The sequence below is a fragment of the Pseudomonas sp. GD03875 genome (assembly GCF_029840585.1).
GTDB classification, from domain to species: Bacteria; Pseudomonadota; Gammaproteobacteria; order Pseudomonadales; family Pseudomonadaceae; genus Aquipseudomonas; species Aquipseudomonas paralcaligenes.
In genome coordinates, this window is record NZ_JAOCCV010000010.1 from 1 (window position 1) to 54,352 (window position 54,352).

Genomic DNA, 54,352 nt, shown 5'->3' on the forward strand with positions numbered 1-54,352 from the left:
ATGGCTCCCATCCCGGATTGCATCCGGGCTACCGAAATGCGCGGAAGCGCCTGAAAGAACCCAACAGACAACTCGGAGCCGGGGTGGCCTTCTCTTTGGTTACTTTCTCTTAGCCCGGGCGGCGATCCGCAAACAAGAGCAACGAAGCGAAGCGGAGTAACAGCCGCAGGCTGGCCCGAAGGGCGAGCGTAGCGAGTCAAGTGACTCGCCCGGGAGGGCGAAACCCGAGGCTTCAGCTTTAACTACGATCAATCGGCCAATGAAACCAAGACTTTCATAAGCTTCTAAACCGGCGGTTGCCGCTCCGCCTCCACCACCTGCCCCGGTGCAGGGTTCTCCATCCGATCCTCCCCCGACCCACTCCCCACCGAAGCCCTGACCTGCGGCAGGCACCCCGGATAGTGGGCGCAGAGGAAATTCACCAGGTTCTCCCGCACATAGCAGCGCAGGTCCCAGTTGCGCGACGAGTCCGCCGAGCTCACCAGCACCCTTAGCTGCACCGCCTTGTCGGTGGCGTCCACCAGCTGCAGCACGCTGACCCGGCCGTCCCATAGGTGCCGCGCCTCCTCGCACAGGCGCGTCAGCTCCTGGCGCAGCGGTTCCAGCGGAGTGGAATAGTCGACCCAGAGGATCACCGCGCCGGTCAGCGACGAGGTGCTGCGGGTCCAGTTCTGGAACGGGTTCTCGATGAACCACTGCAGCGGCACCACCAGCCGGCGGTCGTCCCACACCCGCACCACCACGTAGCTGCCGGTGATCTCCTCGATGCGCCCCCACTCGTTCTCGACGATCACCACGTCGTCCAGGCGGATCGGCTGGGTGAGGGCGATCTGCAGGCCCGCGATCAGGTTGCCCAGCACCGGCTTGGCGGCGAAGCCCACGGCCAGGCCGGCCAGCCCGGCGGAAGCCAGCAGGCTGGTGCCGAACTGGCGCGCGGCGGGGAAGGTCATGAGCATGGTGGAAACGCCGAAGATCACCACGAACACGCCGAGCGTGCGCACCAGCACCCGGGTCTGGGTCTGGATGCGCCGGGCGTGCAGGTTGTCGGCGATGTCCACCGGGTGGCGGGCGACGATGATCCGCTGGATCGCGTCGGTCGCCCGCAGGCCGAGCCAGGTGAAGGCGGCGATCATCGCCAGCAGCACCAGTCGCCGCGTGCCCTCGATCATCAGCAGGTCGTCCGGCGCCGAGCCGAGCACCACCTGCACGCCGGATAGCGGCAGCAGCAGGCGCGCTGGGGCGCGGGCGCGCTGCAGCAGCACGCGGGCGACCGGCAGCGGGCGGGCCAGGCGTTCCAGCAGGCCGAGCAGCCAGCCGCAGGCCAGCATCAGCACCAGGGCGACCAGCAGCGCGACGGCGAGGGTGCGCAGTTCCGGCCAGGGCAGCAGGGCGAGCCAGTCGTCAGCCATGCAGGGTCGGCGCGCGCTGGCGGTCCATAAGGCGGGCGAAGGCGCGATGGGCCGGCAGGAACAGGGCGCCGACGGTCAGCCACAGGGTCAGGTGCGGCAGCAGCTGCCAGACGTCCAGCTCCACCTCCAGTAGCACCCACAGCCCGGCGATCAGCGAGATCAGCGCGTACAGCGCCAGCGCCTCGACGCGCCGCAACAGCAGCAACGCGCCGACCGGCAGCAGGAGCAGGTGGCCGAAGAACTCGCTCAGCGGCGCGCCGAGGCGGATGTCGCCGGCGGCCAGCACCAGGCCGCCGAGCAGCAGGCCGGCGCCGAGCAGGCGCAGCAGCAGGATCATCATTTGTCAGGCAGCTGTGCGTTGATCTGCTCGGCCATCTTCAGGTGCGATTCGAGCCTGGGCAGCATCTCTTTGGCGAAGGCCGCCACTTCGGCGTCCTCGGCGTTGCTGGCCTTCTCGAACAGCTCGATGGTCTGCTGGTGGGCCGCCACCTGGTTGTTCATGTAGGCCTTGTCGAACGAGCCTTCGCCGCGCAGCTGGAGGATCAGCGCCTTGGCCTGGGCGATCAGCTCGGCGTCGCTGGCCACCTCGAGGTCCTTCTGCTGGGCCAGGGCGCGCAGCTTGTCGTTGGCGGCGGTGTGGTCCTCGACCATGGTCTGGGCGAATTCGCGGACATCGTCGGTGGTGCCCTTTTCCAGGGCGAGCCGGCCGGTCTCGATCTCGGCGATGCCCTTGGCCGAGGCTTCCTCGACGAAGTTGCGCGGGCTGACCTGGCCCTGTTCGGCGCTGCCCTCGGCGTGCAGGTTGGCGCTGACCAGCACGGTGGCGGCGAGCAGCCCCAGGGAGAGGCGTTTCAGACTGTGCATGGCGGGTCCTCCAGTCAGGTTACGAGGTTGTAGAAGCCCCGCGCGGCGGTGAAGTTCAGCTAAATCGCCCGGGCACCGATCGCTCGAACTTCGAGGCGCAGCGGGGAGTCGACCTTTATGTCCGCACACCGTGACGCGGACGCAGTCCCCCTAGCCTGGAGAAAACGATGAACGCCGTAGAGCTGCTCAAACAGGACCACCAGGTGGTCAAGCAACTGCTGGAGAAACTGGTCGCCACCACCGAACGCGCGGTGAAGACCCGCCAGGACCTGGTGCACAGGCTGCACATGGAGCTGGCGGTGCACACCGACCTCGAAGAACAGATCTTCTACCCGGCCTATCAGGCGGCCGGCGCCCGGGACGAGGCGGTGATGACCGCCGAGGCGACCGAGGAGCACCGCGCCGTGGATGCCCGCGTGCTGCCCGAGCTGATGAAGACCGATCCGTCCACCACCACCTTCGCCGGCCGCGCCAAGGTGCTCAAGGAGCTGCTGGAGCACCACATCGAGGAAGAGGAAAAGGACATGTTCCCCAAGGCCAGGAAGCTGCTCGGGGCGAAGAAGCTGGAGGAGCTGGGCGAGCAGATGGAGGCGCGCAAGCGCAGCCTCAAGCAATCCCTGGGCCGCGAGGCGGCCTGATCTCGACGCGCGTAGGGTGCGCCGTGCGCACCGCAACGTTCCCCACGGTGCGCGCGGCGCACCCTACGGCGTGTCACAGGCTGCAGAAGTTTCCTTCAACACCTGGTCGACCACGCCGGCCAGCGCCTGCCGCGGGTCGAGGCCGGCGCCGATGGCCTGTTCGTAGTGCGCCAGCTGGCGCTCGCCGCTGCTGCCGTCGCGCAGGATGCGCCGGGCCTGCTCGAATGCCGCTTCGTCCCGCCACGGGCCGATCCGCTCGCCCAGCCGTTCCAGCCAGTCGCCCGCCGCCCATTCCTCGCCGTCCGTGTCGAGGAAGCGTGCCGCACAGCCCAGGCGCCGGGCGCGCCAGTAGTTCTCTTCCAGCCATATTCGCCCAGCGCCATCGGCCGGCGTGTCGTCCGTCTCGCTGGCCCAGGCCACCAGGCCGCGGAACAGCCCGGCGATGCATAGCACGTCGTCCACCCGGGGGCAGGCGTCAGCGATGCGCAGTTCGAGGGTGGGGAAGCGCGCCGAGGGGCGGATGAACCACCACAGGTCGCCGGCTTTGCGGATCGCGCCGCAAGCCGTCAGCCGCTCGACATAGCCGACCAGCGCGGCAGCGTCGGCCAGCGGCTCGGGGATGCACATGCGCGGCCATTCCCCGCACAGGGTGCGGCGGTAGCTGAGCAGGCCGGTTCGCCGGCCCTCCCAGAACGGCGACGAGGCGCTCAGGGCCAGCAGCAGCGGCAGCCACGGCAGCACCCGGTTCATCACCTGCACCCGGTCGATTTCTGGCGCCACGCCGACGTGCACGTGCAGCCCCGACACCAGGCTGCGCCGGGCCACGTCGCGGTAGTCGTCGAACAGCCGGCGATAGTGCGGCGAGTCGGTGGCCAACTGCCGGCGCCAGTCGGCGAAGGGGTGGGAGGCCGCGCCATAGGGCGCCAGGCCGAAGCCCGCGGCCAGCTCGGCCAGGCGCCGGCGGCCCAGCAGCAGGCAGTCGCGCGCCGCGTCAGCGTCGTGCAGCACCGGTGTCACCAGTTCGATCTGGCTGCGGAACATCTCCTCGGCCAGGCATGGGCCGAACGCCTGGCGCAGGGCCTCGATCAGCTCGCGCGGGGGCTCGGCGCAGACGTCGCGGCTGGTCCGGTCGACGAGGAGGAATTCTTCCTCGATGCCGAAGCCGGGGGCGCAAGGGGGCAGGGTGGCTCGCATTCCCAAGGGACGGGCGGCCGCGAGGGCAAGTTCAATCCGCCTGAATCTTTGCCGCGCCGCGAAATCCGAGAGCTTAACCAGACCACGATCCGGGAACAGGCCATGAGCACAGCGTCAACGCCTTGCAGTCAGCTGAGCGCGGTGGATTGCCATCCGCTGCGCGATCTCTACCAGGCGCTGCTGCACACGCCCGCCGAGCCCGCCACTCTGGCCCGCGCGGCGGACTTCCTGGACACCCAGCTGGCTCACGCGGAGCAACTGCCCTGCGACCTGCCGGACGACCCGCAGCGCCTGCTCGACTGGGTGCGGACCGGCGCCAAGCGCACCACCGAGGCCTACGCCGAGTACCTGCGCGACCGCCGCGACGGCGCGCCGCGGCGCTACTTCGGCGGCCGCGCTCACGCCCTGTACTTCCTCCGCGCCGTGGCGCCGACCAAGCTGGTCGACGGCGCCTGGCTCTACGGCGTGCTACCCCACTGGCACGAGCTGCGCCTGCAGCCGCTGGTGCAGACCTACGTGGAAGAACTCGGCGGCGGCCAGGCGGCGCAGAACCATGTGCTGCTCTACCGCCGGCTGCTGGCCGAGCACGGCTGCGACGACCTCGCCGGCCTGGGCGACGCGCATTATGTGCAGGGCGCCCAGCAGCTCGCCCTGGGCCACCTGGCGGAGCGCTACCTGCCCGAGCTGATCGGCTACAACCTGGGCTACGAGCAGTTGCCGCTGCACCTGCTGATCACTACCTACGAACTCGGCGAGCTGGGCATCGACCCCTATTACTTCCAGCTCCACGTGACCATCGACAACGCCGGCAGCGGCCATGCCCAACGCGCGGTGCAGGCGCTGTGGGACAACCTGCCGGTGGTCGGCGACCGCGCCCGCTTCCTGCGTCGGGTCGGCCTCGGCTACCGCCTCAACGACCTCGGCCTGGGCAGCACGGCGGCCATCGCCGAATTCGACCTGCAGCGCGAGCTGCTGGCGATGCTCGAACGCAAGCGCCAGGTCGCCGGGCGGGTGCACTCGGACCATTGCCGCATCGACGGGCGCACGGTCAACCAGTGGCTCGGCGCGCCGGGGCGCATGGGCGACTTCCTCGCCGCCCTGCAGGCGCGCGGCTGGATTCGTCGCCACCAGGACCCGCGCGACAGCCACTTCTGGCAGCTGATCGACGGCGAGAAGGCGGCCATGTTCGGCGTGTTCAGCCCCTACGAGCGGGCGCTGCTGCACGATTGGATCGCCGGCGACTGGCTGGCGGAGCAGGGCGCCGCCGTGCCCCGGCGCCAGCCCGCCGAGGCGGCGTCGGCGCAAGGTGACTTCGCCAGCGAGGCGCGGGCGTTGCTGGCCGAGCTGGAGGGCCTGTCCGCCGGGCAGCGCACGCACCGCCTGATCGCGCTGATGGCGCCGGCGCTGCACCATACCCCGGCGGGGCTGCTGGCCACCCGCCTGTTCGCCGCGAGCCATCGCTGATGGGCCGGCTCAACCGCCACCTGCTGCGCCTCGGCCAGGCGCTGCACGCCCGCGCCTACCGCTTCACCACGGTCACCCCGCTGACCCACCAGCGGGTCAACGCCCGCCCGGAGAACGCCTGGGCCACCGACCTGGCCGGCGTGTTCGGCTGGAGCCAGCCGTTTTGCCGGGAAACGGTCGGCGAGGAGCTGTTCGCCCTGATGGACAGCGCCAACGTGCTGCTCGAAGTGCCCGGCGGCTGGGCCAGCGCGGTGCGCTGGTCCAGCCTTGGCGACGAACTCTACGTGCACACGCGCTACCCGACCCTGGCGCAGGACGCGGTGTTCTTCGGCCCGGACACCTACCGCTTCGCCCAGGCCATCGACCAGCAACTGCGCCGCCAGCCGGCGGGCAGCCTGCGCCGCGCCGCCGACATCGGTTGCGGCGCCGGCCCGGGCGCGCTGCTGATGGCCCACGCCAACCCGGCCGCGGAGGTGTTCGGCCTGGACATCAACCCGCTGGCGCTGGAGTACACCGAGGTCAACGCCCGGCTGGCCGGCGTCGGCAACCTGCGCGCGCTGCGCAGCGACCTGCTGGATGGCGTCTCCGGCCAGTTCGACCTGATCGTCAGCAACCCGCCGTACATGCTCGACCCCCAGGAGCGCGCCTACCGCCACGGCGGCGGCGAGCTGGGCGCGGAGTTGGCGCTGCGCATCATCGAGGCCGCGCTGCCGCGCCTGGCTCCCGGCGGCAGCCTGCTGCTGTACACCGGGGTCGCCATGGTCGGCGGCCGCGACCCGCTGCTGGAGTACTGCAAGGCCTGCCTGGCCGGCCAGGACTTCGTCTGGAGCTACCGCGAGATGGACCCGGACGTGTTCGGCGAGCAGTTGCTGGAGCCCGGCTACGACGCGGTCGAGCGCATCGCCGCGGTGGTCCTTAGTGTCACCCGCCCGCCGGCGAAATAGCTTGAACCGGGCCGCCGCGGGGCGAGTCAGCTGTTCATGCTGACACGTCAATCGGTGATACCAAGATGATCAAGAAATGTCTGTTTCCCGCCGCGGGCTACGGCACCCGTTTTCTCCCGGCCACCAAGTCGATGCCCAAGGAAATGCTGCCGGTGGTGGACACCCCGCTGATCCAGTACGCGGTCGAGGAGGCGTACGAGGCCGGCCTCCACCAGATCGCCATGGTCACCGGGCGCGGCAAGCGTTCGCTGGAGGATCACTTCGACATCAGCTACGAGCTGGAGCGCGAGATCAGCAACACCGACAAGGAGAGCGCCCTGCGCGGCATCCGCCGGCTGATCGACAAGTGCACCTTCTCCTACACCCGCCAGATCGAGATGAAGGGCCTCGGCCACGCCATCCTCACCGGCCGCCCGCTGATCGGCGACGAGGCCTTCGCCGTGGTGCTGGCCGACGACCTGTGCCTGAACCCCGGCGGCGACGGCGTGCTGACCCAGATGGCCAGGCTGTACAACCAGTTCCGCTGCTCCATCGTCGCCATCCAGGAGGTGCCGCCGGAGGAGACCCACAAGTACGGCATCATCGCCGGCGAGGCGATCCGCGACGACATCTTCCGGGTCGACCGCATGGTGGAGAAACCCAGGCCCGAGGACGCGCCGTCTAACCTGGCGATCATTGGCCGCTACATCCTCACCCCGGACATCTTCAAACTCATCGAGCAGACCGAGCCGGGCAAGGGCGGCGAGATCCAGATCACCGACGCGCTGATGAAGCAGGCCCGGCAGGGCTGCGTGCTGGCCTACAAGTTCAAGGGCAAGCGCTTCGACTGCGGCGCCGCCGAGGGCTACGTCGAGGCCACCAACTTCTGCTTCGAGCACCTGTACAAGCCCGAGCAGGAGCGCCGCCGCCTGAGCAAGCTGGCGACGGCGCAGCCGGCCAAGGTCGAGGCGCCGGCGGAAAGCGCCGCCTCGGTCGCCTGACCATCCCGTGCCGCGGGGGCCTTCGTGCCTCTGCGGCAGACTCTCCGTCGAGCGACCGGCAAAACCACTCGCCATCCGCGTCCATCGAGGTTCTAATTGTGCCCGGCATTCACAGGCACTTTTCTTGATGGGGTTCTGCGGTTCTATGAGTGGACAATTCTCCGGTACTCGTCTGGTCGTGCTGGATACCGAAACCACCGGCATGCCGGTGACCGACGGTCACCGCATCATCGAAATCGGTTGCGTCGAACTGGATGGCCGCCGCCTGACCGGCCGCCACTTCCACGTCTACCTCAACCCGGACCGGGAGATCGACGAAGGCGCGATCGCGGTCCACGGCATCACCAACGAATTCGTCGCCGACAAGCCGCGTTTCAAGGACGTGGCCGACGAGTTCTTCGAGTTCATCAACGGCGCCCAGCTGATCATCCACAACGCGGCGTTCGACATCGGCTTCATCAACAACGAATTCGCCCTGCTGGGCCAGAGCGAGCGCAGCGAGGTCAACGACTACTGCTCGGTGCTCGACACCCTGCTGATGGCCCGCGAGCGCCACCCGGGTCAGCGCAACAACCTCGACGCCCTGTGCAAGCGCTACGGTGTGGACAACTCCGGCCGCGACCTGCACGGCGCACTGCTCGATGCCGAGATCCTGGCCGACGTCTACCTGACCATGACCGGTGGCCAGACCCACCTGTCGCTGGCCGGCGAGGGCGGCGACGGCTCCGGCCGCATACTGCCCAGCCCGATCCGCCGGCTCGACCCGAACCGCGCGCCGATCCGCGTGCTGCGCGCCACCGAGGAAGAACTGGCGGCCCACGCGGTGCGCCTGGCGATCATCGAGAAGGCCGCCGGCGGCCCGCCGCTGTGGGTCAAGATGGAAGAAGCGCAGTCATAAGCGACAAGCTGCAAGCCGCAAGCAAACGGCTAAGTCCCGTTGGATTATGTCCCCGTTGGATGTGGCGGTGCCCCGAGCCCTTCTGGGTCCCCGCCTGCGCGGGGATGACGGTTTCGGAAAAACTCCCCCCTACCTCGTCATTCCCGCGCATGCGGGAATCCAAGGGCAGGCAGCTGCAGCGTTCAGTCAGGGGCTTGACCACGTAGCGCGTAGGGTGGGTTAGCCGCTGGCCGGCGTAACCCACCAGTGGTGCCACGGTGCGAGCCATGGTCTGTGGCCTGACCCACCTACAGGTTTGCAGGCAGGCCGCTTCCGCAGAGCAGCTGTAGCCGCAACACGCAACAGAGACATAGCCAAGCAAAAACACTGAAAAGTCTGGCGCACCTCGGCTCGCATACTGATCAGCTTGCAGCTTGCAGCTTGCAGCTTGCAGCTGCCGTATTGCGACCTTTTCTTATAGCCTTCCGCACAGGGGGTTCCGCCGCCCACGGCGAACTTCTACCCTGAGGTGATCAGGCGCCGCAGAGCGCCTACCCTCAGGAACCTCCAATGTACAAAGACCTGAACTTCCCCATCCTCATCGTCCACCGCGACATCAAGGCCGACACCGTCGCCGGCGAGCGTGTCCGGGCCATTGCCGAAGAACTGGGCAAGGACGGCTTCACCATCCTCTCCACCGCCAGCTCCGCCGAGGGCCGCATCGTCGCCTCGACCCACCACGGCCTGGCCTGCATCCTGGTGGCCGCCGAGGGGGCGGGGGAGAACCAGCGCCTGCTGCAGGACATGGTTGAGCTGATCCGCATCGCCCGGGTGCGCGCGCCGCAGCTGCCGATCTTCGCCCTCGGCGAGCAGGTGACCATCGAGAACGCGCCGGCCGACGCCATGGCCGACCTCAACCACCTGCGCGGCATTCTCTACCTCTACGAGGACACCGTGTCGTTCCTCGCCCGCCAGGTGGCGCGCGCCGCACACAACTACCTGGACGGCCTGCTGCCGCCGTTCTTCAAGGCGCTGGTACAGCACACCGCGCAATCCAACTATTCCTGGCACACGCCTGGCCACGGTGGCGGCGTGGCCTACCGCAAGAGCCCGGTGGGGCAGGCCTTCCACCAGTTCTTCGGCGAGAACACCCTGCGCTCGGACCTGTCGGTGTCGGTGCCCGAGCTGGGCTCGCTGCTCGACCACACCGGCCCCTTGGCCGAGGCCGAGGCACGCGCGGCGCGCAACTTCGGCGCCGACCACACCTTCTTCGTGATCAACGGCACCTCGACGGCGAACAAGATCGTCTGGCACTCCATGGTCGGCCGCGACGACCTGGTACTGGTCGACCGCAACTGCCACAAGTCGATCCTCCACTCGATCATCATGACCGGCGCCATCCCGTTGTACCTGTGCCCCGAGCGCAACGAGCTGGGCATCATCGGGCCGATTCCGCTCTCCGAGTTCAGCCGCGAATCGATCCAGGCCAAGATCGACGCCAGTCCGCTGGCCAAGGGGCGTGCACCCAAGGTCAAACTGGCGGTGGTCACCAACTCCACCTACGACGGTCTCTGCTACAACGCCGAGATGGTCAAGCAGGCCCTGGGCGACTCGGTGGAAGTGCTGCACTTCGACGAGGCCTGGTACGCCTACGCCGCCTTCCACGAGTTCTACGCCGGGCGCTATGGCATGGGCACCCACAGCGACGAGAACTCGCCGCTGGTGTTCACCACCCATTCCACCCACAAGCTGCTGGCCGCCTTCAGCCAGGCCTCGATGATCCACGTGCAGGACGGAGGCGTGCGCCAGCTGGACCGTGACCGCTTCAACGAAGCCTTCATGATGCACATCTCCACCTCGCCGCAGTACGGCATCATCGCCTCGCTGGACGTGGCCTCGGCGATGATGGAAGGGCCGGCCGGGCGTTCGCTGATCCAGGAGACCTTCGACGAGGCGCTGAGCTTCCGCCGTGCCCTGGCCAACCTGCGCCAGAACCTGGCGGCGGACGACTGGTGGTTCAGCATCTGGCAGCCGGAGCAGGCCGATGGCGCCGACGCTGTCGCCACCGGCGACTGGCTGCTGGCGCCCGCGGCCGACTGGCACGGCTTCGGCGACGTGGCCGAGGACTATGTGCTGCTCGACCCGATCAAGGTGACCCTGGTGATGCCGGGCCTGAGCGCCGACGGCAGGCTGGCCGAGGCCGGCATTCCCGCGGCGGTGGTCAGCAAGTTCCTCTGGGAGCGCGGCCTGGTGGTGGAGAAGACCGGCCTGTATTCCTTCCTGGTGCTGTTCTCCATGGGCATCACCAAGGGCAAGTGGAGCACCCTGCTCACCGAACTGCTGGAATTCAAGCGCCTGTACGACGCCAATGTGCCGCTGGCCGACGCGCTGCCGTCGATCGCCCGCGAGGGCGGCGCGCGCTACGCCGGCATGGGCCTGCGCGACCTGTGCGACGAGCTGCATGCCTGCTACCGAGAGAACGCCACGGCCAAGGCGCTCAAGCGCATGTACACCGTGCTGCCGGAGGTGGCGATCAAGCCGGCCGACGCCTACGACCAGCTGGTGCGCGGCGGGGTCGAGGCGGTGCCCATCGAGCAGCTCGAAGGGCGTATCGCCGCGGTGATGCTGGTACCGTACCCGCCGGGCATCCCGCTGATCATGCCGGGCGAGCGCTTCACCGCCGAGACCCGCTCGATCATCGACTACCTGCAGTTCGCCCGCACCTTCGACAGCCAGTTCCCCGGCTTCGACGCCGACGTCCACGGCCTGCAGCGCGAGGATGCGTGCTATACCGTGGATTGCATCAAATAGTCCCTGCGCCGCCATACAGGCACGGGCTGGCTTCGATCCGGGGGAGAGCATGGCGCAGCAGAAGGGCGGGCGGGGCGAAATGGGGTTCTGGACCTGTACCGCCCTGGTGGTCGGCAACATGGTCGGTTCCGGCGTCTTCCTCCTGCCGTCGGCCCTGGCGCCCTACGGCGGGCTGAGCCTGGTCGGCTGGCTGGTGTCGAGCACCGGCGCCGTGCTGCTGGCCCTGACCTTCTCCCGCCTGGCGCGGCTCAACCCGGCGGCAGGCGGCCCCTATGCCTACACCCGCGACGCCTTCGGCGGCTTCGCCGGCTACCTGTGCGCCTGGACCTACTGGAAGGCCGCCTGGATCGGCAACGCGGCCATCGCCGTGACCCTGGTCGGCTACCTGCAGGTGTTCCTGCCGGTGCTGCGCGCGCCGCTGCCGATGGTGGCGACGGCGATCGGCGCGATCTGGTTGTGCACCCTGATCAACCTGCGCGGCATCACCGCCTTCGGCTACGTGCAGAACGTGCTGACCCTGCTCAAGCTGGTGCCGCTGGTGCTGGTCGGCGTGCTCGGCTGGTTCCACTTCCATCCCGAGCATCTGGCCATCCCCGAGCCGGCGGCGCTGCCGGGCGGCGGCTACGTGCAGGCTATCGCCACCACGGCGGCGCTCACCCTGTGGTCGTTCATCGGTCTGGAGTCGGCCACCGTGCCGGCCGAGCACGTGCGCGACCCGCGCCGCACCATCCCGCGCGCTACCCTGTGCGGCACTCTGGTGGCCGCTGGCGTGTACATCCTCTCGATCACCGCGGTGCAGGGCGTGCTGCCGCCGGAGGTGCTGGCCCGCTCCACCGCGCCGTTCGCCGACGCGGCGCGGGTGATGCTGGGCGACTGGGGCTACTACTTCATCGCCGGCGGCGCGGTGATCGCCTGCCTCGGCGCGCTCAACGGCTGGGTGCTGCTGCAGGGGCAGATTCCCATGGCCACCGCCCGCGACGGCCTACTGCCCGAGGCGCTGGCCAGGACCAACCGCTATGGCGTGCCGGCCAACGGCCTGCTGGTGTCCGGGGTGCTGGTGACCCTGCTGGTACTGGTGGACGGGCAGGGCGATCTGGTCGAGGTGTTCAACGTGATCATCCTGCTCGGCACCATGGCCGGCGTGGTGCCCTACGTGTTCTGTGCGGCGGCGCTGATGCACCTGCTGGCGATGCAGCCGGGGGACTTCGGCGAGCGCGAGCGCGGGCGGCTGCTGTGGATCGGCTGCTGCACCTTCATCTACTCGATGTGGGCGCTCTACGGCACCGGCGAGCAGGCGATCTTCTGGGGTTTCCTGGTATTGATGGTCGGCATTCCCCTCTATACCTGGCGCCAATGGCGCAACCGGGTGGAAGGCCAACGGCTCTGAAATCGCCCGGAATTTCGTCGATCGGAGCGAGTGTCGGAAGTGGCAAGCTCCAAAAATATCAACTATTTATCGAACATAGGCAGAAACCATCTGAGGTCTGCTAGCGTGTTCTCCATCACAGTTGCCAGCATCGACATTTATTGCACGCTTGTTATAGTTGGGCGATTGATTCCAAAACAACATATCTATGGCGCCATTGCGTGCCTTGCCCTCGAGGATGATCTGCGTGCCTGATTACAAAGCTTTCCGAGTCGAACTCGTCGACAAGATCGCCCATGTGCAGATCAATCGCCCCGAGAAGGTCAACGCGATGAACGCCGACTTCTGGGAAGAGATCATCGACATCTTCCGCTGGGTCGACGACACCGACGAGGTCCGCGTCGTGGTGCTGTCCGGCGCCGGCAAGCACTTCTCCTCGGGCATCGACCTGATGCTGCTGGCCCAGGCCGGCAGCCAGCTGGGCAAGGACGTGGGCCGCAACGCCGAGGGCCTGCGCCGCAAGATCCTCCAGCTGCAGGGCTCGTTCAACGCCGTCGACAACTGCCGCAAGCCGGTGCTGGCGGCCATCCAGGGCTACTGTCTGGGCGGCGCCATCGACCTGATCTCGGCCTGCGACATGCGCTACTCCACCGCCGACGCCCAGTTCTCCATCAAGGAGATCGACATGGGCATGGCCGCCGACGTCGGCACCCTGCAGCGCCTGCCACGCATCATCGGCGACGGCATGATGCGCGAGCTGGCCTTCACCGGCCGCACCATCGACGGCGCCGAGGCCCTGCGCATCAACCTGGTCAACCGCACCTACGCCAGCCAGGAAGCACTGCTGGAAGGCGTGTTCGAAATCGCCCGCGAGATCGCCGCCAAGTCGCCGATCGCCATCCGCGGCACCAAGCACATGATTCGCTACATGCGTGATCACCGGGTCGACGACGGCCTGGAGTACGTCGCCAACTGGAACGGCGCCATGCTGCAATCCGCAGACCTGCGCGTGGCCATGGCCGCGCACATGAGCAAGCAGAAGCCGGAATTCGCGGACTGACCTTAGCCTAGAAGAGGTTCAGCAGACCCATGGTCACTGGAGCGACATCCCTGAGTCTGGTGCGTGACGAACTGTTCACCACCATGGAAGAGACCGAACAGAGCCTCGAGCAGTTCATCGCCGAACGCAACAACGGCAGCCTGCTGCAGCAGGCCGTGGAAAACCTGCAACAGGTGCGCGGCACCCTCAACCTGATCGAACTGGCCGGCGCCGAGCTGCTGGCCCAGGAAGTGCTGCAGCAGGCGACGGACATCCCCACCGGCGCGGGCGAGGAGCGCGACGGCCAGCTGTCCGCCCTGAGCAACGCGCTCTACGTGCTGCGCCGCTACCTGGAAAACGTCGACGCCCACCGCCAGGAAATGCCCGAGCTGCTGCTGCCGGCGATCAACGACCTGCGCCAGGCCGGTGCCCAGCCGCCGTTGCCGGAAAGCTTCTTCTTCAGCGTGCGTCTCGACCAGCCGCGTCCCGCCGGCACGCCGGGCGGGGCGGTCAGCGCCGCCGACGCGCGGCGCCTGCGCCACATGTTCCAGGTCGGCCTGCTCGGCTTCATCCGCGAGGACAACCCCCAGGCCGGCCTCAAGCTGATGCTGCGCGCCCTGGGACGCCTGGACAGCCTGTTCGCCGACAAGCCGGCCGGTCGCCTGTACTGGATCGGCGCCGCGGCCGTCGAGTCGCAACTGGACGGCCAACTGCTGCCGCGCAAGGCGCGCAAGCAGCTGTTCTCCCGCCTCGATCGCGAGATCAGGCAGGCCCTGGGCGGCAACGGCGGCTACGAGGCGCCGCGCAGCCTGCTCAAGGAACTGCTCTACCTGGTGGCCCTGGCGGACAGCCGCGGGCCACATGCCAGCGCGGTGCGCGAGGTGTTCGGGCTGACCCCGCTGCCGTTCACCGACCACCTGCTGGACGAGGAATACCAGCGCCTGTCCGGCCCCGGCCAGGGCGTGCTGCGCTCGCTGTCCACCGCCATCCGCGAGGAATTGGCCAGCGTCAAGGACCTGCTCGACCTGATCGAGCGCGGCACCGCCCAGCCGGACAGCTACGGCAACCTGCACGCGCTGCTCGGCAAGCTGGCCAAGACCCTCGGCATGGTCGGCCTGAGTTCCGCCGCCAGCGCCCTGCAGGGCCAGCTGCCGCTGGTGGCCGGCTGGGGCGAGGACAACCGGGCCGAGAGCGGTGACTTGCACAAGCTGGCCGAGGCCGTGCTGTACGTGGAGAGCATGGTCGCCAGCCTGGAGCGCGGCGAGCAGCGCAACCAGCGTCCCAGCGCGGCGCAGCCGGGCGACGAGGGCGAGGCGTTCGCCGCCCACCAGCTGGCCGAGGCGCGCATCGTGGTGGTCGACGAGGCCCGTGGCGGCCTGGCCCTGGCCAAGCGGGCGATCACTTCCTACCTGGAATCAGCCGGCGACAAGCTGCACCTGGCCAACGTGCCCTTCAGCCTGCAGGCGGTGCGTGGCGGTCTCTGGTTCCTCGACCAGGAGCGCGCGGCACGGCTGATCGGCCTGTGCGCCGACTACATCCAGACGCAAATGATCGATTCCCTGCAAATGCCTTCCGAGCAGATGCTGGAGACCCTGGCCGACGCCCTCAGCAGCCTGGAGTACTACCTCGAAGGTGGCGCCGTGCTGCGCCCCGAGACCACGCCGAGCGTGCTCGACCTCGCCGAGGAGAGCGTCCGGGCTCTTGGCATGCCGGTAGCCGCCTGATGGCTGCCGGCTGGCAGACCCAGCCGCCGCTGGACAACGGCCAGCCCGGTGGCTGGGCGCTGGTGCGCAGCTCGCAGGGCTTTCTCGCCGACGCCAACGGCGTGCTGTTCCCCCGCGAATGGCTCAAGCGCCAGGACCTGCCGCTGATCGCCGAGCACGGCCTCGGCCACTTCGACGGCGAGCCGGTCTGGCTGCTGGCCCTGGATCGCCCGGCGGAGATGCCCGGCTGCTTCTGGCAGGGGCTGCGCCAGTTCATGCTGCAGGCCGACTATCCCACCTTCCGCATGCTCTCGTTCGCCGAGCAGGTCGGCAACTGGGACCTCAACCACCGCTTCTGCGGCCGCTGCGGCAGCCGCAACCGCCAGGTGCCGGGCGAGCGCTGCATGCGCTGCCCCGAGTGCGGCCTGGACAGCTACGCGCGCATCTCGCCGAGCATGATCGTGCTGGTCACCCGTGGCGACGAGATCCTGCTGGCCCGCTCGCCGCGCTTCGTCTCCGGCATGTACAGCACCCTGGCCGGCTTCGTCGAGCCCGGCGAGTCGGCGGAGGAGTGCGTGGCCCGCGAGGTGCTGGAAGAGGTCGGCATCCAGGTGCGCGACCCGCAGTACCTGGGCAGCCAGAGCTGGCCGTTCCCCCATTCGCTGATGCTCGGCTTCCATGCCGAATACGCCGGCGGCGAGATCGTGCCCCAGGCCGACGAGATCGAGGACGCCGCCTGGTTCCCCCTCGACCGGCTGCCGCCGCTGCCGATGTCGCGCTCCATCGCCCGCTACCTGATCGACCTCTACGTGGCCCGCCGCCTGGGGCAGCCTGAGCCGCAGCTGCACCGCTGAGCCTCAGAACCTGTTCACGATCTCCTGGCTCGCGGCCATACGGCGTTAAAAACGCCCTCGGAATGCTCATTTACCACTCGTAAACTCCGCTTCCTCGGTCGTTTTTGCCACCATCTGGCTCTAATACAGAAGATCGTGAACAGGTTCTCAGCCCACCGCGTCGGTGAAGGTCAGGCGGTTGCCGAAGGGGTCGCGCACGTTCATGTCGCGGCTGCCCCAGGGCATCGCCTCGATACCGGGGCGCGCGTAGCCGTAGTGCTTCTGTTCCAGCTCCCGGTGGAAGGCGTCCAGCGCGTCGGTCTCGATGCGCAGTGCGGCGCCCGGGCAGGCGTCGCCGTGGTGTTCGGACAGGTGCAGCACGCAGCCGTCGCGGGAGACCTGCAGGTACAGCGGCAGGTCGGGGGCGAAGCGGTGCTCCCAGTCGACCCGGAAGCCGAGGAAGTCGACGTAGAACTCCCGTGTCTTGGTCTCGTCGAAAACGCGCAGGATCGGAGTGGTCTTGCCAAGTTTCATGGGGATGCCTCGTGAGTCAGAACCAGTGCTGCCAGGCCAGGCGCGCGGTCAGCGCCAGAACCACCAGAATGAAGACCGGACGGATGAAGCGCGAGCCGCCGCTGATCGCCGTGCGAGCGCCGAGGAAGGCACCGGCCATCAGCGCCAGGCCCATGGCGATGCCGAGCAGCCAGGCCACCTGGCCGGCGATCACGAACACCGCCAGGGCCACGCCGTTGCTGACGAAGTTCATGCTGCGCGCCACGCCGCTGGCGCGCACCAGGTCCATGGGGTAGAGCAGCAGGGTACTCACCGTCCAGAACGCGCCGGTGCCGGGGCCGGCCACGCCGTCGTAGAAGCCCAGGCCGAGCCCCTGGGGCCACTGGCGGCCCTGGGCCACGGGCGCATCTTCCTGGCCGTGGGTCTCCGGCGTCTTGCCGAACAGCAGGTACAGGCCGCAGCCGAACACCACCGCCGGCAGCATCTGGTTGAGCCAGGCGGCCGGCAGCCAGTGGGCGATGATGGCGCCGATGGCCGCGCCCACGGCCGTGGCGATCAGCGCGTTGCGCCAGTGCCTGGGGGAGAACAGCTTGCGCCGGTAGAAGGTATAGCTGGCGGTGGCGGAGCCGAAGGTGGCGCACAGCTTGTTGGTGCCCAGCACCAGATGAGGCGGCAGGCCCGCGGTGAGCAGCGCCGGGATGGTCAGCAGACCGCCGCCGCCGGCGATGGCGTCGATGAAACCCGCGGTGAAGGCGACCAGGGCGAGCACCAGCAGCGTGGCCGGGTCGACGCCCAGTTCGAAGGGAAACGGCATAAAAAACTCGAAGTGGATTCAATTGTGGCGGGCCGTTGCTGGTTAGCCGGGCGGCCACTCCGCATAATGCCGGCAAAAAACCGCAGAAGGAATCGCATCCATGCAGTACGACGGCCTGGCCTGGTTCACCGGCCTGCTGGCCTTGCTGGCGCTGTTCATCGCCGCCCGCATCCTGTTCACACCCCACTGGTTCCTGGCCTGGCTGCGCGGCACCGTCGGCCTCGCCTTTCTCGCCCTGGCGCTGCTGATCGGCGTGGTGGCCTACGACCTGCGCAGCTACGACCCGCAGGTGCAGGACCGGCCGCTGGTGACCCTGAGCTTCGCGGCGGACGGCCCGCAGCGCTACCGGGTCAGCGTGATCGAGGGCGCCGAGGAGCGCCAGGTGACGCTGGAAGGCGACCTCTGGCAGCTCGACGCCCGCCTGCTGGGCTGGAAGGGCCTGGCTGCGCTGATCGGCCTGGAACCGGGCTACCGCCTGGAGCGGCTGTCCGGCCGCTTCCTCGCCATCGAGCAGCAGCAGACCGCCCGCCATGCCCAGGTCCAGCTGGCGCAGAGCCCCTACGGCATCGACCTGTGGCGCTGGCTGCGCCTGGGGCAGCGCGACCTGTTCCTATTCGACGCCCAGGCCGGCCGGGTCACCTACCTGCCCATCGCCGACGGCGCCGCCTACAGCGTCAGCCTCAGCCCGACCGGCCTGCTGGCCAAGCCGATGAACCAGGCGGCCGAGCAGGCGCTGAAGGAGTGGGAGTAGCCCGGAGGCAAATCCGGGAGCGCCGCGTGAATTTCTCCGGATGTTCCGGTGCGCGCGGCGCACCCTGCGGGCAACAACCCGCGCCAATGAAAAAGGGACCCGAAGGTCCCTTTTTTCATGGCTGTGCGGGCGTTCTCAGGAGAGGAAGCCGCCATCCACGTTCAGCGCCACGCCGGTGGTGTAGCTGGAGGCGTCGCTGGCCAGGTACAGCACGGTGCCGGCCATCTCGCTCGGGTCGGCCACGCGCTTGAGCGGGATGCGCTGCAGGGCGACGTTGAGGATGGAGTCGTTCTTCACCAGGGCCGAGGCGAACTTGGTGTCGGTCAGGCCCGGCAGCAGGGCGTTGCAGCGGATGCCGAACTGGGCGCATTCCTTGGCGAACACCTTGGTCATGCTGATCACAGCGGCCTTGGTCACCGAGTAGATGCCCTGGAACTCGCCCGGGGAGACGCCGTTGATGGAAGCGACGTTGATGATGCTGCCGCCGCCGTTCTGCTTCATCAGCTTGCCGCCTTCGATGGACATGAAGTAGTAGCCGCGGATGTTGACGTCCACGGTCTTCTGGAAGGCGCCCAGGTCGGTGTCCAGCACGTTGCAGAACTGCGGGTTGGTGGCGGCGTTGTTGACCAGGATGTCGAGGCGGCCGAACTGCTCGCGGATGAACGCGAAGACGTTCTGGATCTGCTCCATCTCGCCGATGTGGCAGGCGATGGCGGTGGCCTTGCCACCCTCGGCGATGATCGCGTCGGCGACGGCCTGGCAGCCTTCGATCTTGCGGCTCGAGACGATCACGTGGGCGCCCTGCTGGGCCAGCAGCTTGGCGATGGCCTCGCCGATGCCGCGGCTGGCGCCGGAAACGAAAGCGATCTTGCCGTCGAGGTCGAACAGGTGGGTCTTGGACATTGTGGTTACCTTGTCTGAGCCGGGGTTAGAGGGTGGATTTGCCGATGATCTGCAGGGCCATCTGTTCCAGCAGCTTGTTCATGTGGATGAACTGGGCGAAGCGCTTGTCCTTGGTCTGACCATGGAAGAAGCGGTAGTAGATCTGCTGCACGATGCCGGCCAGGCGGAACAGGCCGTACACGTAGTAGAAGTCGAAGTTGTCGATGCGGATGCCGGCGCGCTCGGCGTAGTAGTCGACGAACTCCTGGCGGGTCAGCATGCCCGGCGCGTTGCTCGGCTGGCGGCGCATCAGTTGCACGGGGGGCGGATCGCCCGCATCGATCCAGTAGGCGAGGGTGTTGCCCAGGTCCATCAGCGGGTCGCCGATGGTGGTCAGCTCCCAGTCCAGCACGCCGATGATCTGCATCGGGTTGGCCGGGTCGAGGATGACGTTGTCGAAGCGGTAGTCGTTGTGCACGATGCCCGGCTTGTGGTGGTCGGCCGGCATCTTGTCGCGCAGCCAGGTCTTGACCGCTTCCCAGGCCGGAGCGTCGGGGGTCAGGGCCTTCTCGTAGCGGTCGCTCCAGCCTTCGATCTGGCGCTTGACGTAGCCTTCCGGCTTGCCCAGGTCGGCGAGGCCGCAGGCCTGGTAGTCGACGTTGTGCAGCTCGACCAGCTTGTCGATGAAGCTCTTGCACAACTCGCGGGTCTGCTCGGCGCTGAAGTTCAGCTCGGCCGGCATGTCGCTGCGCAGGATGATGCCCTTGACCCGCTGCATCACGTAGAACTCGCTGCCGATCACCGACTCGTCGGTGCAGTGCACGTAGGCCTTCGGGCAGTACGGGAAGCCGGCGTTGAGCTGGTTCAGGATGCGGTATTCGCGGCCCATGTCGTGGGCCGACTTGGCCTTGTGGCCGAAGGGCGGGCGACGCAGGACGAATTCCTGCCCCGGGTATTCCAGCAGGTAGGTCAGGTTGGAGGCGCCGCCGGGGAACTGGCTGATGCGCGGGGTTCCGGTGAGACCGGGGATGTGCGCCTTCAGGTAGGGGTCGATCTGCGCGGCGTCTAGCTCTTCGCCTTCGCGGATGCCGGTGGACTGGTCTGTCAGCGTCATGCTTATCCCTTCTGCTGATGATGGGGGCCACTAATCATTGGCTAATTTAATGGTGCCCTTAAGCAAAGCACAGCGTTATAGATGTGGCTGTTGGTCATCGATCAAGAGCCCTGATTGCCGCGTTTCGCCTGGGCGCGGGCGAAAAAAAACCGGAGTCCGAAGGCTCCGGTTTTTCGCTGTTGCGCGGCGTGCCCGAGGCTTATACCGGGAACAGCTCGGCCAGTTTCATGGCCAGCATCATGTCGCCTTCGGCGCGCAGCTTGCCGCCCATGAAGGCCTGCATGCCGTCGGTTTCGCCGCTGGCGATGCCGGCCAGGGTGGCGCTGTCCATGATCAGGGTGACGTTGGCGTTGGGGTTGTCGCCAGCCTGTACGTCGCAGGTGCCGTCTTTGACGATCAGCGCGTAGTTCTCACCGTCTTCGATGTTGAACTGGAAGACCAGATCCAGGCCGGACGCAGCGCTGGCGTTGAACTTGGATTTCATGGTGTTGATGATGTCGGCAACGGAGCTCATGGTTTCTATCCTTTTTATCTAGGGTTGCTCGCGACCTTGCGGGGCCGCTGTGGGCCGGACTCAGCGATAGGTGATGAGTTCCGGGGTCCTCAACAGTTCCAAATGCACACGGCTGTTGAAGGAAGCCAGGGTCACGTCGCTGCCGCGGAACTGCAGGCGCGAGAGCGAGGTGTTGACGATCTGCCAGTTGAGTTCGAAGGCCTTGTCGGCCGGCACGCCGGTCAGCAGGTGGAGCAGGGCGGTGATGGTGCCGCCGGACGTGAACACCGCCACCGAATGGCCGCGCTCCGCTTGCGCCAGCAGGCGTTGCAGACCATCCTCCACGGTCTCGACGAAGGTCCGCCAGGTGTTGTGGCCCGGTGCGTCGTGCTCGCCGCTGACCCAGCGCCGGATGATGCGGGCGAACAGGTGCTGGAAGGCGGCGCGGTTGTCCTTCGGGTTGCGCAGGATGTCCAGCGCGTCCGGCTCGTCGGGGAGCATGGCGGGCAGCAGGTTGCGGATCACCGCCTCGGCGTCGAATTCGTTGAAGGCCGGATCGATTTCCAGCTCCGGCGCGTTCAGGCCGGCGGCCACGCAGCGCTGCAGGGCGGCGGTGGCGGTATGCTGCTGGCGGCGCAGGCTGCCGCTGAGGCAACGGTCGAGGCTGACGCCCAGCTGGGCGAGGTGGTCGCCGAGCACTTCGGCCTGGCGCACGCCGAGGGGCGACAGCACGTCGTAATCGTCCGCACCGAAGGAGGCCTGGCCATGTCGTATCAGATAGATGCTGCCCACGTCGGCTACCGATCCTGACGGGTTGAGGTTTCGCGAGGTTAGGGGCAGAGTCGAGCCGCTGTCAACGAAAAAACATACGCTTGTTTGAATTCGCCGGCACCCGCTCGCGGCGGTTGGCCGGCGCGTCCCGGCGCCGGTATGCTTGGGGCTGGCAAGCCGCCCTGCCGGGGGCCTGCGACAGGATAGACGAGGGGGAACCTGTGGAGTTTCTGTTGGATTATGCGGAGTTCCTGCTTCGCACCCTGACGGTGGTGGTCGCGATCATCGTGGTCCTGCTGACTATCGCCGCGCTGCGCGGCAAGGGCCGTGGCAAGGGCTCCGGCCACTTGCAGGTCAACAAGCTCAACGATTTCTACAAGGCGCTGCGCGAACGCCTCGAGCACGAACTGCTGGACAAGGCGCAGCTCAAGGTCCAGCGCAAGGCCGAGGCGAAGCAGGCCAAGCTGGAGAAGAAGGAAGGCAAGCACAAGCCGCGGGTGTTCGTGCTCGACTTCGACGGCGACATCAAGGCCTCGGCCACCGACAACCTGCGCCACGAGATCACCGCGCTGCTGACCATGGCCACCGCCCAGGACGAGGTGGTGCTGCGCCTGGAGAGCGGCGGCGGCATGGTCCACGGCTACGGCCTGGCCGCCTCGCAGCTGGCGCGCATCCGCCAGGCCGGCGTGCCGCTGACCGTGTGCGTGGACAAGGTCGCCGCCAGCGGCGGCTACATGATGGCCTGCATCGGTGACAAGGTGCTGTCCGCGCCCTTCGCCATCCTCGGCTCCATCGGCGTGGTGGCGCAGCTGCCCAACGTCCACCGCCTGCTGAAGAAGCACGACATCGATGTCGAGGTGCTCACCGCCGGCGAGTTCAAGCGCACCCTCACGGTGTTCGGCGAGAACACCGAGAAGGGCCGGGAGAAGTTCCAGGAAGACCTGGAGACCACCCACGAGCTGTTCAAGAACTTCGTCGCGCGCTACCGCCCGCAGCTGAGCATCGACGAGATCGCCACCGGCGAGGTCTGGCTGGGCATCTCCGCGCTGAACAAGCACCTGGTCGACGAACTCCGGACCAGCGACGAATACCTGGCCGAGCGCGCCCGCGAGGCCGAACTGTTTCATCTGCACTTCGCCGAGAAGAAGAGCCTGCCGGAGCGTTTCGGGCTGGCTGCCAGCGTCGCGCTCGACCGCGTGCTGCTGAACGGGTGGAGCCGTCTCAATCAACAACGATTCTGGTAAGGAGCATGGCATGAGCCAGTTCAAGGCATTGCTGGTCAGCGAGGAGAACGGCGCCTTCGTGCCCAGGGTGGTGGAGCGCGCGGTGGCCGACCTGCCGGCCGGCGAAGTGCTGATCCGCGTGCAGTATTCCTCGCTCAACTACAAGGACGCCCTGTCCGCCAGCGGCAACCGCGGCGTGACCAAGGCCTACCCGCACACCCCGGGCATCGACGCCGCCGGCGTGGTGGCCGAGTCCTCGGTGAGCGAGTTCGCGGCGGGCGATGAGGTGATCGTCACCGGCTACGACCTGGGCATGAACACTTCCGGCGGCTTCGGCCAGTACATCCGCGTGCCGGCCGCCTGGGTGATCAAGCGCCCGGCCGGCCTGTCCCTGCGCGAGGCCATGCTGCTCGGCACCGCCGGCCTGACCGCCGCGCTGTGCGTGGACAAGCTGGAGCAGGCCGGCCTTACGCCGGCCGCCGGCCCGGTGCTGGTCACCGGCGCCACCGGCGGCGTCGGCAGCATCGCCGTGGCCCTGCTGGCGCGCCTCGGCTACAACGTCGCGGCGTCCACCGGCAAGGCCGGGCAGGGCGAGTTCCTGCGCCAGCTCGGCGCCCAGCAGATCGTGCCGCGCGAGGAGCTGCAGGACGGCGCCGAGAAGGTCATGCTCAAGGAGCGCTGGGCCGGCGCGGTGGACACCGTGGGCGGGGAGATTCTGTTCAACGTGGTCAAGTCGCTGCGCTACGGCGCCAGCGCCGCCTGTTGCGGCCTGACCGCTGGCATGGGCTTCAAGGGCAACGTGGCGCCCTTCATCCTGCGCGGGGTCAACCTGCTGGGGGTGGACTCGGTGGAGCTGCCGCTGGTGGTCAAGGCCTCCATGTGGGACAAGCTGTCCCTGCAGTGGAAGCTGGGCAACCTCGAGAGCCTGGCCGAGGAAGTGAGCCTGGAGCAACTGCCGAAGGCCATCGAGCAGATCCTCGCCGGCAAGCTGGTCGGCCGGGTGCTGGTCAGGCTGGACTGAGGCTTGCGATGGAAGAAAGGGCCCGGTCGATCCGGGCTTTTTTGTTGTAGGGCGGGTGAAACCCGCGAAACCACAGCGCGGGTTTCACCCGCCCTACGTAATCAGCCCTGGCTGACGTACATGGTGATCTCGGCGCGAAACACCGGCTCGCCCTCGACATAGGCCATCACCGGCACCTTCACGTCACCGGCCTGGCTCCAGTCGATGGCGCTGCCGTCGGCCACGGCGCGCACGTCGCCCTTGGCCTTGGCCAGGTACTCGACCGTCATGCCGCGCGGAATCCAGCGGTGGCCGGCGGGGATGGAGGCGTCGGTCATGGTGCCGGCCACCAGCTCCGCGGCGTTGCACAGGGCGATGGCGTGCACGGTGCCGATGTGGTTGAGCACCTCGCGGCGCTTGGGGAAGGTCACCTCGGCATAGCCCGGACGCAGCTCGACGAAGCGCGGGGCGATGCTGGCGAAGTAGGGGGCGACCTGGCCGATCATCGAGCTGAACTGCTCCGGGCCGACCTGCTGGTACATCTGCATCATCTGACTCATGGGGTGCTCCTGTTGATTGAAGAGAAGCGCGCGCCCAGGCAGTATACGGATACTAGAAAGTAATTCTAGAAAATTATTCTAATTTCACCGGAGGCCCCATGGCCCGCCGTTCCCGCAAGGACGAAATCCTCCAGGCCGCCCTGGCCTGCTTCACCGAATCCGGGGTGGACGCCACCACCATCGAGATGATCCGCGACCGCTCCGGGGCCAGCATCGGCAGCCTCTACCACCACTTCGGTAACAAGGAGCGGATCATCGGTGCCCTCTACCTGGCCGGCACGGCCGAGTACGCCGCCCTGCTGGACGAGGGTTTCGCCGTGGCCGACAGCGCCGAGGCGTGCGTCCGGCTGCTGGTGACCAGCTACATCGACTGGGTGGTGGGCAACCCCGACTGGGCGCGCTTCGTGCTACACAGCCGCGGCCGGGTCGAGGCAGGGGAGATGGGCGAGGCGTTGCGCGAGGCGAACCGGGTGCACTTCCAGCGCATCCTCGACGCCCTGGCCGGCTACCGCGAGCAGGGGCTGTTCAAGCACATGCCGGCGGACTGCTTCGCCTCGGTGATCATCGGCCCGACCCACGACTTCGCCCGCAACTGGCTGGCCGGCCGCACCCAGACCGAGCTGGCCGACTGCCGGGAGCTGCTGGCGAGGGTCGCCTGGGAGTCGGTGCGGGCCTAGTCCTGCTTCAAACCGCGCTGCAGCGCCAGGTCCCAGGGCGGGACCGGGCCGAAGCGGCGCTTGAGGAATTCCAGCAGCAGGCGGCTGCGCGAACTGGCGTCGCTGGCCAGGCGCAGCGCGTAGATGCCGCTGGGCTCGGCCGGCGGCAGGCCGCCCTCGCACAGCAGCGGCACCAGCTCGCCACGCAGCAGGTAGTCGCTGATCAGCCAGGTCGGCAGGTGGGCGATGCCGAGGCCGGCCACGGCACTGAACAGCAGGGTCTCGGCGTTGTTGGCGGTCAACCGCAGGCGGCCGGGGCGCAGCACCTGCAGGCGGCCATCCACCTCGAAGCGCCAGGCGTGCGGCGGCGACAGGGCGTCCCAGTCCAGGCCGTCGTGCTCCGGTAGCTCGCGCGGGTCGCGCAGCAGGCCGCGGCGGCGGATGTAGTCCGGGCTGGCGCAGAGTATCCGCACCATCGGCGCCAGTGGCGTCGCCACCAGGCGGGTGTCGGCCAGCGGGCCGATGCGCAGCACCAGGTCCACCTCGCCGAGGTGTTCGCCCTGCATGTCGATGAAGCTGTCGATCAGACGCAGCTGCACGTCCAGGCCCGGATAGGCGGTGAGGAACTCGGCGATGGCCGGGGCCAGGTGGCGGCGGCCGAAGGGGGCGGGCGCGTCGATGCGGATCAGCCCCTCGGGCGCGCTGCTCAGGGACACCGCCTCGGCGCGGGCCTGGCGCAGCTCGGCGAGGATGCGCCGGGCCCGCTCGGCAAAAGCCAGGCCGGCCGGCGTGGCGCGCACGGCGTGGGTGCTGCGCACCAGCAGCGGGCAGCCCATCGCCCGCTCCAGCGCGTCGATGCGGCGCGCCACCGAGGATGGGCTCAGCTGCTGGCGGCGCGCGGCGGCGGAGAAGCTGCCGGCCTCCAGCACATCCAGGTAAAGGTTGAACTGTTCGGTGAGGGCGTCGGGGTTCATGGTCATGGCTTTGCGAATTGTGCAAAACCATTGTGCGTTGCTGTGCGTTTCCCCGCCAGCCGAGGGTGGCTAGGATGCCGGCCTGCAACCGGAGGCCCCGATGAATCCCCTCGACCTGATCCTCAACCTGCTGCTGGGCCTGGCCATGGGAACCCTCGGTGGGCTGTTCGGCATCGGCGGCGGGCTGGTGGCGATTCCCGCGCTGGGCGTGCTGTTCGGCCTGGACCAGCAACTGGCCCAGGGCACGGCCCTGGTGATGGTGGTGCCGAACGTGGTGCTGGCGCTGTGGCGCTATAACCAGCGCAACCGCATCCAGCCGCGCAATGCGCTGCTGCTCAGCCTTTCCGCCTTCGTCTTCGCCTGGCTGGCCTCGCTGTACGCGGTGGAGCTGCAGGCCGAGCGCATGCGCCTGGCCTTCGTCGGCTTCCTCGTGGCGCTGGCGCTCTACAACCTGGCGCGGCTGTTCATGCGGACCCCGGCGCCCTCGGCGCAGTTGCGCCATCCCTGGCCCTGGCTCGGCGTGCTGGGCAGCGCCGCGGGCGCCTTGGGCGGGATGTTCGGGGTCGGCGGCGCGGTGCTGGCGGTGCCGGTGCTGACCAACCTGTTCGGCGTCGGCCAACTGGTGGCCCAGGGATTGTCATTGGCGCTGGCCCTGCCCAGCACCGGCGTGACGCTATTGACCTACGCCCTGCACGACCATGTGGACTGGGCCATGGGCATCCCCCTGGCGGTGGGCGGCCTACTCAGCATCTCCTGGGGCGTGCGACTGGCCCACGCGCTGCCGGAGCGGGTGCTGCGCGGCCTGTTCTGCGGCTTCCTGCTGCTCTGCGCGGTGTTGCTGGGAGTACGCTCGTAGGGTGCGCCGCGCGCACCGATCGCGATGCTCAGAGCCTGAAGCCCTCGACGATGTGCTCGGCCAGGGTGTCGGTGACCTGCGACTGGCGCTGGGGATGTCGCAGCAGGACGATGCTGGTCATCGGCAGGGTGGGCATGCCCTCGGCTTCGCCGAGGATGCGCATGTCCGGGGTGATCAGGCTCTGCAGCTGGGCGGTGACGGCGAGGCCGGCGCCGACCACGGCGAACAGGGCGGCCAGGCTCGGGCTGGTGTAGGCGATGCGGTAGGGCCGCTCCATCGCGTCGAGCGCGTTGCAGGCCCAGGCGCGGCAGAAGCAGTCGGCGTTGAACATCGCCAGCGGGATCGGGTTCTGCTCGTGGGGGCTGTAGCCCTGGGCCTCGGCCCAGACGAAGCGCTCCTGGCGCAGCATCTGGCCGATCTCCTTGCCCGGCTCGCGGGTGACGATGGTCAGGTCCAGGTCCTGCCGCTGCAGCAGCTGGGTCGAGGGCTCGCAGTGCACCTCCACCTGGACCAGCGGGTAGGCCTGGGCGAAGCGCGAGAGGATGTCCGGCAGGAAGCGCATCACGTAGTCGTCCGGCGTGCCGATGCGCACGGCGCCGACCATGTGCGGTTCGCGCAGGGTGTTGAGCACCTCGCCGTGCAGCTTGAGGATGCGCCGCGCGTAGCCCAGCAGCACCTGGCCCTCGGGCGTGAGGCGCACCTGCCGGCCGTCGCGCTCGAACAGGGTGCGCTGAACTACGTCGTCCTCCAGACGTTTCATCTGCATGCTGACCGCGGACTGGGTGCGGTTGACCACTTCCGCCGCGCGGGTGAAGCCGCCGTTGTCGGCGATGGCGACGAAGCTGCGCAGCAGTTCGGTGTCGATGCTGGGGTAGCTCATTCATCAATCCTCAAGATGTGAGGCATAAGAAACATTCGTTGGATTGATCTTAATCGCGAAGGGAAACTGGCGCCAACCCCACAGGGAGGACGTCATGATGAAAGGTCAGAAAGGTTATGCACTGGTTCGCTCGGTATCCTTCGAGCCCGCTCTGCCGGGCCTCGGTCTCGGCCGGTTGTGGCTCCGCCTGCGGCGCTGGCGTCAACTGGCGATGCAGCGCCGCCAGCTGGCGAGGCTGGATGATGCGGCGCTCAAGGACATCGGCCTCAGCCGGGCCGATGCGCTGCAGGAAAGCGAGCGTCCGTTCTGGGACGATCCGTCGCAACGCTGATACGAGGAGAATGCGGGTGGTTGCTGGAGTCTGCGCATGAGTGCGTCGCGCAAGGGTGCCGATGTCTTCCTGTTCCAACTGATGCTGTTGCTGTGCGCCATCTGGGGCAGCCAGCAGGTGGCGATCAAGCTGGCCGCTCCCGATATCTCGCCGTTGCTGCAGGTGACGCTGCGCTCGGCCATCGCCGCGCTGCTGGTGGGCCTGGTGCTGCTCTGGCAGCGCAGCTGGCGAGGCTGGCTGGGCAGTACCTGGCGCGGCGGGGTGCTGGCCGGCGCCTTGTTCGCCCTCGAGTTCTTCTTCATCGCCCGCGGCCTGCAGTACACCTCGGCGTCGCACATGGCGGTGTTCCTCTATACCGCGCCGATCTTCTCCGCCCTGGGGCTGCACCTGCTGCTGCCCGGCGAGCGGCTGCGGCTATTGCAGTGGCTGGGCATCGGCCTGTGCTTCGGTGGCGTGGCCATCGCCTTCGGCGCCGGCGCGGACTGGGCCTCGATGGATGCCCGCATGCTGCTGGGCGATCTGCTCGGCCTGCTCGCCGGCATGGCCTGGGGCGCCACCACCGTGGTGGTGCGCGGCTCGCGGCTGTCGGAGGCGCCGCCGGCGTTGACCCTGTTCTATCAGTTGGCGGTGTCCTTCGTCCTGCTGCTGGGTTTCGTCGTGGCTACCGGCGCGCTCGGCCCGGTGCGCTGGACGCCGATCGCCATCGGCAGCGTGCTGATGCAGGGCGTGGTGGTGTCGTTCCTCAGCTACCTGGCCTGGTTCTGGCTGCTGCGCCATTACCTGGCGTCGAACATGGCGGTGTTTTCCTTCATGACGCCCATGTTCGGCGTCAGCTTCGGCGTGCTGGTGCTGGACGAGCCGCTGAGCCTGAACTTCATGATCGGCGCGCTGCTGGTGCTGCTGGGCATCTGCCTGGTCAGCGGGGAGAGCTGGCTGCGTCGCCGCTTTAGGGTGAGCTAGGCTTGCCGGCATGACCCGATCCCTTTCCCTCGCCGAGGCCCGCCGCCTGGCCCTGGCCGCCCAGGGCTTCGTCGCCGTGCCGCGTGGCCCCGTGCGTCACCGGCAGCTGCTGGCCCGCATCGAGCGTCTGGGCGTGCTGCAGATCGATTCGGTCAACGCACTGGTGCGCTCCCACTACCTGCCGGCCTTTTCCCGGCTCGGCCACTACGAGGCCACGCTGCTGGACGACCTGGCCTGGGGCCGGCCGCGCCAGCGCCGGCTGTTCGAGTACTGGGGACACGAAGCCTCGCTGCTGCCGCTGGAGCTGTATCCGCTGATGCGCTGGCGCATGCGTCGGGCGGCGGACGGGCAGGGCATCTATCGCCAGCTGGCCGAGTTCGGCCGCCAGCGGCGGGACGTCATCGAGCGCGTGCTGGAGGCGGTGCGCCGCCAGGGCGCGCTGGGCGCCGGCAGCCTCGCCACCCGCACCGAGCGGGCCGGGCCCTGGTGGGACTGGAGCGCCGAGAAGCAGGCGCTGGAGTGGCTGTTCGCCGCCGGCCAAGTGGCGGTGGCCGGGCGGCGTGGCTTCGAGCGCCTGTACGACCTGCCCGAGCGGGTGATTCCCGCGCCGTTGCTGGAGCATCCGGAGATCGACGAGGCCGAGGCCCAGCGGCAACTGCTGCTGCGCTCGGCGGACGCCCTGGGCGTCGCCACGGAACGCGACCTGCGCGACTACTACCGGCTGGACGCCGCCGACGCGAAGCGGCGCCTGGCCGAACTGGTGGAGGCCGGCGAGCTGCAGCCGCTGGCGGTCGAGGGCTGGAAACCGCTGGCCTATTGCCGCGGCGAGCCGAGCATTCCGCGCCGGGTTAGGCGCAGCGCGCTGCTGTCGCCGTTCGACTCGCTGATCTGGGAGCGCGAGCGCACCGAGCGGCTGTTCGGCTTCCGCTACCGCCTGGAAATCTACACACCGCCCGCCAGGCGCGTGTACGGCTACTACGTGCTGCCGTTCCTGCACCACGAGCGCCTGCTGGCGCGGGTCGACCTGCGCAGCGAACGCGCGCACGGGCGCCTGGCGGTGCATGCCGTGCATCTGGAGGAAGCTGTGTTGAACGAGGAGGCGCTGCTGGCCCTGGCCGCGGAACTGCGGGCACTGGCGAACTGGCTGGGGCTGGAGAGGGTGGCGCTGAACTGCCGCTCGCCGGTGGCGGGGCTGCTGCGGCCGTTGCTGCAGGAGTAGCACCCGCCCGCGCACGGGGCGCGGGCGGGCGTGGAACGCTTACTTGCCGGCGGCGATGCGCTGGCGGATGTGCGCCGCGCGGTCGGCCGAGCCCGGGTGGGAGTCGAACATGCTGCTGTCGCCGCCGCCCAGCTTGGCCAGCTTGTCGAAGGCGCTGGCCAGGCCTTCCAGGCGCAGGCCGCGCTTCTTCATCAGGTCGAAGGAGAAGTCGTCGGCGTCGCTTTCCTGGGACTGGGAGAACTGGGCGTTGACCAGGGCTTCACCCAGTGCGCCCAGCTGCGAGCTGGACAGCGCGGCGACGGCGCCGTTGCCGGAGGAGGCGGCCGCGTCGCGGGCGATCGAGGTGGCGTAGGCGGTCTGCATGGCTTTCTTGCTGTGGCCCAGGGCGACGTGACCCATCTCGTGGCCCAGTACGCCTTCCACTTCGTTGTCGTTCATCAGGTCCATCAGGCCGCTGTAGACGCGCACGCAGCCGTTGGCCATGGCCCAGGCGTTGACGTCGTTGGTGAGGTAGACCTTGTAGTTGACCGGGGTGCCGCCTGCGTCGCTGCCCAGGTTATTGGCGATCTTCTTCAGGCGCTGGCTGTACTTGCTGCTGGCCGGAGCGATCTTGGCTTCCGAGTCCATCTGGGCGCAGGCCTCGTCCGACATCTTCTTCACGTCGGCATCGCTGAGGGTCACGGCCTGGAAGGCCTGCAGGCCGGTGTTCAGCATGCTGTCCGCGCTCATGTTCTGGCAGCCCGAAACCAGAGTGGCAAGTGCGAGGGCGGAAAGGGTGTACTGCAGCTTCATGGCATCATCCTTAAATGTGGCGTATGGGGTGGCCGAGAGGCGTCGGCTTCCGGCCGGCTGCGCATTGTCGGCGATCTGACCCCGGCGAGGCGTGAAGCGATTCGCACTCCTCGGTCAATTCGTGACGCCAATCTCACCTTGAAGCGGTGGCCAGGGCGTCAGCTCCTGGCCTGTTTCAGCGTCTCGGCGATCATGAAGGCCAGTTCCAGGGACTGGTCGGCGTTCATCCGCGGGTCGCAGTGGGTGTGGTAGCGGTCGGAGAGTCCGTCCTCGGTGATCGGCCGCGAGCCGCCGATGCACTCGGTGACGTTCTGCCCGGTCATCTCGATGTGGATGCCGCCGGCCACGGTGCCTTCGGCGCGGTGCACCTGGAAGAACTGCTTCACCTCGGAGAGGATCTGCGCGAAGTCGCGGGTCTTGTAGCCGCTGGACGCCTTGATGGTGTTGCCGTGCATGGGGTCGGAACTCCACAGCACCTGGCGGCCTTCGTCCCGGACCTTGCGCAGCAGGCGCGGGAAGTGCTGCTCGACCTTGTCCGCGCCCATGCGCACGATCAGGTTGAGGCGGCCGGGGTCGTTGTCCGGGTTGAGGATGTCGATCAGGCGGATCAGCTCGTCCGGGTCCATGCTCGGGCCGACCTTGACCCCGATGGGGTTCTCCACGCCGCGCAGGAATTCGACGTGGGCGCCGTCCAGCTGGCGGGTGCGGTCGCCGATCCAGAGCATGTGCGCGGAGCAGTCGTACCAGCGGCCGGTGAGGCTGTCCTGGCGCACGAAGGCCTGCTCGTAGCCGAGCAGCAGCGCTTCATGGGCGGTGAAGAAGCTGGCTTCGCGCAGCTGCGGCGCGCTGTCCATGCCGACCGCGCGCATGAAGGCCAGGGTCTCGTCGATGCGGTCGGCCAGGGCGCTGTATTTCTCACCCAGCGCCGAGTGGGCGATGAAGTCCAGGTTCCACTGGTGCACCTGGTGCACGTCGGCGAAACCGCCCTGGGCGAAGGCGCGCAGCAGGTTGAGGCTGGCGGTGGCCTGGTGGTAGGCCTGCAGCAGGCGCTCCGGGTCGGGCACGCGGCTGGCGGCGTCGAAGCCGATGCCATTGACGATATCGCCGCGGTAGGCCGGCAGGGTGACGCCATCGATGGTCTCGTCGTTGGCCGAGCGCGGCTTGGCGAACTGGCCGGCCATGCGCCCGACCTTCACCACCGGGCAGCCGGCGGCGAAGGTCATGACGATGGCCATCTGCAGCAGCACCTTGAAGGTGTCGCGGATCTTGGCGGCGGAGAATTCGGCGAAGCTCTCGGCGCAGTCGCCGCCCTGCAGCAGGAAGGCGCGGCCCTGGGTCACCTCGGCGAACTGGCGGCGCAGCTCGCGTGCCTCGCCGGCGAACACCAGCGGCGGGTAGCCGGCCAGGGTCTGTTCCACGCGGGCGAGGTGGGCGGCGTCGGGGTATTCGGGCTGCTGCTGGATGGGCTTGGCCCTCCAGCTTTCGGGACTCCAGGGGTGCATCGGACTTCTCTATCGGCTGATCGGGCAGGCCAGCATGGTAACCGATAAGCCCCCGTGGCGGATTGGAGGCAGGTGCGAATGCGTTGTGTGGGAAAAATCTTGTGTGGGAGCGGCCTTGGCCGCGAATGTGCCGGTAAGCATTCGCGGACAAGTCCGCTCCCACAGAGACCCACAGTGGGCCATCCTCGGACTGGGCTATGCCGTGGCCGGCTGGAAGGCGCCGTTCGGCGCCTGGCGCGGCAACACGTCGCGGCCGGGCAGGAAGCGGCCGTAGCCTTGCGCCTTGCCGAGGTCGTCCGGGTATTCCAGGCCGCGCCGGTAGGCGATGCGGCCGTTGATCAGGGTGGCGTCCACCGCCGCGTCGTTGCGCTTGACCACCCGCTCCAGGCCGAGCACTTCCATGGGCGCCTCGTGCATCTCGTCCAGCGCGTCGGTCAGCCCGGCGGGGTCGATGATCACCAAGTCGGCGCGGTCGCCAACGCGGATGCGGCCGGCGTCCACCCCGATGAAGTCAGCCAGCTCGCCGGAGAGGCGATGGATCGCCTGCCCCAGCTCCATGAAGGGCGCGCCGGCCAGTTCGGCGTCACGCACGTACTTGAGGAAACGCAGGGGGAAGTTGTACTGGGCGATGGAGCGCAGGTGCGCGCCGGAGTCGGCGAAGCCCGGCTGGGTCCACGGGCTGGCGAGCAGCTTGTGCATCACCGGCAGGCGCTGGTTGCCGTAGCAGGTGGTCCACTTCAGGGCCTCGCGGTACTGGCAGGCCAGTTCGAAGTAGGCATCCACCGCATCCAGGCCGCGGGCCTGGCCGAGTTGCTTGAAGTTCTTGCCGACCAGGCTGGCGTCCGGGCACTCGGTCACCCAGCAGTCGGAGAAGTCGCGGTGCCACAGGCCCTTGGTGAGGATGGCCTTGACCTGCTTCTTGAACAGGGCGCGGAACTCCGGCTCCAGCACCTTGGCGTACAGCTCGTCCGGGTCCTTGATGTTGCGCAGGATCTCGCCGGCGCCGAACTCCTCGAAGGCGTTCACGTTGAGCCCTTCCAGGCGCAGGGTGAAGGGCGCCGGCAGGGTCTGCCAGCGAAAATTGCCGCGCAGCACGCGGTTGGCCAGCCAGCCGGAGAAGCGGGTGAAGCGGTGCAGCAGCGGTTGCGACTTGAGATCCAGGGCGGTGAGCATCGAGCACTTCAGCGGCGTGCGGAACCAGCCGTGGGCTTGCCAGAGGAAGGCGAACACGTTGACCTTGGTCACCGCGTTGGGCGCGCCCTGCATCACCGCGCCACGCCGGCGGAGGATGGCGAACAGGCGCGAGAATTCCTTCCAGCTGGCGAAGGTGGAGGGCAGCGGGCTGGACCAGGCGCGGTCGCCGTCCATCTTGTCCAGCCGCGTGGTCATCACCGACAGGCCGATGCAGCCGGCGTCCAGCGCCTCTTCCAGCAGCTGCTCCATGCGCTGCAGCTCCTGCTCGGTCGGCTCCACCTTGCGGGTGGCACGCTCCAGGCCCATCACCGCCACGCGCAGCTCGGAGTGGCCGAGGAAGGAGCTGACGTTGGGGCCCAGTGCCAACTGGTCGTAGAAGGCGCGGTAGCCGGCTGCATCGCGCCAGGTTTTCTTCTCCTGCAGGATCGGCAGCACGTATTCGCGCGGTACTGCCTCGACGCGGGTGAACAGGTCCGAACAGTCCTCGGCGTCGGCCAGCACCATGCTGATCGAGCAGGAGCCGATGGTCACGCTGGTGACGCCGTGGCGCACCGACTCCTTGAGCGCTGGCGCGGCGATCACCTCGGCGTCGTAGTGCGAGTGGATTTCCAGGAAGCCGGGGGTGACCCACTTGCCGGCGGCGTCGATGACCTCGGCGCCGCTCTCGTCGAGCGGGCTGACGCTCAGGGTGTCGATGCGTCCTTCCTTGATGCCGATATGGCGCACCGCGCCGGGCGCGCCGCTGCCGTCGAAGTACAGGCCGTTGTTGATGACGATGTCGTAGCTCATACGAAGCTCCAGGGGGCGAGCAGCAGGGTACCGGTGACCAGCAGCAGGGCGTAGATGGCGATGCGGAAGTGGCGTTCGTCGAAGCGCCGGTGCAGGTGTTCGCCCAGCCACAGGCCGACCAGCAGCAGCGGGGCGTAGGCCAGCACCTGGGGCAGGGCCGGTTGCAGGCGGCCGTCGATCAGGAAGGCAACGGTCAGCAGGCTGTTGAGGGTGAACCAGACGCTGACCAGGGTGGCGCGCAGGCGCGCCTTGTCCAGCGCGGTGCCGGCCAGGCCGTAGACCAGCAATGGCCCGCCGGAGGCGAACAGGCCGTGGCTGAAGCCGGCGCCTAGGGTGAGCAGGCGGGTCAGCCACGGCGGGCGTACCGGTAGCGCGGTGGCATGGCGCAGGCGCCACAGCTCGCGCCCGGCGAACCACAGGATCAGCAGGCCGAAGCCGCGCTTGAGCAGCGCCGCGTCCAGCCAGGGCAGCAGCCAGTAGCCGAGCAGGGTGCCGACGAGCATGCCGGGCAGGATGGTGCCGAACAGCAGCGGGCGGTCGATCTGCGCGCGGTGGCGCCACACCAGGTAGCCGGTCATGCCGATGTTCAGCGGCACCAGCACCGGCAGCAGTTGTTCTATGGGCAGCAGCAGAGCCCCCAGCGACAGGGCGATGACGATGCTGCCGAAGCCGGTGACGGCCTCCAGGGTGTAGGCCAGCAGGATGAAGGCGCCGAGGGCGTAGGAGGCGCTCATGGTCGGGCCTCGCCCTGATCAGTAGGAGCGAGCTCTGCTCGCGAACCGGGCACCGCACAAGCCTTTTCGCGAGCAGAGCTCGCTCCTACAGAAAGTGTGGGTGGCGGTAGCTCGCCGGCGAAGCGGCGGCTCATCTGCCGGTAGTACAGGCCCGGGGCGATGCGCCAGAGCAGGCTGGCGAGCCAGCTGCCGCGGTCCGGGAACAGCCGTTCGCGGCCACTTTCCAGGGCGTCGAGGATTTCCCCGGCCATCCACGCGGCGCTGCGCACGCTGCCCAGGGTCGAGCGGGCGTGGCCGGCCGGCTGGCCGTCGGCGCCCAGGGCGTTGCGGTCGATAGGGGTGTCGAGGAAGCTCGGGTAGACCATCAGCAGGCCCACGCCGTCCTGCACCAGTTCCGCGCGCAGCACCTCGAAGCTCTGCGCCAGGGCTGCCTTCGCCGCGCAATAGCCGGCGCGGCCGAGCACCGGCATCCAGCTGGCCATGGAGCCGATGCAGGCCACCCGGCCACGGCTCTCGCGCAGCAGGTCGGTGGCGGCCAGGGTCAGTTCCAGCGGCGCGTGGTAGTCCACCGCCATCACCTTGCGCAACACTTCGGGGCGGGTCAGCAGGGTCGGCGAGCGGTGGGTGATGCCGGCGTTGTTGATCAGCAGGTCGAGGCGGCCGAACACCGTGCGGCAGGCGTCGACCAACTGGCGATGTAGGGCCGGGTCGGTGATGTCGCCCGAAAGCGCCTCGACCCGGTCGCTGTCCAGTTCGGCCAACCGTGCGGCCAGGCCAGCGGCGTCGATGTCGGTGAGCAGCAGGCTGTGGCCGCGGGCGTGGCAGGCCTTGGCCAGCGCCCAGCCCAGGCCGCTGGCGGCGCCGGTGATCAGGACGGTCGCGGGAGTGTTCTTGTGGGAGCGGCCTTGGCCGCGATGCGAAGTCATGGCTGGTAATCGCGGCCAAGGCCGCTCCCACGCTGTTCGGCCAGGTCACCCAGGGGGCGCCGTGCCCACAGCAGGGCCAGCACCAGCCCGGCCAGCAGTTGCCAGCAGCCCCAGAAGGCGGCGATCAGCAGCATGCCGCCGGCCTGGGGGAAGAAGGTGAAGATCAGCGCCATGCCCAGGGCCGAGTTGTGGACGCCGGTCTCCAGCGTCACCGCGCGTACGTCGGCGTCGCTCAGCCGCCACAGCCGGGCGCACAGGTAGCCGAGGCCCAGGGCCATCGAGTTGAGCAGCACCACCAGCCAGAAGAACAGGTGGAAGTGCTCGATGAACTGGGCGAAGTTCTTGGCGAAGGCGCCGCCGACGAAGGCCACCAGCACCAGCAGGGAGAAGTGCCGCAAGGGCTTCTCCAGCTTGCGCGCAAGACTCGGGCGGCGCCTGCCCAGGGCCATGCCGGCGAGCATCGGCACGATCAGCACCAGCACCACCATGGCCAGCAGCTCCAGCGGGTCGACGCTGATCTCGGTGAGCAGCGCGCGGGTGCTCGGGTTGAGCCCGGCGTACAGGGCGAAGTTGAGCGGGGTGAAGATGCCGGCGGTGAGGCTGGACACCGCGGTGACGCTGGCCGACACCGCCACGTTGCCGCGCGCCAGCCAGGTCATGATGTTGGAGAAGGTGCCGCTGGGGCAGGTGGCGACCAGGATCATGCCCAGGGCCAGCTGCGGGTCGATCGGCAGCAGAATCGTCAGGCCGCAGGTGGCCGCCGGCAGCAGCAGGAACTGCACCAGCATGCCGATGGCCGGCGCCTTGGGGGCGCGGACGATGCGGCTGAAGTCCTCCGCGCGCAGCTCCAGGGACACGCCGAACATCATCAGGGCGATGATGGCGTTGAGGGCGATCATCGCCGTGGGCGAGAACTCAAGATTGACGCTGGGCATCGGGCCGCTCCTCGGGCTGGGTGGTGGGCGCGAGGTCGCGGCGCAGCTCGGCGATATGTGCCTTGAGCGCGGCGCGGTAGCTTGTCTTGTGCACGTAGTAGGCCATGCGCGGCAGCTTCAGGTAGGCGTAGCCGCCGTCCAGGCGCTGGCCGGCGCGTTGCCGCACGGTGTCGCGCAAGGCCCTGGCCGAGGGACGGCCATCCAGCTGCTGGCGGATCGCCAGGGCCACCAGCTCGGCCTGTTCGGCGCGGCCCTGCCAACCCAGGCCCGAGGCCTCGATCATGCCGAGCATGAACAGGTCGTCGTGCTGCGGGTGGAATACGTTGAGGTAGAGCTGCGGGGCATCGGCGCCGTCCGGCCAGTTCAGCTCGGCGCGGTCGATGAAGGGGTAGTCGAGCTGGTAGCCCGTGGCCTGCAGGATCAGGTCGTACTCGCCCTGGCGGCCATCGGCGAAGATCACGGTCCTGCCTTCCACCGCACGGATGTCGCCGCGCGGCCGGATATCGCCGTGGCCGATATGGTGCAGCACCAGGGAGTTCATCACCGGGTGCGACTCGTACAGGCGGTAGTCCGGGTCGGGCAGGCCGTACTGCGAGGGCTTGCCGACCAGGACGCGGGCCACCAGGCCGTCGACCAGCTGCTTGAGCCGGCGCGGCAGCTTCACCGCGCCGCCGAAGGTGTCGGTGGGCCTGCCGAGGATGAACTTGGGCAGGAAGTGATAGCCGCGTCGCACCGACAGGTCCACCGATTTGGCCCGGTGCACGGCGTCCACGGCGATGTCGCAGGCCGAGTTGCCGCAGCCGACCACCAGCACGCGCTTGCCGACGAACACCTCCGCGCTCTTGTAGGCGGAGGAATGCAGCAGCTCGCCGGCGAAGCAGCCGGGCAGCGCCGGCTGGTTGGGCGTGTGCAGGGTGCCGTTGGCGATCAGCACGCCGTCGAACTGCCACTCGCGCTGGCTGCCGCCGTGCTCGCTGACCAGCCGCCAGCCCCGGCTCAGGCGCTCGACGCGCACCACCCGGGTATCGAACCGGTAATGCTGGCGCAGGCCGAAGCGTTCGGCGTAGTCGCGGAAGTAGCGGCCGATCTGGCTATGGTGCGGGTAGGGCGGCACGTCGTCCGCCATGGGAAACTCGTCGAACTGGGTCATGCCCTTGGACGAGATCAGGTGGGCCGACTCGTACATGGTGCTGTGCGGGTTGGCGATATCCCACAGGCCGCCGACATCGTGGTGCAGTTCGAAGCCGACGAAAGGGATACCATGGCGCTGCAACTGACGTGCAGCGGCCAGCCCCATGGGGCCGGCGCCGATGATGGCATGCATGCAAGGCTACTCGATTGTCTTTCTGGTTATGTTCCGCAAGCATATGCAGCCACCTGCATGCCGTAACGGCTCAAACAGGACCTCTTCCGGTTAATTCAGGACTCCATGAGCAACCCGCCTTCGGTCACCGTCCACTACGCCCAGGCCATCCTCCAGGCCGCCGAGCGCCTGGCCCTGCCGCTGCCCGCCGAGCTGCGCCTGCTCGGCCAGGAGGTACGCATCCCGCTGGCGCGCCAGGAGGCCCTGTGGGAGGCCTTCTGCGCCGCCGCCCATGACCCGCTGATGGGCCTGCGCCTGGGCAGCGCCCTGCAGGTCGGGCATCTGGACATGGTCGGCGCGCTGCTGATGAGCTGCGAGACCCTGGGCGAGGCGCTGGAAGCGCTGCTGGAGTACTACCCCATCGTCGGCGAGGGCGGCGAGTTCGGTCTGGTCGAGGAGGGCGACCAGTTGCGCCTGGTCTACCTGCCGCACTATCAGGTGCGCCGCGAGGAACGGGTGGAAGCGGTGCTGGCCAGCCTCGTGCACATGGCGCGCTGGATCACCGGCGAGCGCATCCAGCCGCTGGAGTTGCACTTCGCCCATCCGCCGCGCGCGGCCGAGGCGCGCTACATCGAGCTGCTCGGCTGTCCGCTGCGCTTCGGCGCCGATGACAATGCCCTGGTGTTCGATCGCGCCGACCTGGGCATGCCGCTGATCCAGGCCAACGCGCTGATGCGCGAGCACCTGCGCGGCCTGGCCGACAGCCTGCTGGAGCGCCTCGGCAACCAGAGCCTGGCGGTGCGGGTGCAGCAACTGCTGCGCCAGCAGCCGCGCTGGGGCAAGGAGCGCATCGCCGAACAGCTGGAGCTGAGCGGCCGCCACCTGAACCGCAAGCTGGCCGACGAGGGCACCAGCTTCAAGCTGCTGCGCGACCAGGTGCTGCACCAGATGGCCGAACAGCGCCTGCGCGAATCGCCGCGGGTGGCCGAGGTCGCCGAGGGGCTCGGCTTCTCCGACGAGAGCGCCTTCGCCAAGGCCTTCCGGCGCTGGAGCGGGATCACGCCCGGGCAGTTCCGCCAGGGGCTCGGCCAATGAGCGACCTGCGCGAGGAAATCCTGCTGGAGGAAGTGCGCGACGACTGGGGCGTGATCCGCGTGCTGGAGGTGGGCGACTACCGCTTCCTCGAGTTCGGCGAGGCCATCGAGCAGAGCTGCACCTACACCCGCGATCCGGCCTGGCTGGAGTACGACTACACCCGCGCCATGCTGATCGGCGGCCTGTGCCACGAGGCGCCGGAGTCCGCGCTGTTCCTCGGTCTGGGCGGTGGCACCCTGACCCAGGCGTGCCTGAAGTTCCTGCCGCTGGACGACGTCGAGGTGATCGAACTGCGCCCCGACGTGCCGCGCCTGGCCATGCGCCACCTGGGCCTGGCCGACGACCCGCGCCTGACCGTGCGCATCGGCGATGCGCTGGAGCTGCTGGACAGCGCCGAGTCGGCCGACCTGATCTTCGTCGACCTCTACACCGACACCGGTCCGGCCGCCGGCCACCTGGCCTGGCGCTTCCTGGAGAACTGCCAGAAGCGCCTCAATCCCGGCGGCTGGCTGGTGATCAACCAGTGGGGCACCGACGACGGCCGCCCCTTGGGCGCGGCCCTGTTGCGCGGCCTGTACCACCGCCACTACTGGGAGATTCCGGTGAAGGAGGGCAACGTCGTCCTGCTGGTGCCGGCGGACCTCGACCAGCCGCTCGGCCTCGATGCCCTCACGGCCCGCGCCGAGGCGCTCAAGCCGCGTCTGGGCTACTCCCTGCAGCCGCTGCTGGACGTGCTGCGCCCGGCCACCTGAGCGCGCCGTTCGGCCGGATGGCGCAAAATCCCGACCCGTAGTCAGCTTTTTCCTGTATGATTCGCGCCCGGCCAAAACTGGCCCCGTCAATTTCACGAAGCCCGGCTTCGCTGCTGGTCCGCCCGCGCGGACTACCCTTGACGTTTCATCCATCGTTTTCGCAAATACCCGTCGATCGGCTGCCAGGGTGACCCACAAGGTCTTACACGGCATGCGCAGCCTTTGTTCCTGGGTTTTTGCGGATGCACACAGAGGCAGACCCATGACCCAGGAAACCGGCACCTTTGCCGATCTCGGCCTTCATCCCGCCATTCTCGCCGCGCTGACCGCGGTCGGTTACGAAGAGCCGTCCCCCATCCAGGCCCAGGCCATCCCGATGATCCTGGCCGGCCACGACATGATTGGCCAGGCCCAGACCGGCACCGGCAAGACCGCCGCCTTCGCCCTGCCGATCCTCTCCAAGATCGACCCGGCCAAGCGCGAGCCCCAGGCGCTGATCCTCGCGCCGACCCGCGAACTGGCCCTGCAGGTGGCCACCGCGTTCGAGACCTACTCCAAGCAGATGCCCGGCGTCTCCGTGGTCGCCGTCTACGGCGGCGCGCCGATGGGCCCGCAGCTCAAGTCCCTGCGCATGGGGGCGCAGATCATCGTCGCCACCCCGGGCCGCCTGGTCGACCACCTGAGCCGTAACGACCAACTGCTGTCGACCATCCGCCACCTGGTGCTGGACGAAGCCGACGAGATGCTCAAGCTCGGCTTCATGGACGACCTGGAAGTGATCTTCCAGGCCATGCCGGCCACCCGCCAGAGCGTGCTGTTCTCCGCGACCCTGCCGCACTCCATCCGCGAGATCGCCGAGAAGCACCTGCGCGAGCCGAAGCACGTCAAGATCGCGGCCAAGACCCAGACCGTGTCGCGCATCGAGCAGGCGCACCTGATGATCCACGCCGATCAGAAGATCAATGCCGTGACCCGCCTGCTGGAAGTCGAGGACTTCGACGCCCTGATCGCTTTCGTGCGCACCAAGCAGGCCACCCTGGACCTGGCTGGCGCCCTGGAAGCCAAGGGCTACAAGGCCGCCGCGCTGAACGGCGACATCGCCCAGAACCAGCGTGAGCGCGTGATCGAATCGCTCAAGGACGGCCGCCTGGACATCGTGGTCGCCACCGACGTGGCCGCCCGCGGCATCGACGTGCCGCGCATCACCCACGTGCTCAACGTCGACATGCCGTACGACCCGGAGTCCTACGTGCACCGTATCGGCCGCACCGGCCGTGCCGGTCGCGATGGCCGTGCCCTGCTGCTGGTGACCCCGCGCGAGCGCCGCATGCTGCAGGTGATCGAGCGCGTCACCGGGCAGAAGGTCGGCGAGGTCAAGCTGCCCAACCCGCAGCAGGTGCTGGACGCCCGCATCAAGAAGCTCACCACCAGCCTCACTCCGCTCACCGCCGACGCGGAAGCCAGCCACGGCGCCCTGCTGGACCGCCTGATCGCCGACATCGGCTGCAGCCCGCGCGCCCTGGCCGCGGCCCTGCTGAAGAAGGCCACCGGTGGCCAGGCCCTGGATCTGGCCAGCGTCGAGCGCGAGCAGCCGCTGGTGCCGAGCGTCGGTGCCCCGCGCGAGCGCCGCGAGCGTGACGGCGACCGTCCCGAACGCTCGTACGACCGCGGTGACCGTGGCGAAGTCCGCGAGCGCCGCCCGATGGCTGCGCCGAGCGAAGGCAAGGCCCGCTGCCGCACCGCCTTGGGCGCGCGTGACGGTATCGCCGCGAAGAACCTGCTGGGCGCCATCCTCAACGAGGGCGGCCTGCAGCGCGACGCGATCGGCCGCATCCAGATCCGCGAGACCTTCAGCCTGATCGAGCTGCCGGAAGACGGCCTGGATCGTCTGCTCGGCAAACTCAAGGACACCCGCGTCGCCGGCAAGTCTCTGAAGCTGCGTCGCTACCGCGAAGACTGATTCAGAAGTCGATGTGCAGAACGCCCCCTCCGGCCAGGCCGGAGGGGGCGTTTTTCGTTGCGGGGCGAAAATCAGATACCCATGTTGGCTAGGCTCTGCAGGATGTTGCGCAGAGTGCCGGTCAGGGTGGGGTGCTGGCTCTCGAAGCGTTCGACCGCCAGGTTGACGCCGTCGACCAGGGTGGCGTCGGGGTCGCTGGCCAGCTCCCTGGCCAGCTTGAGGTCGATCTCCTGCATCAGTTCGAGCAGCGCGGCGCGATCATCGACGTCCAGCGGCGCGTCGGTCGCGAGCTCCTCGCGCAGTTGCTGAAAATGGTGCTGAAGGCGTTCGGACATGGTCGTCTCCTTTATGGCTATCGCAGAGTGGACCGGACCTTTCGTTCCGGGTTCGCTGCATCTGGCTGAAGGTTAATCCAGGCCGGGGATGCTTGCCTGATCCAGGGCAAGTTTTGGGTGTCAGGGTTTTCTGGTAGGAGTCAAGACCAAACCGCATTTTTCGACACCTCTCTAGACAGCCTTTGTGCTCATACATAGTCTTCGGGTGTGTCGATTTTCGTTCCACCGATGTCGCGTTTGATTTTCTTTGCTCGCATGGATACCAAGAAATTAGTGTATAAGGCTGCCCTGTGACATTTTGCAAGAGCATTATGAGGCAGTGACTTCGCTCAATAACAGTTATGTTCGGTCGAGGAAATCATGAAGGGATTCTTTAAGAAAGTTGTTGTGGCAGTCTTTCTATTATATTTGGTGTACATTCTTATGCCATATGCATGGCATCTTATGTGCAGTCAAGAAGAACTTGACGCCTTAAGCTGGAATGGGTATGGAGGGTGGGTCAGTTTTTACGGCCCTATTCCTTACATTATCACCGGGGTCACATTGATTTCTCTAGTTGGTCTTCACCAGCTTAAGAGGTGGGGGAGAACGTTGTTTCTAATAATAGTCATAATTTCCGGGCTTATTACGCCGATGTTTGGGCTTATCGTTCAAGGTGGATTCGACTCATTAATTTCCTATTTTCTCGTGATTGGAATCGGCGCCATCATTTCAATGTCATATTTTTCAAGCATTACCGAGCAGCTTGATTAAATGTACATGGCAATATGCTCAAAGGGCTCATGTTGTTCGTTGGGTCGGGCTAAATCTCAACTTCTAACTACATGTCAACCAGAGTGAAGCACCGATGAATTTCAGAAACTATATTCTAGCAATCATTGTTGGCGCTTTCGTCCCGTGGCTAGCGGTTTCTCTGATTGGGAGCCTGGTGGCACGGCCGACTCCAGGGCACAACTGGATTGAGCTGTACTCGTTTGTAATTTCAGCCTTGCCAACTGTTGTAATTTCATCGGTAGCATCTTTGCTGTTAGTGTTTTTCGGGGCGAGGGAGACGACAAGCTATGTTCTTGCCTACGCAGCAGCGATTGCTTCTTTTCTCGCATTGATGAATCCTTGGCTACATGTGTCAGGGCTTATTGCCGGCTTGTCCGTATACTGGGATCAGTACTTGTATATGCTGATTGTGCCGGTATTGGGGCTGGCTTTGACTAATAGTTCGTTGAAGTCGGGGGAGGCCTGACACAGCCCCCTTGGCTAGTTTTCATTAACCTTGCTTTATTTATCTTTGCAAGGGGGTGTTGCCAATGCCTAAATATTTCAGGGGTCCATATCGCTTTAGAATTTGGCTCAAAAGCCATCTGCCTTGGTTGATAATTGATTGGGGTGTTGCTGCCAAAGGAGTCGACTGCGAACAGGCAGAAGGTAACCATGAGTGGTGCAACATCAACAGTAAAGAGAGTGGCTGCTACCACTGCAGGGTCGTGCGTGAAGGCCAGCTTTGGAAATAAGACAGAGAATGGCTCAAGCCGTTTGCTTCGCTCGTTGGATGAGCTAAACCCCGCCCTTGACCAACCGTTAGGTTTCACCATGTGCTACATGACCGTAATCAGCACCACATCAGAGGCGGATTTAACCCTGCTAAATACGCCTTTAATGCAGTTCTCAAGAAGCATCTCCGGAGTCCCAGAGGCAGAGCTTCTGCAGTATCCCCAAAAATGGTTTCTTGGTTCAAAGGATGGTTGTAGCTGCGGTTTTAGGCACCTTGACCGAGGCTCGGCAGACCTCGGATTTTCTCAGCCGGTAGACTGGTGGCCAGAAGATCAAGAAGATATAGATGCAACGCTACAGGCTTTAGAAGTATTCAGATCAATATTGGCTGGCGGCCATGATCTCGATTGCATTGATGCTTGGTGCAATGACAAAAAAGAGCCACCTATTCTGGTAGGCGAAATTTCAGTCAACTTGCAAGAAATGGAAGCCTCCAGCTTCCGTTTTTTCGAGGGCTATCGCTTCGAGTTCGTCGCAGGAGCCTAACGATACATTCAACTACCACGTCGTTTGCTACGGCGTGGCTAGGGTTTTTCGCCCTTGTCCCGGCGCGCCGCAAGATCGTGCAGGCATGCCGGCAGCTCGCCGGGGTGGTCGATTACCGAATGGGCACCGAGCCGGTACAGCTCCAGGGTGGCCTGGGCGCGCAGCTTCTCGCGCTCGGCGGCGGGCAGGGCCTGCCAGTCGGCCAGGGCCAGCCCGCACGGCGAGCCGCAGCTGGCCAGGCCGATGCACCAGAGTCCGGCATTCAGTCCTGCCTGCAGCAGGCGCGGCTCACTGGCGATCAGCACGCAGCCTTCCAGGCACTCCACCTGCAACAGGGCCAGCGCCTGCCAGAGGCTGTCAGGCGCCGGCCAGGGGCGGGCGTCTCCGGTACAGCAGAGGGTGACGTCGCGGGGCAGGGCGCTCGCCAGTAGCTGCGCGACTTCGGTGGGCAGTTCGTCCAGGGCGGCATGGGGCAGGCGCTGGAGAGCCAGTTCCTCCAGCAGCTCAATCACGCCGGGCAGCGCCTCGGCCCGCTCGTTCGCGCTGGCGAGCAGGCTGTCCAGCAGCTGCGGTTGCCGCAGGTCTTCGGGGCAGTCGCGCAGCCCCATATGCTGCAGGGCGACCGGCAGGGTGCGGGCGCCGTGGTCGACCAAGCAACCGGTCAAGCCGAACAGCAGGGCGGTGAACTGGGGGGCTGGCATGGCGACTCGTTTCCCGAAGCGTTCGGGGCAGGGTAGCGAGCGCCTGTGACGATCCGGTTACGACGGATCAACGCCCATCACCCGTCGCACGTCGTCGGGCACGGGCACCGAGGCGTTGCCGCCGTGGTCGATCCACACCAGCTTGCAGTGGCCCTCGCCGTAGCAGCTCTGCGGGTCTTCCAGGGTGCTCAGGCGGTGCTCGACCACCAGGCTGCTGCGCCCGACCGGGCCGGCGTATAGTTCGACTACCACGGTGGCGGGGTGGACCACCGGCTTCAGGTAGGTGTGCAGGGTCTGCAGCACCACCGGCCCTTGGGCGTCGTGGTCGATGTCCAGGCCCACGCTGGCGAACCAGGCCACCCGTGCTTCCTGGACGTATTCTAGGTAGACGGTGTTGTTGACGTGGCCGTAGTTGTCCATGTCGCCCCAGCGCACTGGGATATGGGCGGTATGGAGCAGGCGTTTTTCCGACATGCTGGAGTCCACTATGCTGCTGCCATACGGGACAGCGACGTTTATACTGCGCGGCCTGCAAGGATATCCGGCTGGCCACGGGCCGCCACACTACTGATGCGATGGGGAGACTGCAAATGCGAATGATCGGTGCGAGCTGGCTCGATCGTCTGGGCCGCCTGTGTGCCTGTGCCGCGATGGCCATGCTGCCGTTGGCGGCGAACGCGGCCGAGGAAGACCCCTGGGAGAGTTTCAACCGCCCGATCTTCCGCTTCAACGATACGCTCGACACCTACGCCCTGAAGCCCGTCGCCAAGGGCTACCAGGCGGTGACCCCGCAGTTCCTCGAAGACGGCGTGCACAACGTGTTCCGCAACATCGGCGACGTCGGCAACCTGGCCAACGACCTGCTGCAGGGCAAGGTGCACGATGCGGGCGTCGACGGCAGCCGCTTGATCTTCAACACTACCTTCGGCCTGCTGGGCTTCTTCGACGTGGCCAGCGAGATGGGCCTGCAGCGCAACGACGAGGACTTCGGCCAGACCCTGGGCGCCTGGGGGCTGGGCAGCGGTCCCTACCTGGTGATTCCGTTCCTCGGGCCCAGCACCGTGCGTGACGCCGGCGCCAAGATTCCCGACGGCTACCTCGGCCCGTACCCCTACATCGACCATGTACCGACCCGCAACGTCACCCGCGCCGTCAACGTGATCGATACCCGCGCCAGCCTGCTATCGGCGGAAAAGATGATGACCGGCGACAAGTACATCTTCATCCGCAACGCCTACCTGCAGAACCGCGAGTTCCGCGTGAAGGATGGCGAAGTGGTGGATGACTTCTGAGCCGTTCGCGGCAATGAAAAAGGCGGCCATTGGCCGCCTTCTTTCTTTCCGCCTGCAGGTCAGGTCATCGACAGGATGGCCAGGCCGATCGAACTCCGGCCGTCTTCCAGCTGAATGATGCGCACCACTTCGGCCTCGGCTTCCAGCCCCTTCAGTTCGCTGTGCTCGGAGGGGATGTGGACCTTCACCCTGTCGCCCATGGCCACCTGGCAGTCCGCCTCCACCTGCATGCCCGTGCTGGAGAGGTCGAGGCACTGGGCCTGGATTTCCTTGCCGGCGTGGTGGAGTGTGACGGGGGCTTCCAGTCGCATGCGGATGAAGTCGCGTTTCTCGCTGTAGGCGCGATCGTTCTGGCTCATGGACCTATCCTCTTGTTTTGGGACGCTCTCTGGAGGGTTTTATAACTCCCGCCGATTTGCGGTGTAAAGGCGCCCGGCGACAATCGGCTGGCCGCTTGAATCGCCCGGCGGATGGGAGTACCGTCTGCGCCTTGAATCGTCCGAGCACAGGTGTACAGTCTGTTCCGAGGCGCCAAATTCAACTTCTCCGGCGTCGTTTGCCTGGATGGCCCATGCATAAAACCAGCGCCAAGCTGCTGATTATCGATGATGACGAGGTGGTGCGTGCGAGCCTCGCGGCCTACCTCGACGACAGCGGTTTCCAGGTCCTGCAGGCCGGGAACGGGTTGCAAGGGCTGGAGGTGTTCGAGCGCGAGCGGCCCGAGGTGATCATCTGCGATCTGCGCATGCCGCAGATCGACGGTCTCGAGCTGATCCGCCGGATCAATGCGCTCAACAGCGAAGTCCCGGTCATCGTCGTGTCCGGCGCCGGGGTGATGAGCGATGCGGTCGAGGCCCTGCGCCTGGGCGCCGCCGACTACCTGATCAAGCCGCTGGAAGACCTGGCCGTGCTGGAGCATTCGGTGCGCCGCGCCCTGGATCGCTCCCACCTGCGCCTGGAGAACCAGCGCTACCGCGAGAAGCTGGAAACCGCCAACCGCGAGCTGCAGGCCAGCCTGCACCTGCTGCAGGAAGACCAGAACGCTGGGCGCCAGGTGCAGATGAACATGCTGCCGAACACGCCCTGGCAGGCCGACAGCCTGGAGTTCGCCCACCAGATCATTCCCTCTCTCTATCTGTCCGGCGATTTCGTCGACTATTTCCGGGTGGACGAGCGACGGGTGGCCTTCTATCTGGCCGATGTCTCTGGTCACGGCGCCTCGTCGGCATTCGTCACCGTGCTGCTCAAGTTCATGACCACACGCCTGCTCTACGAGTGGCGGCGCAATGGCGTGCTGCCCGAGTTCAAGCCGTCCGACGTGCTCGCCCACATCAACCGCGGGCTGCTCAACTGCAAGCTGGGCAAGCACGTGACCATGCTGGGCGGCGTGATCGACGAGGAGACCGGCCAGCTGACCTACAGCGTCGGCGGCCACCTGCCGTTGCCGGTGCTGTTCAGCGAGGGCAAGGCGAGCTACCTGGAAGGCCGCGGTCTGCCGGTCGGCCTGTTCGAGGACGCCAGCTACGGCGACCTGGCCGTGCAGCTGCCGCAGTCCTTCAGCCTGAGCCTGATGTCCGACGGTATTCTGGACCTTTTGCCCGGCGACACGCTCAAAGACAAGGAGGCCGCGCTCCCCAGGCTGGTGAGCGAGGCCGGAGGCACCCTCGACGGGCTGCGCCAGGTCTTCGGTCTGGCCAATCTGCGCGATATGCCGGATGATATTGCCTTGCTGGTGTTGAGCAGGAACCTTGCATGAACCCTGGGAATAGCCCCGGTAGGATCCAGTTCGCCGAGCAGGACGGAACCTTCGTCCTGAAGTTCGTCGGCGAAGTCCGCCTGACCTTGTGTTCGGCACTGGATTCAACGATCGAGAAGATTTTCACGGCGCTGAATTTTTCGGCGATCGTCATCGACCTGACGGAAACCCGCAGTATCGATAGCACCACCCTTGGCCTGCTGGCCAAGCTGTCCATCCTCTCCCGGCAGAAGATCGGCCTGTTGCCCACCGTGGTCACCACCCATGAGGACATCACGCGCCTGCTGCAGTCCATGGGCTTCGATCAGGTGTTCAACATCGTCGACCGGCCGATTCCCTGCCCGGAATGTCTGAGCGACCTGCCGTCCCAGGACCAGTCGGAAGAGGTGGTCAAGGCCAAGGTGCTGGAAGCGCACCGCATCCTCATGGGGCTCAACGAGTCCAACCGCGAGGCCTTTCACGACCTGGTGAGCGCGCTGGAGCGCAGCTAGCCGTCATCGATATGAAAAGGGGCGATGTCCACACGGACATCGCCCCTTTTGTTTTCTCCTGAATCAGCGGCGTGCGGCCAGCAGGGCCTCCAGCTTCTCCTGGTCGCGGGCGAACAGGCGGATGCCTTCCGCCAGCTTCTCGGTGGCCATGGCGTCCTCGTTCATGGTCCAGCGGAAAGCGCGCTCGTCCAGCGCCTGGCGGGGCTCGCCCGTGCTCGCCGTGAGCACGCGCGGCAACTCACCCTGGTCGTCGGCCAGTTGCTGCAGCAGCTCGGGGCTGATGGTCAGGCGGTCGCAACCGGCGAGCTGCTCGATCTGGCCGAGGTTGCGGAAGCTGGCGCCCATGACCACCGTGGAGTAGCCGTTGGCCTTGTAGTACTGGTAGATGCGCGCAACGGACTTCACGCCGGGGTCTTCCGCGCCGACGAAGTCGCGGCCTTCGGCCTTCTTGTACCAGTCGTAGATGCGCCCGACGAAGGGCGAGATGAGGAACACGCCGGCATCGGCACAGGACACGGCCTGGGCAAAGGAGAACAGCAGCGTCAGGTTGGTCTGGATGCCGGCCTTTTCCAGGCGCTCGGCGGCGCGGATGCCTTCCCAGGTGGAGGCGATCTTGATCAGCACCTGCTCGCGGCCGACGCCGGCCTGCTCGTAGAGTCCGATGATGCGCTCGGCGCGGGCCAGGGTGGCCTCGGTATCGAACGAGAGGCGGGCATCCACCTCGGTGGAAATGCGCCCGGGAATCACGTTGAGGATCTCCTGGCCGACGGCCACTCCGAAGCGGTCGCAGGCGAGTCCCAGGTCGCCGTCGCAGGCGCTCACGGCGCGGTCCAGCAGCTCGGTGTAACGGGGCAGGGCGGCGGCCTTGAGCAGCAGCGAGGGATTGGTGGTGGCGTCCACCGGCTTGAGCCGGCTGATGGCGTCGAGGTCGCCGGTGTCGGCGACCACGGTGGTGAACTGCTTGAGTTGGTCCAGCTTGGAGGTCATGACGAAGCCCTGTCTTTGCGATGACCTCGACCTTACCCGAGCCCCGAGGGGCGCTTCAACGTCTGGCTCGGGCTTTTCAGCGGCCGGCGAGCAGTTCGATGGCCTGGTCGAGCAGCGCCAGGGGCTCGCGGGTCTTGTGCACATCCACCGAGAGCAGCTGGCGGAAGCGGCGCGCGCCCGGGAAGCCCTGGGCGAGCCCCAGAATGTGACGGGTGATGTGGTGCATGGCGCCGCCTTCGGCGAGGTGTGCTTCGATGTAGGGGAGCAGGCGCGTCAGGGCCTCGGCCCGGCCGATCACGGGCTTGTCGAAGCCGAACAGCGCCTGGTCGACCTGGGCCAGCAGGTAGGGGTTGTGATACGCCTCGCGCCCCAGCATCACGCCGTCGAAGGTCTGCAGGTGATGCTGGCATTCATCGAGCGTCTTGATGCCGCCGTTGAGGATGATCTCCAGTTCCGGGAAGTCCTGCTTCAGCTGCGCCGCTACCTCGTAGCGCAGCGGCGGGACCTCGCGGTTCTCCTTCGGCGACAGACCCTCGAGGATGGCGATCCTCGCGTGCACGGTGAAGCTGGTACAGCCGGCATCGCGCACGGTGCCGACGAAGTCGCACAGCTCGGCGTAGCTGTCGCGGCCGTTGATGCCGATGCGGTGCTTGACCGTCACCGGGATGGCCACGGCGTCGCGCATGGCCTTCACGCAATCGGCCACCAGCTGTGGATGGCCCATCAGGCAGGCGCCGATCATGTTGTTCTGCACCCGGTCGCTGGGACAGCCGACGTTCAGGTTGACCTCGTCGTAGCCATGCGCCTCCGCCATCCGGGCGCAGGCGGCCAGGTCCGCCGGATCGCTGCCGCCCAGTTGCAGGGCGAGCGGGTGCTCGCAGTCGTGGTAGCGCAGGAAGCGCTGCGCATCGCCATGCAGCAGGGCGCCGGTGGTGACCATCTCGGTATACAGCAGCGCCTGGCGGGACAGCTGGCGCAGGAAGAAACGGCAGTGACGGTCGGTCCAGTCCATCATCGGCGCCACGGAGAAACGGCGGGAGAGGGCTGGGCGAGGGGAAGAATTCTGCATGGAGGAGCCGGAAAATACTGGAGCGGGACGCGGCCGGGCATTCTACCTCAGCGAGGGTGGCTGCTATACCTTCAACGAGGCCACGGGTAATCTCCCCGACCGAAATCAGTCCGCAATACAGGAGCTTGCATCATGCACGGCAAATATTGGCTGGCGGCGCTGGCCCTCGGGGTCAGCCTGTCGGCGAACGCGAGCAGTTTCGTCGTGACCACCGACGCGATGGTCAACACGGTGGATGGCATCAGCGATGTCACCTCGTCGGCCTTCGACGACAAGGTGGTGCGCGAGGCCAGGGACGATGCGGCCAGTTTCATCGCCAGCCAGGGCGATATCCGTGGCGCACGTCTGGAGGCGGCCTTGCGGCATGTCCGCGACCGCCTGCCGGAGCTGCGGGCGAGTGACCTCGAACTGGCGCAGGCCATACTCGTCCTGTAAGCAGAAACGGCGCCTGATGGCGCCGTTTCCCTTTCGGATCGTCTACACGCCCAGTTTGTCGCGCAGGCTGTAGTACCAGGCGCCCAGTGCGGTGAAGGGCACGCGGAACAGGCGACCGCCCGGGAAGGGGTAGTGCGGCAGATTGGCGAAGGCGTCGAAGCGCTCGGCCTGGCCGCGCAGGGCTTCCGCCAGCGCCTTGCCGGCCACGTGGGTGTAGGTGACACCATGGCCGCTGCAGCCCTGGGAGTAGTAGATGTTGTCGCCGATGCGACCGACCTGGGGCAGGCGCGACAGGGTCAGCAGGAAGTTGCCAGTCCAGGCGAAGTCGATCTTCACATCCTTCAGCTGCGGGAAGGTCTTGAGCATCTTCGGCCGGATGATCGCCTCGACGTCCGCCGGGTCGCGGGCACCGTAGATCACGCCGCCGCCGTAGATCAGGCGCTTGTCGCCAGAGAGGCGGTAGTAGTCCAGCAGGTAGTTGCAGTCCTCGACGCAGTAGTCCTGTGGCAGCAGGCTGCGCGCCAGCTCGTCGGACAACGGCTCGGTGGTGATCACCTGGGTGCCGCAGGGCATAGACTTGGACGCCAGTTCTGGCAGCAGGTTGCCCAGGTAGGCGTTTCCGGCGACCACCACGAACTTGGCCTTCACTCGGCCGCCGGGGGTGTGCACCACTGGGTTGGCGCCACGCTCGATGCGGATCGCCGGGCTCTGCTCGTGGATGACGCCGCCCAGGGATTCGACGGCGGCGGCTTCACCCAACGCGAGGTTGAGTGGATGGATGTGGCCGCCGCTCATGTCGAGCATGCCGCCGACATAACTGTCGGTATCCACCACTTCGCGGATGCGCTTGGCGTCGAGCAGCTCAAGCTGGGTGTGGCCGTAGCGCTCCCACAGCTTCTTCTGCGACTCCAGGTGCTTCATGTGCTTGGGTGTGTTGGCGGCGAACACGCCACCGTCCTTCAGGTCGCACTGGATGCCGTACTGGGCGATGCGCTCGCGGATGATACGACCGCCTTCGAAGGCCATCTGTCCGAGCAGCTGCGCTTGCTTGGCCCCGACGGTGCGCTCGATCACATCGATGTCGCGGCTGTAGCTGTTGACGATCTGGCCGCCGTTGCGGCCGGAGGCGCCGAAGCCGACCTTGGCCGCCTCGACGATGGTCACCTTGAAACCGTTCTCGAGCAGGAACAGGGCGGTGGAGAGACCGGTGTAGCCGGCGCCGATGATGCAGACATCGGTCTCGGTCTCGCCCTGCAGGGCCGGGCGCTCCGGCACCGGGTTGGCCGAGGCTGCGTAGTAGGACTGGGGGTAGGGGGTGTGCGTCATATTTTAACCTGCGTTTCTTATTTTTTACGGAATGAGCCGATGCTACCCGACTGGAAATGAGCCGGCTAGCCTCTGTGCAAAATTCTCAACGCAGCGCTGTGCAGCAAAAAATCCACTTTTTCAGTGGCTTAGCGAAAAAAGGTGTTGACACCCCGGCGAATCTCCCTAAAATGCGCCTCCATTGCAGGCACATAGCTCAGTTGGTTAGAGCACCACCTTGACATGGTGGGGGTCGTTGGTTCGAGTCCAATTGTGCCTACCAAATCCGAAAGGGGTCGTTCATACGACCCCTTTTTTATTGGCTGCTTGCCAGGGGCCAGGCTTTCTGGAAGCATCCGCGATTCCGTTTACCTCCAGTGACTGCGGTCTGTTCCGGTTGCCGCAAGGCTCCTGCCATCGTCTGGCAGGCATGCCGCCGGATCGCTTCCTGGCTCATCCCAACCCACGTGACCTTTGGTAGGGGTCACCACTAGGAGAGGAGGCGCCATGCCCATCATTACTCTTCCCGACGGCAGTCAGCGTTCGTTCGATCATCCCGTTTCCGTGCTCGAGGTGGCCCAGTCCATCGGCGCGGGCCTGGCCAAGGCCACCCTGGCCGGCAAGGTCGACGGCCGGCAGGTGGACGCCTGCGACCTGATCGAGAATGACGCGACCCTGCAGATCATCACGCCGAAGGACGAAGAGGGGCTGGAAATCATCCGTCACTCCTGCTCCCACCTGGTCGGTCACGCGGTCAAGCAGCTCTATCCGAACGCCAGGATGGTGATCGGCCCGGTGATCGAGGAAGGCTTCTACTACGACATCGCCATCGATCGCCCCTTCACTCCGGAAGACCTGGCGGCCATCGAGAAGCGCATGGCCGAGCTGATCGACAAGGATTACGACGTCATCAAGAAGATGACGCCGCGCGCCGAGGTCATCGAGGTATTCAAGTCCCGTGGCGAGGAATACAAGCTGCGCCTGATCGACGACATGCCGAATGAGCAGGCGATGGGGCTGTACTACCACGAAGAATACGTGGACATGTGCCGCGGTCCGCACGTGCCCAATACTCGCTTCCTCAAGTCCTTCAAGCTGACCAAGATTTCCGGCGCCTACTGGCGTGGCGACTCGAAGAACGAGCAGCTGCAGCGTATCTATGGCACCGCCTGGGCGGACAAGAAGCAGCTGGCGGCCTACATCCAGCGCATCGAGGAGGCCGAGAAGCGCGACCATCGCCGCATCGGTAAGCAGCTGGACCTGTTCCACCTGCAGGAAGAAGCGCCGGGCATGGTGTTCTGGCACCCGGGCGGCTGGACCGTCTATCAGGTGCTGGAGCAGTACATGCGCCAGGTCCAGCGCGAGAACGGCTACGTCGAGGTGCGCACGCCGCAGGTGGTCGACCGCATCCTGTGGGAGCGCTCCGGGCACTGGTCGAACTATGCCGAGAACATGTTCACCACCAACTCGGAAAACCGCGATTACGCGGTGAAGCCGATGAACTGCCCGTGCCACGTGCAGATATTCAACCAGGGTCTGAAGTCCTACCGTGACCTGCCGCTGCGCATGGCCGAGTTCGGCGCCTGCCACCGCAACGAGCCGTCCGGCGCGCTGCACGGCATCATGCGCGTACGTGGCTTCACCCAGGACGACGCGCACATCTTCTGCACCGAAGATCAGGTGAAGAAGGAGGCGGCCGATTTCATCAAGCTGACTCTGCAGGTGTATTCGGACTTCGGCTTCTCCGATATCTCCATGAAGCTGTCCACTCGCCCGGCCAAGCGCGTGGGTTCCGACGAGCTGTGGGATCGCGCCGAGGGCGCCCTGGCCGATGCGCTGAACGAGT

55 protein-coding genes, 1 tRNA gene and 1 pseudogene (1 of these 57 cut by a window edge) are annotated in these 54,352 nt (G+C 66.9%); 30 read left to right on the forward strand and 27 right to left on the reverse strand.

What is annotated here, in order from left to right:
- Nucleotides 1-284: 284 nt before the first annotated feature.
- Genes N5D30_RS10935 through N5D30_RS10945 form a run of 3 tightly spaced genes read right to left on the reverse strand, consistent with a single transcriptional unit; the run spans nt 285 to nt 2,273 of the window.
- On the reverse strand, nt 285-1,409 hold the full coding sequence (locus tag N5D30_RS10935) for a mechanosensitive ion channel domain-containing protein (RefSeq protein ID WP_279909028.1): 1,125 nt from the start codon (nt 1,407-1,409) through the stop codon (nt 285-287).
- Nucleotides 1,402-1,749, reverse strand: coding sequence for a hypothetical protein (locus tag N5D30_RS10940; RefSeq protein WP_279902553.1), 348 nt, complete (start codon nt 1,747-1,749; stop codon nt 1,402-1,404). The genes N5D30_RS10935 and N5D30_RS10940 overlap by 8 nt, the downstream gene beginning before the upstream one ends.
- Entirely contained in the window at nt 1,746-2,273 is a 528-nt protein-coding gene (locus N5D30_RS10945) for a DUF4142 domain-containing protein (RefSeq protein WP_279909029.1), read from the reverse strand. The genes N5D30_RS10940 and N5D30_RS10945 overlap by 4 nt, the downstream gene beginning before the upstream one ends.
- A 167-nt stretch (nt 2,274-2,440) precedes the next feature.
- On the opposite strand from N5D30_RS10945, the gene N5D30_RS10950 reads away from it, so the two are divergent.
- Nucleotides 2,441-2,911 (forward strand): hemerythrin domain-containing protein, encoded by a 471-nt coding sequence (locus N5D30_RS10950; RefSeq protein ID WP_220814247.1) that lies wholly within the window; start codon nt 2,441-2,443, stop codon nt 2,909-2,911.
- A 63-nt stretch (nt 2,912-2,974) separates the two neighbouring features.
- Here the strand turns inward: N5D30_RS10950 and N5D30_RS10955 are convergent, their stop codons facing one another.
- A complete protein-coding gene (locus N5D30_RS10955) occupies nt 2,975-4,105 on the reverse strand; it encodes a carboxylate-amine ligase (protein ID WP_279909030.1) in 1,131 nt (376 codons plus the stop codon).
- Between the two features lie 102 nt (nt 4,106-4,207).
- Here N5D30_RS10955 and N5D30_RS10960 point away from each other — a divergent pair, with 102 nt between their 5' ends.
- From N5D30_RS10960 to nudC, 9 genes are all read left to right on the forward strand, one after another.
- Entirely contained in the window at nt 4,208-5,569 is a 1,362-nt protein-coding gene (locus N5D30_RS10960; RefSeq protein WP_279909031.1) for an iron-containing redox enzyme family protein, read from the forward strand.
- Nucleotides 5,569-6,513, forward strand: coding sequence for a class I SAM-dependent methyltransferase (locus N5D30_RS10965; protein WP_279909032.1), 945 nt, complete (start codon nt 5,569-5,571; stop codon nt 6,511-6,513). The genes N5D30_RS10960 and N5D30_RS10965 overlap by 1 nt, the downstream gene beginning before the upstream one ends.
- A gap of 65 nt (nt 6,514-6,578) precedes the next feature.
- Nucleotides 6,579-7,493 (forward strand): UTP--glucose-1-phosphate uridylyltransferase GalU, encoded by a 915-nt coding sequence (gene galU / locus N5D30_RS10970; RefSeq protein ID WP_220814243.1) that lies wholly within the window; start codon nt 6,579-6,581, stop codon nt 7,491-7,493.
- Between the two features lie 145 nt (nt 7,494-7,638).
- Nucleotides 7,639-8,391: a DNA polymerase III subunit epsilon gene (gene dnaQ / locus N5D30_RS10975; RefSeq protein ID WP_279909033.1), complete on the forward strand. Its 753-nt coding sequence runs from the start codon at nt 7,639-7,641 to the stop codon at nt 8,389-8,391.
- Nucleotides 8,392-8,940: 549 nt separating this feature from the next.
- Nucleotides 8,941-11,181, forward strand: coding sequence for an Orn/Lys/Arg decarboxylase N-terminal domain-containing protein (locus N5D30_RS10980; protein WP_279909034.1), 2,241 nt, complete (start codon nt 8,941-8,943; stop codon nt 11,179-11,181).
- Nucleotides 11,182-11,230: 49 nt separating this feature from the next.
- Nucleotides 11,231-12,568, forward strand: coding sequence for an amino acid permease (locus N5D30_RS10985; protein WP_279909035.1), 1,338 nt, complete (start codon nt 11,231-11,233; stop codon nt 12,566-12,568).
- Nucleotides 12,569-12,794: 226 nt separating this feature from the next.
- Nucleotides 12,795-13,607: a crotonase/enoyl-CoA hydratase family protein gene (locus N5D30_RS10990; protein WP_279909036.1), complete on the forward strand. Its 813-nt coding sequence runs from the start codon at nt 12,795-12,797 to the stop codon at nt 13,605-13,607.
- A gap of 29 nt (nt 13,608-13,636) precedes the next feature.
- Nucleotides 13,637-15,310 (forward strand): ferrous iron transporter B, encoded by a 1,674-nt coding sequence (locus N5D30_RS10995; RefSeq protein WP_279909037.1) that lies wholly within the window; start codon nt 13,637-13,639, stop codon nt 15,308-15,310.
- The gene (gene nudC / locus N5D30_RS11000; protein WP_279909039.1) at nt 15,310-16,143 is read left to right on the forward strand and encodes an NAD(+) diphosphatase; all 834 of its coding nucleotides are present in this window, start codon (nt 15,310-15,312) and stop codon (nt 16,141-16,143) included. Before N5D30_RS10995 ends, nudC begins: the two co-directional genes overlap by 1 nt.
- 147 nt (nt 16,144-16,290) lie before the next feature.
- On the opposite strand, the gene N5D30_RS11005 is transcribed toward nudC, so the two are convergent.
- Complete coding sequence (locus N5D30_RS11005; protein ID WP_220814236.1) at nt 16,291-16,656, reverse strand: glyoxalase superfamily protein; 366 nt, start codon at nt 16,654-16,656, stop codon at nt 16,291-16,293.
- Between the two features lie 16 nt (nt 16,657-16,672).
- Nucleotides 16,673-17,449 carry a TSUP family transporter gene (locus N5D30_RS11010; protein WP_220814235.1) on the reverse strand — a complete coding sequence of 259 codons (777 nt, stop codon included), beginning with the start codon at nt 17,447-17,449 and terminating at the stop codon, nt 16,673-16,675.
- Between the two features lie 100 nt (nt 17,450-17,549).
- Here N5D30_RS11010 and N5D30_RS11015 point away from each other — a divergent pair, with 100 nt between their 5' ends.
- Nucleotides 17,550-18,200 (forward strand): hypothetical protein, encoded by a 651-nt coding sequence (locus N5D30_RS11015; RefSeq protein ID WP_220814234.1) that lies wholly within the window; start codon nt 17,550-17,552, stop codon nt 18,198-18,200.
- A gap of 135 nt (nt 18,201-18,335) precedes the next feature.
- Here N5D30_RS11015 and N5D30_RS11020 read toward each other — a convergent pair whose 3' ends face one another.
- The 4 genes from N5D30_RS11020 to N5D30_RS11035 all read right to left on the reverse strand — a co-directional run bounded on the left by N5D30_RS11020 (nt 18,336) and on the right by N5D30_RS11035 (nt 21,481).
- Nucleotides 18,336-19,103 (reverse strand): SDR family oxidoreductase, encoded by a 768-nt coding sequence (locus N5D30_RS11020; protein WP_220814233.1) that lies wholly within the window; start codon nt 19,101-19,103, stop codon nt 18,336-18,338.
- A gap of 25 nt (nt 19,104-19,128) precedes the next feature.
- A complete protein-coding gene (locus tag N5D30_RS11025) occupies nt 19,129-20,196 on the reverse strand; it encodes a phosphotransferase family protein (protein WP_279909040.1) in 1,068 nt (355 codons plus the stop codon).
- Nucleotides 20,197-20,395: 199 nt separating this feature from the next.
- Nucleotides 20,396-20,710, reverse strand: a complete 315-nt coding sequence (locus N5D30_RS11030; protein WP_220814231.1) for an SCP2 sterol-binding domain-containing protein — start codon at nt 20,708-20,710, stop codon at nt 20,396-20,398.
- A 60-nt stretch (nt 20,711-20,770) separates the two neighbouring features.
- Nucleotides 20,771-21,481 carry a histidine phosphatase family protein gene (locus N5D30_RS11035; protein ID WP_220814230.1) on the reverse strand — a complete coding sequence of 237 codons (711 nt, stop codon included), beginning with the start codon at nt 21,479-21,481 and terminating at the stop codon, nt 20,771-20,773.
- Between the two features lie 200 nt (nt 21,482-21,681).
- Here N5D30_RS11035 and sohB point away from each other — a divergent pair, with 200 nt between their 5' ends.
- Nucleotides 21,682-22,704, forward strand: coding sequence for a protease SohB (sohB, locus tag N5D30_RS11040; RefSeq protein ID WP_279902540.1), 1,023 nt, complete (start codon nt 21,682-21,684; stop codon nt 22,702-22,704).
- A gap of 10 nt (nt 22,705-22,714) precedes the next feature.
- The gene (locus tag N5D30_RS11045; protein ID WP_220814228.1) at nt 22,715-23,704 is read left to right on the forward strand and encodes a YhdH/YhfP family quinone oxidoreductase; all 990 of its coding nucleotides are present in this window, start codon (nt 22,715-22,717) and stop codon (nt 23,702-23,704) included.
- Nucleotides 23,705-23,805: 101 nt separating this feature from the next.
- On the opposite strand, the gene N5D30_RS11050 is transcribed toward N5D30_RS11045, so the two are convergent.
- On the reverse strand, nt 23,806-24,243 hold the full coding sequence (locus tag N5D30_RS11050; RefSeq protein ID WP_279909041.1) for a hotdog fold domain-containing protein: 438 nt from the start codon (nt 24,241-24,243) through the stop codon (nt 23,806-23,808).
- Between the two features lie 98 nt (nt 24,244-24,341).
- Here N5D30_RS11050 and N5D30_RS11055 point away from each other — a divergent pair, with 98 nt between their 5' ends.
- Nucleotides 24,342-24,920 carry a TetR/AcrR family transcriptional regulator gene (locus N5D30_RS11055; RefSeq protein WP_279909042.1) on the forward strand — a complete coding sequence of 193 codons (579 nt, stop codon included), beginning with the start codon at nt 24,342-24,344 and terminating at the stop codon, nt 24,918-24,920.
- On the opposite strand, the gene N5D30_RS11060 is transcribed toward N5D30_RS11055, so the two are convergent.
- On the reverse strand, nt 24,917-25,873 hold the full coding sequence (locus tag N5D30_RS11060) for a LysR family transcriptional regulator (protein WP_279909043.1): 957 nt from the start codon (nt 25,871-25,873) through the stop codon (nt 24,917-24,919). The two genes, N5D30_RS11055 and N5D30_RS11060, sit on opposite strands and share 4 nt — an antisense overlap.
- Nucleotides 25,874-25,973: 100 nt before the next feature.
- On the opposite strand from N5D30_RS11060, the gene N5D30_RS11065 reads away from it, so the two are divergent.
- Nucleotides 25,974-26,729 (forward strand): sulfite exporter TauE/SafE family protein, encoded by a 756-nt coding sequence (locus N5D30_RS11065; protein ID WP_279909044.1) that lies wholly within the window; start codon nt 25,974-25,976, stop codon nt 26,727-26,729.
- A gap of 28 nt (nt 26,730-26,757) precedes the next feature.
- Here N5D30_RS11065 and N5D30_RS11070 read toward each other — a convergent pair whose 3' ends face one another.
- The gene (locus N5D30_RS11070; RefSeq protein WP_220814224.1) at nt 26,758-27,609 is read right to left on the reverse strand and encodes a LysR substrate-binding domain-containing protein; all 852 of its coding nucleotides are present in this window, start codon (nt 27,607-27,609) and stop codon (nt 26,758-26,760) included.
- Nucleotides 27,610-27,706: 97 nt separating this feature from the next.
- Here N5D30_RS11070 and N5D30_RS11075 point away from each other — a divergent pair, with 97 nt between their 5' ends.
- The 3 genes from N5D30_RS11075 to N5D30_RS11085 are packed head-to-tail and all read left to right on the forward strand — an operon-like array spanning nt 27,707 to nt 30,119.
- On the forward strand, nt 27,707-27,940 hold the full coding sequence (locus tag N5D30_RS11075) for a DUF1127 domain-containing protein (RefSeq protein ID WP_279909129.1): 234 nt from the start codon (nt 27,707-27,709) through the stop codon (nt 27,938-27,940).
- A gap of 36 nt (nt 27,941-27,976) precedes the next feature.
- Nucleotides 27,977-28,900, forward strand: a complete 924-nt coding sequence (locus N5D30_RS11080) for a DMT family transporter (protein ID WP_279909045.1) — start codon at nt 27,977-27,979, stop codon at nt 28,898-28,900.
- A 10-nt stretch (nt 28,901-28,910) separates the two neighbouring features.
- Nucleotides 28,911-30,119 carry a crosslink repair DNA glycosylase YcaQ family protein gene (locus tag N5D30_RS11085; protein ID WP_279909046.1) on the forward strand — a complete coding sequence of 403 codons (1,209 nt, stop codon included), beginning with the start codon at nt 28,911-28,913 and terminating at the stop codon, nt 30,117-30,119.
- A gap of 39 nt (nt 30,120-30,158) precedes the next feature.
- Here the strand turns inward: N5D30_RS11085 and N5D30_RS11090 are convergent, their stop codons facing one another.
- The 7 genes from N5D30_RS11090 to N5D30_RS11120 form a co-directional block, all read right to left on the reverse strand.
- On the reverse strand, nt 30,159-30,911 hold the full coding sequence (locus N5D30_RS11090; RefSeq protein WP_220814221.1) for a M48 family metallopeptidase: 753 nt from the start codon (nt 30,909-30,911) through the stop codon (nt 30,159-30,161).
- Between the two features lie 158 nt (nt 30,912-31,069).
- A complete protein-coding gene (locus N5D30_RS11095; RefSeq protein ID WP_220814220.1) occupies nt 31,070-32,413 on the reverse strand; it encodes a 3-deoxy-7-phosphoheptulonate synthase class II in 1,344 nt (447 codons plus the stop codon).
- 195 nt (nt 32,414-32,608) lie between these two features.
- Nucleotides 32,609-34,396: an amidohydrolase family protein gene (locus N5D30_RS11100; RefSeq protein WP_279909047.1), complete on the reverse strand. Its 1,788-nt coding sequence runs from the start codon at nt 34,394-34,396 to the stop codon at nt 32,609-32,611.
- Nucleotides 34,393-35,130 (reverse strand): sulfite exporter TauE/SafE family protein, encoded by a 738-nt coding sequence (locus N5D30_RS11105; RefSeq protein WP_279909048.1) that lies wholly within the window; start codon nt 35,128-35,130, stop codon nt 34,393-34,395. The genes N5D30_RS11100 and N5D30_RS11105 overlap by 4 nt, the downstream gene beginning before the upstream one ends.
- Nucleotides 35,127-36,056, reverse strand: coding sequence for an SDR family NAD(P)-dependent oxidoreductase (locus N5D30_RS11110; protein WP_279909049.1), 930 nt, complete (start codon nt 36,054-36,056; stop codon nt 35,127-35,129). Before N5D30_RS11110 ends, N5D30_RS11105 begins: the two co-directional genes overlap by 4 nt.
- The gene (locus tag N5D30_RS11115; protein ID WP_279909050.1) at nt 36,053-36,991 is read right to left on the reverse strand and encodes a bile acid:sodium symporter family protein; all 939 of its coding nucleotides are present in this window, start codon (nt 36,989-36,991) and stop codon (nt 36,053-36,055) included. Before N5D30_RS11115 ends, N5D30_RS11110 begins: the two co-directional genes overlap by 4 nt.
- On the reverse strand, nt 36,972-38,315 hold the full coding sequence (locus N5D30_RS11120; protein ID WP_279909051.1) for an NAD(P)-binding domain-containing protein: 1,344 nt from the start codon (nt 38,313-38,315) through the stop codon (nt 36,972-36,974). Before N5D30_RS11120 ends, N5D30_RS11115 begins: the two co-directional genes overlap by 20 nt.
- A 105-nt stretch (nt 38,316-38,420) precedes the next feature.
- On the opposite strand from N5D30_RS11120, the gene N5D30_RS11125 reads away from it, so the two are divergent.
- The 3 genes and pseudogenes from N5D30_RS11125 to N5D30_RS11135 all read left to right on the forward strand — a co-directional run bounded on the left by N5D30_RS11125 (nt 38,421) and on the right by N5D30_RS11135 (nt 42,101).
- Nucleotides 38,421-39,389 (forward strand): AraC family transcriptional regulator, encoded by a 969-nt coding sequence (locus N5D30_RS11125; protein ID WP_279909052.1) that lies wholly within the window; start codon nt 38,421-38,423, stop codon nt 39,387-39,389.
- Complete coding sequence (locus N5D30_RS11130) at nt 39,386-40,141, forward strand: spermidine synthase (RefSeq protein ID WP_220814213.1); 756 nt, start codon at nt 39,386-39,388, stop codon at nt 40,139-40,141. Before N5D30_RS11125 ends, N5D30_RS11130 begins: the two co-directional genes overlap by 4 nt.
- A 228-nt stretch (nt 40,142-40,369) precedes the next feature.
- Nucleotides 40,370-42,101 (forward strand): annotated as a pseudogene (locus tag N5D30_RS11135) (DEAD/DEAH box helicase).
- 71 nt (nt 42,102-42,172) lie between these two features.
- On the opposite strand, the gene N5D30_RS11140 reads toward N5D30_RS11135, so the two are convergent.
- Complete coding sequence (locus N5D30_RS11140; protein WP_279909053.1) at nt 42,173-42,436, reverse strand: DUF4404 family protein; 264 nt, start codon at nt 42,434-42,436, stop codon at nt 42,173-42,175.
- Between the two features lie 360 nt (nt 42,437-42,796).
- Between N5D30_RS11140 and N5D30_RS11145 the strand changes: the two genes are divergently transcribed.
- The 3 genes from N5D30_RS11145 (at nt 42,797) to N5D30_RS11155 (ending at nt 44,470) form a co-directional block, all read left to right on the forward strand.
- Complete coding sequence (locus N5D30_RS11145; RefSeq protein ID WP_279909056.1) at nt 42,797-43,189, forward strand: hypothetical protein; 393 nt, start codon at nt 42,797-42,799, stop codon at nt 43,187-43,189.
- 94 nt (nt 43,190-43,283) lie between these two features.
- A complete protein-coding gene (locus N5D30_RS11150) occupies nt 43,284-43,676 on the forward strand; it encodes a hypothetical protein (RefSeq protein ID WP_279909057.1) in 393 nt (130 codons plus the stop codon).
- A gap of 188 nt (nt 43,677-43,864) precedes the next feature.
- Nucleotides 43,865-44,470 (forward strand): hypothetical protein, encoded by a 606-nt coding sequence (locus tag N5D30_RS11155; protein WP_279909059.1) that lies wholly within the window; start codon nt 43,865-43,867, stop codon nt 44,468-44,470.
- 38 nt (nt 44,471-44,508) lie between these two features.
- On the opposite strand, the gene N5D30_RS11160 is transcribed toward N5D30_RS11155, so the two are convergent.
- Complete coding sequence (locus N5D30_RS11160) at nt 44,509-45,171, reverse strand: HAD family phosphatase (protein ID WP_279909060.1); 663 nt, start codon at nt 45,169-45,171, stop codon at nt 44,509-44,511.
- A gap of 57 nt (nt 45,172-45,228) precedes the next feature.
- Entirely contained in the window at nt 45,229-45,645 is a 417-nt protein-coding gene (locus N5D30_RS11165) for a thioesterase family protein (RefSeq protein WP_279909062.1), read from the reverse strand.
- A 116-nt stretch (nt 45,646-45,761) separates the two neighbouring features.
- Between N5D30_RS11165 and N5D30_RS11170 the strand changes: the two genes are divergently transcribed.
- Nucleotides 45,762-46,463, forward strand: a complete 702-nt coding sequence (locus tag N5D30_RS11170; RefSeq protein WP_279909063.1) for a VacJ family lipoprotein — start codon at nt 45,762-45,764, stop codon at nt 46,461-46,463.
- Between the two features lie 59 nt (nt 46,464-46,522).
- On the opposite strand, the gene N5D30_RS11175 is transcribed toward N5D30_RS11170, so the two are convergent.
- Nucleotides 46,523-46,822 (reverse strand): PilZ domain-containing protein, encoded by a 300-nt coding sequence (locus N5D30_RS11175; protein ID WP_220814204.1) that lies wholly within the window; start codon nt 46,820-46,822, stop codon nt 46,523-46,525.
- A gap of 212 nt (nt 46,823-47,034) precedes the next feature.
- Between N5D30_RS11175 and rssB the strand changes: the two genes are divergently transcribed.
- Both rssB and rssC read left to right on the forward strand, forming a co-directional pair.
- Entirely contained in the window at nt 47,035-48,219 is a 1,185-nt protein-coding gene (rssB, locus tag N5D30_RS11180) for a two-component system response regulator RssB (RefSeq protein ID WP_220814203.1), read from the forward strand.
- Entirely contained in the window at nt 48,216-48,710 is a 495-nt protein-coding gene (gene rssC, locus N5D30_RS11185; protein ID WP_220814202.1) for an anti-sigma factor antagonist RssC, read from the forward strand. Before rssB ends, rssC begins: the two co-directional genes overlap by 4 nt.
- 63 nt (nt 48,711-48,773) lie before the next feature.
- Here the strand turns inward: rssC and tal are convergent, their stop codons facing one another.
- Nucleotides 48,774-49,697, reverse strand: a complete 924-nt coding sequence (tal, locus tag N5D30_RS11190) for a transaldolase (RefSeq protein WP_279909064.1) — start codon at nt 49,695-49,697, stop codon at nt 48,774-48,776.
- Between the two features lie 76 nt (nt 49,698-49,773).
- Nucleotides 49,774-50,766 (reverse strand): tRNA dihydrouridine(20/20a) synthase DusA, encoded by a 993-nt coding sequence (dusA, locus tag N5D30_RS11195; protein WP_279909065.1) that lies wholly within the window; start codon nt 50,764-50,766, stop codon nt 49,774-49,776.
- A 132-nt stretch (nt 50,767-50,898) separates the two neighbouring features.
- Here dusA and N5D30_RS11200 point away from each other — a divergent pair, with 132 nt between their 5' ends.
- Complete coding sequence (locus tag N5D30_RS11200) at nt 50,899-51,201, forward strand: DUF2388 domain-containing protein (protein WP_220814199.1); 303 nt, start codon at nt 50,899-50,901, stop codon at nt 51,199-51,201.
- Nucleotides 51,202-51,243: 42 nt separating this feature from the next.
- Here the strand turns inward: N5D30_RS11200 and N5D30_RS11205 are convergent, their stop codons facing one another.
- Complete coding sequence (locus tag N5D30_RS11205) at nt 51,244-52,527, reverse strand: FAD-binding oxidoreductase (RefSeq protein WP_279909066.1); 1,284 nt, start codon at nt 52,525-52,527, stop codon at nt 51,244-51,246.
- 185 nt (nt 52,528-52,712) lie between these two features.
- On the opposite strand from N5D30_RS11205, the gene N5D30_RS11210 reads away from it, so the two are divergent.
- A tRNA-Val gene (locus N5D30_RS11210) sits at nt 52,713-52,789 on the forward strand.
- A 224-nt stretch (nt 52,790-53,013) separates the two neighbouring features.
- Nucleotides 53,014-54,352, forward strand: partial view of a threonine--tRNA ligase gene (gene thrS / locus N5D30_RS11215; protein WP_279909067.1) — the 5' portion only. 584 nt of this gene lie beyond the right edge of the window; the window shows 1,339 of its 1,923 coding nt (coding positions 1-1,339); its start codon is at nt 53,014-53,016; its stop codon lies beyond the right edge, outside the window.

Coding starts and splice junctions, on each gene's coding strand:
- N5D30_RS10935 (WP_279909028.1), bottom strand. CDS start 1,409: ATGGCTGACGACTGGCTCGCCCTGCTGCCCTGGCCGGAACTGCGCACC.
- N5D30_RS10940 (WP_279902553.1), bottom strand. CDS start 1,749: ATGATGATCCTGCTGCTGCGCCTGCTCGGCGCCGGCCTGCTGCTCGGC.
- N5D30_RS10945 (WP_279909029.1), bottom strand. CDS start 2,273: ATGCACAGTCTGAAACGCCTCTCCCTGGGGCTGCTCGCCGCCACCGTG.
- N5D30_RS10950 (WP_220814247.1), top strand. CDS start 2,441: ATGAACGCCGTAGAGCTGCTCAAACAGGACCACCAGGTGGTCAAGCAA.
- N5D30_RS10955 (WP_279909030.1), bottom strand. CDS start 4,105: ATGCGAGCCACCCTGCCCCCTTGCGCCCCCGGCTTCGGCATCGAGGAA.
- N5D30_RS10960 (WP_279909031.1), top strand. CDS start 4,208: ATGAGCACAGCGTCAACGCCTTGCAGTCAGCTGAGCGCGGTGGATTGC.
- N5D30_RS10965 (WP_279909032.1), top strand. CDS start 5,569: ATGGGCCGGCTCAACCGCCACCTGCTGCGCCTCGGCCAGGCGCTGCAC.
- galU (WP_220814243.1), top strand. CDS start 6,579: ATGATCAAGAAATGTCTGTTTCCCGCCGCGGGCTACGGCACCCGTTTT.
- dnaQ (WP_279909033.1), top strand. CDS start 7,639: ATGAGTGGACAATTCTCCGGTACTCGTCTGGTCGTGCTGGATACCGAA.
- N5D30_RS10980 (WP_279909034.1), top strand. CDS start 8,941: ATGTACAAAGACCTGAACTTCCCCATCCTCATCGTCCACCGCGACATC.
- N5D30_RS10985 (WP_279909035.1), top strand. CDS start 11,231: ATGGCGCAGCAGAAGGGCGGGCGGGGCGAAATGGGGTTCTGGACCTGT.
- N5D30_RS10995 (WP_279909037.1), top strand. CDS start 13,637: ATGGTCACTGGAGCGACATCCCTGAGTCTGGTGCGTGACGAACTGTTC.
- nudC (WP_279909039.1), top strand. CDS start 15,310: ATGGCTGCCGGCTGGCAGACCCAGCCGCCGCTGGACAACGGCCAGCCC.
- N5D30_RS11005 (WP_220814236.1), bottom strand. CDS start 16,656: ATGAAACTTGGCAAGACCACTCCGATCCTGCGCGTTTTCGACGAGACC.
- N5D30_RS11010 (WP_220814235.1), bottom strand. CDS start 17,449: ATGCCGTTTCCCTTCGAACTGGGCGTCGACCCGGCCACGCTGCTGGTG.
- N5D30_RS11015 (WP_220814234.1), top strand. CDS start 17,550: ATGCAGTACGACGGCCTGGCCTGGTTCACCGGCCTGCTGGCCTTGCTG.
- N5D30_RS11020 (WP_220814233.1), bottom strand. CDS start 19,103: ATGTCCAAGACCCACCTGTTCGACCTCGACGGCAAGATCGCTTTCGTT.
- N5D30_RS11025 (WP_279909040.1), bottom strand. CDS start 20,196: ATGACGCTGACAGACCAGTCCACCGGCATCCGCGAAGGCGAAGAGCTA.
- N5D30_RS11030 (WP_220814231.1), bottom strand. CDS start 20,710: ATGAGCTCCGTTGCCGACATCATCAACACCATGAAATCCAAGTTCAAC.
- N5D30_RS11045 (WP_220814228.1), top strand. CDS start 22,715: ATGAGCCAGTTCAAGGCATTGCTGGTCAGCGAGGAGAACGGCGCCTTC.
- N5D30_RS11050 (WP_279909041.1), bottom strand. CDS start 24,243: ATGAGTCAGATGATGCAGATGTACCAGCAGGTCGGCCCGGAGCAGTTC.
- N5D30_RS11055 (WP_279909042.1), top strand. CDS start 24,342: ATGGCCCGCCGTTCCCGCAAGGACGAAATCCTCCAGGCCGCCCTGGCC.
- N5D30_RS11060 (WP_279909043.1), bottom strand. CDS start 25,873: ATGAACCCCGACGCCCTCACCGAACAGTTCAACCTTTACCTGGATGTG.
- N5D30_RS11065 (WP_279909044.1), top strand. CDS start 25,974: ATGAATCCCCTCGACCTGATCCTCAACCTGCTGCTGGGCCTGGCCATG.
- N5D30_RS11070 (WP_220814224.1), bottom strand. CDS start 27,609: ATGAGCTACCCCAGCATCGACACCGAACTGCTGCGCAGCTTCGTCGCC.
- N5D30_RS11075 (WP_279909129.1), top strand. CDS start 27,707: ATGAAAGGTCAGAAAGGTTATGCACTGGTTCGCTCGGTATCCTTCGAG.
- N5D30_RS11080 (WP_279909045.1), top strand. CDS start 27,977: ATGAGTGCGTCGCGCAAGGGTGCCGATGTCTTCCTGTTCCAACTGATG.
- N5D30_RS11085 (WP_279909046.1), top strand. CDS start 28,911: ATGACCCGATCCCTTTCCCTCGCCGAGGCCCGCCGCCTGGCCCTGGCC.
- N5D30_RS11090 (WP_220814221.1), bottom strand. CDS start 30,911: ATGAAGCTGCAGTACACCCTTTCCGCCCTCGCACTTGCCACTCTGGTT.
- N5D30_RS11095 (WP_220814220.1), bottom strand. CDS start 32,413: ATGCACCCCTGGAGTCCCGAAAGCTGGAGGGCCAAGCCCATCCAGCAG.
- N5D30_RS11100 (WP_279909047.1), bottom strand. CDS start 34,396: ATGAGCTACGACATCGTCATCAACAACGGCCTGTACTTCGACGGCAGC.
- N5D30_RS11105 (WP_279909048.1), bottom strand. CDS start 35,130: ATGAGCGCCTCCTACGCCCTCGGCGCCTTCATCCTGCTGGCCTACACC.
- N5D30_RS11110 (WP_279909049.1), bottom strand. CDS start 36,056: ATGACTTCGCATCGCGGCCAAGGCCGCTCCCACAAGAACACTCCCGCG.
- N5D30_RS11115 (WP_279909050.1), bottom strand. CDS start 36,991: ATGCCCAGCGTCAATCTTGAGTTCTCGCCCACGGCGATGATCGCCCTC.
- N5D30_RS11120 (WP_279909051.1), bottom strand. CDS start 38,315: ATGCATGCCATCATCGGCGCCGGCCCCATGGGGCTGGCCGCTGCACGT.
- N5D30_RS11125 (WP_279909052.1), top strand. CDS start 38,421: ATGAGCAACCCGCCTTCGGTCACCGTCCACTACGCCCAGGCCATCCTC.
- N5D30_RS11130 (WP_220814213.1), top strand. CDS start 39,386: ATGAGCGACCTGCGCGAGGAAATCCTGCTGGAGGAAGTGCGCGACGAC.
- N5D30_RS11140 (WP_279909053.1), bottom strand. CDS start 42,436: ATGTCCGAACGCCTTCAGCACCATTTTCAGCAACTGCGCGAGGAGCTC.
- N5D30_RS11145 (WP_279909056.1), top strand. CDS start 42,797: ATGAAGGGATTCTTTAAGAAAGTTGTTGTGGCAGTCTTTCTATTATAT.
- N5D30_RS11150 (WP_279909057.1), top strand. CDS start 43,284: ATGAATTTCAGAAACTATATTCTAGCAATCATTGTTGGCGCTTTCGTC.
- N5D30_RS11155 (WP_279909059.1), top strand. CDS start 43,865: ATGAGTGGTGCAACATCAACAGTAAAGAGAGTGGCTGCTACCACTGCA.
- N5D30_RS11160 (WP_279909060.1), bottom strand. CDS start 45,171: ATGCCAGCCCCCCAGTTCACCGCCCTGCTGTTCGGCTTGACCGGTTGC.
- N5D30_RS11165 (WP_279909062.1), bottom strand. CDS start 45,645: ATGTCGGAAAAACGCCTGCTCCATACCGCCCATATCCCAGTGCGCTGG.
- N5D30_RS11170 (WP_279909063.1), top strand. CDS start 45,762: ATGCGAATGATCGGTGCGAGCTGGCTCGATCGTCTGGGCCGCCTGTGT.
- N5D30_RS11175 (WP_220814204.1), bottom strand. CDS start 46,822: ATGAGCCAGAACGATCGCGCCTACAGCGAGAAACGCGACTTCATCCGC.
- rssB (WP_220814203.1), top strand. CDS start 47,035: ATGCATAAAACCAGCGCCAAGCTGCTGATTATCGATGATGACGAGGTG.
- rssC (WP_220814202.1), top strand. CDS start 48,216: ATGAACCCTGGGAATAGCCCCGGTAGGATCCAGTTCGCCGAGCAGGAC.
- tal (WP_279909064.1), bottom strand. CDS start 49,697: ATGACCTCCAAGCTGGACCAACTCAAGCAGTTCACCACCGTGGTCGCC.
- dusA (WP_279909065.1), bottom strand. CDS start 50,766: ATGCAGAATTCTTCCCCTCGCCCAGCCCTCTCCCGCCGTTTCTCCGTG.
- N5D30_RS11200 (WP_220814199.1), top strand. CDS start 50,899: ATGCACGGCAAATATTGGCTGGCGGCGCTGGCCCTCGGGGTCAGCCTG.
- N5D30_RS11205 (WP_279909066.1), bottom strand. CDS start 52,527: ATGACGCACACCCCCTACCCCCAGTCCTACTACGCAGCCTCGGCCAAC.